49 protein-coding genes (2 of these 49 cut by a window edge) are annotated in these 57280 nt (G+C 71.9%); 27 read left to right on the forward strand and 22 right to left on the reverse strand.

Annotated features, from left to right (window positions below):
- Window positions 1-877, reverse strand: partial view of a sensor histidine kinase gene (locus ACGGAQ_RS18740; RefSeq protein ID WP_393050806.1) — the 5' portion only. Its footprint begins 419 nt before the window's first position; the window shows 877 of its 1296 coding nt (coding positions 1-877); its start codon is at window positions 875-877; its stop codon lies off the left edge, out of view.
- Between the two features lie 383 nt (window positions 878-1260).
- On the opposite strand from ACGGAQ_RS18740, the gene ACGGAQ_RS18745 reads away from it, so the two are divergent.
- From ACGGAQ_RS18745 to hemB, 5 genes are read left to right on the forward strand one after another with little or no spacing between them, the layout of a single operon-like run.
- Window positions 1261-2031, forward strand: coding sequence for a redox-sensing transcriptional repressor Rex (locus ACGGAQ_RS18745; RefSeq protein WP_234582375.1), 771 nt, complete (start codon window positions 1261-1263; stop codon window positions 2029-2031).
- Window positions 2028-3404 (forward strand): glutamyl-tRNA reductase, encoded by a 1377-nt coding sequence (locus tag ACGGAQ_RS18750; RefSeq protein ID WP_393050809.1) that lies wholly within the window; start codon window positions 2028-2030, stop codon window positions 3402-3404. Before ACGGAQ_RS18745 ends, ACGGAQ_RS18750 begins: the two co-directional genes overlap by 4 nt.
- A complete protein-coding gene (hemC, locus tag ACGGAQ_RS18755) occupies window positions 3401-4369 on the forward strand; it encodes a hydroxymethylbilane synthase (protein WP_393050812.1) in 969 nt (322 codons plus the stop codon). The genes ACGGAQ_RS18750 and hemC overlap by 4 nt, the downstream gene beginning before the upstream one ends.
- Complete coding sequence (locus ACGGAQ_RS18760; protein WP_393050815.1) at window positions 4366-5946, forward strand: uroporphyrinogen-III synthase; 1581 nt, start codon at window positions 4366-4368, stop codon at window positions 5944-5946. The genes hemC and ACGGAQ_RS18760 overlap by 4 nt, the downstream gene beginning before the upstream one ends.
- A 22-nt stretch (window positions 5947-5968) precedes the next feature.
- Entirely contained in the window at window positions 5969-6952 is a 984-nt protein-coding gene (gene hemB, locus ACGGAQ_RS18765) for a porphobilinogen synthase (protein ID WP_393050817.1), read from the forward strand.
- Here hemB and ACGGAQ_RS18770 read toward each other — a convergent pair.
- Together ACGGAQ_RS18770 and ACGGAQ_RS18775 are read right to left on the reverse strand one after the other, a co-directional pair.
- Window positions 6903-8429 carry a DHA2 family efflux MFS transporter permease subunit gene (locus ACGGAQ_RS18770; protein WP_393050820.1) on the reverse strand — a complete coding sequence of 509 codons (1527 nt, stop codon included), beginning with the start codon at window positions 8427-8429 and terminating at the stop codon, window positions 6903-6905. The genes hemB and ACGGAQ_RS18770 overlap by 50 nt on opposite strands.
- Before the next feature lie 9 nt (window positions 8430-8438).
- Window positions 8439-9014 carry an NADPH-dependent FMN reductase gene (locus ACGGAQ_RS18775; RefSeq protein WP_393050822.1) on the reverse strand — a complete coding sequence of 192 codons (576 nt, stop codon included), beginning with the start codon at window positions 9012-9014 and terminating at the stop codon, window positions 8439-8441.
- 57 nt (window positions 9015-9071) lie between these two features.
- Between ACGGAQ_RS18775 and ACGGAQ_RS18780 the strand changes: the two genes are divergently transcribed.
- Window positions 9072-9419, forward strand: a complete 348-nt coding sequence (locus tag ACGGAQ_RS18780) for a MerR family transcriptional regulator (protein ID WP_393050825.1) — start codon at window positions 9072-9074, stop codon at window positions 9417-9419.
- A 321-nt stretch (window positions 9420-9740) separates the two neighbouring features.
- Entirely contained in the window at window positions 9741-10244 is a 504-nt protein-coding gene (locus ACGGAQ_RS18785; RefSeq protein ID WP_354854483.1) for a helix-turn-helix transcriptional regulator, read from the forward strand.
- A gap of 57 nt (window positions 10245-10301) precedes the next feature.
- Here the strand turns inward: ACGGAQ_RS18785 and ACGGAQ_RS18790 are convergent, their stop codons facing one another.
- The 3 genes from ACGGAQ_RS18790 to ACGGAQ_RS18800 all read right to left on the reverse strand — a co-directional run bounded on the left by ACGGAQ_RS18790 (window position 10302) and on the right by ACGGAQ_RS18800 (window position 16240).
- Complete coding sequence (locus ACGGAQ_RS18790) at window positions 10302-13580, reverse strand: lamin tail domain-containing protein (protein ID WP_393050828.1); 3279 nt, start codon at window positions 13578-13580, stop codon at window positions 10302-10304.
- A gap of 92 nt (window positions 13581-13672) precedes the next feature.
- Window positions 13673-14689 (reverse strand): GNAT family N-acetyltransferase, encoded by a 1017-nt coding sequence (locus tag ACGGAQ_RS18795; RefSeq protein ID WP_393051124.1) that lies wholly within the window; start codon window positions 14687-14689, stop codon window positions 13673-13675.
- 72 nt (window positions 14690-14761) lie between these two features.
- Entirely contained in the window at window positions 14762-16240 is a 1479-nt protein-coding gene (locus ACGGAQ_RS18800) for a lytic murein transglycosylase (protein ID WP_393051127.1), read from the reverse strand.
- Between the two features lie 56 nt (window positions 16241-16296).
- Between ACGGAQ_RS18800 and ACGGAQ_RS18805 the strand changes: the two genes are divergently transcribed.
- Together ACGGAQ_RS18805 and ACGGAQ_RS18810 are read left to right on the forward strand one after the other, a co-directional pair.
- Window positions 16297-16509: a zinc ribbon domain-containing protein gene (locus tag ACGGAQ_RS18805; protein ID WP_354854477.1), complete on the forward strand. Its 213-nt coding sequence runs from the start codon at window positions 16297-16299 to the stop codon at window positions 16507-16509.
- Between the two features lie 153 nt (window positions 16510-16662).
- Window positions 16663-19506: an ATP-binding protein gene (locus ACGGAQ_RS18810; protein WP_393050831.1), complete on the forward strand. Its 2844-nt coding sequence runs from the start codon at window positions 16663-16665 to the stop codon at window positions 19504-19506.
- 105 nt (window positions 19507-19611) lie between these two features.
- Here ACGGAQ_RS18810 and ACGGAQ_RS18815 read toward each other — a convergent pair whose 3' ends face one another.
- Window positions 19612-20148 (reverse strand): phospholipase, encoded by a 537-nt coding sequence (locus tag ACGGAQ_RS18815; RefSeq protein ID WP_393050834.1) that lies wholly within the window; start codon window positions 20146-20148, stop codon window positions 19612-19614.
- 178 nt (window positions 20149-20326) lie between these two features.
- Window positions 20327-21985, reverse strand: a complete 1659-nt coding sequence (locus ACGGAQ_RS18820; RefSeq protein ID WP_393050837.1) for a glycoside hydrolase family 10 protein — start codon at window positions 21983-21985, stop codon at window positions 20327-20329.
- Window positions 21986-22304: 319 nt separating this feature from the next.
- On the opposite strand from ACGGAQ_RS18820, the gene ACGGAQ_RS18825 reads away from it, so the two are divergent.
- A complete protein-coding gene (locus ACGGAQ_RS18825; protein ID WP_393050840.1) occupies window positions 22305-23801 on the forward strand; it encodes an amino acid permease in 1497 nt (498 codons plus the stop codon).
- A 44-nt stretch (window positions 23802-23845) separates the two neighbouring features.
- Here ACGGAQ_RS18825 and ACGGAQ_RS18830 read toward each other — a convergent pair whose 3' ends face one another.
- Genes ACGGAQ_RS18830 through ACGGAQ_RS18850 form a run of 5 tightly spaced genes read right to left on the reverse strand, consistent with a single transcriptional unit; the run spans window position 23846 to window position 29614 of the window.
- Entirely contained in the window at window positions 23846-24871 is a 1026-nt protein-coding gene (locus ACGGAQ_RS18830; protein ID WP_393050842.1) for a glycoside hydrolase family 43 protein, read from the reverse strand.
- A complete protein-coding gene (locus tag ACGGAQ_RS18835) occupies window positions 24868-25725 on the reverse strand; it encodes a carbohydrate ABC transporter permease (RefSeq protein WP_393050845.1) in 858 nt (285 codons plus the stop codon). Before ACGGAQ_RS18835 ends, ACGGAQ_RS18830 begins: the two co-directional genes overlap by 4 nt.
- A 10-nt stretch (window positions 25726-25735) precedes the next feature.
- Window positions 25736-26701 carry a carbohydrate ABC transporter permease gene (locus ACGGAQ_RS18840; protein ID WP_393050848.1) on the reverse strand — a complete coding sequence of 322 codons (966 nt, stop codon included), beginning with the start codon at window positions 26699-26701 and terminating at the stop codon, window positions 25736-25738.
- A gap of 6 nt (window positions 26702-26707) precedes the next feature.
- On the reverse strand, window positions 26708-28039 hold the full coding sequence (locus tag ACGGAQ_RS18845) for an ABC transporter substrate-binding protein (RefSeq protein WP_393050851.1): 1332 nt from the start codon (window positions 28037-28039) through the stop codon (window positions 26708-26710).
- Between the two features lie 60 nt (window positions 28040-28099).
- Window positions 28100-29614 (reverse strand): alpha-N-arabinofuranosidase, encoded by a 1515-nt coding sequence (locus tag ACGGAQ_RS18850; RefSeq protein ID WP_393050853.1) that lies wholly within the window; start codon window positions 29612-29614, stop codon window positions 28100-28102.
- Between the two features lie 145 nt (window positions 29615-29759).
- Between ACGGAQ_RS18850 and ACGGAQ_RS18855 the strand changes: the two genes are divergently transcribed.
- Window positions 29760-30767: a LacI family DNA-binding transcriptional regulator gene (locus ACGGAQ_RS18855; RefSeq protein ID WP_393050856.1), complete on the forward strand. Its 1008-nt coding sequence runs from the start codon at window positions 29760-29762 to the stop codon at window positions 30765-30767.
- Here ACGGAQ_RS18855 and ACGGAQ_RS18860 read toward each other — a convergent pair.
- From ACGGAQ_RS18860 to ACGGAQ_RS18870, 3 genes are all read right to left on the reverse strand, one after another.
- A complete protein-coding gene (locus ACGGAQ_RS18860) occupies window positions 30764-31489 on the reverse strand; it encodes a methyltransferase domain-containing protein (protein ID WP_393050859.1) in 726 nt (241 codons plus the stop codon). The two genes, ACGGAQ_RS18855 and ACGGAQ_RS18860, sit on opposite strands and share 4 nt — an antisense overlap.
- Window positions 31490-31722: 233 nt before the next feature.
- Window positions 31723-32031, reverse strand: coding sequence for a hypothetical protein (locus ACGGAQ_RS18865; RefSeq protein ID WP_393050862.1), 309 nt, complete (start codon window positions 32029-32031; stop codon window positions 31723-31725).
- Window positions 32032-32069: 38 nt separating this feature from the next.
- A complete protein-coding gene (locus ACGGAQ_RS18870) occupies window positions 32070-33707 on the reverse strand; it encodes an ABC-F family ATP-binding cassette domain-containing protein (protein WP_393050865.1) in 1638 nt (545 codons plus the stop codon).
- A 62-nt stretch (window positions 33708-33769) separates the two neighbouring features.
- Between ACGGAQ_RS18870 and ACGGAQ_RS18875 the strand changes: the two genes are divergently transcribed.
- The 5 genes from ACGGAQ_RS18875 (at window position 33770) to ACGGAQ_RS18895 (ending at window position 37153) form a co-directional block, all read left to right on the forward strand.
- Window positions 33770-34540 carry an ROK family protein gene (locus tag ACGGAQ_RS18875; RefSeq protein WP_354854454.1) on the forward strand — a complete coding sequence of 257 codons (771 nt, stop codon included), beginning with the start codon at window positions 33770-33772 and terminating at the stop codon, window positions 34538-34540.
- 89 nt (window positions 34541-34629) lie between these two features.
- Window positions 34630-34995, forward strand: coding sequence for a tetratricopeptide repeat protein (locus ACGGAQ_RS18880; RefSeq protein WP_393050868.1), 366 nt, complete (start codon window positions 34630-34632; stop codon window positions 34993-34995).
- A gap of 118 nt (window positions 34996-35113) precedes the next feature.
- Window positions 35114-35368 (forward strand): Smr/MutS family protein, encoded by a 255-nt coding sequence (locus tag ACGGAQ_RS18885; RefSeq protein ID WP_088987488.1) that lies wholly within the window; start codon window positions 35114-35116, stop codon window positions 35366-35368.
- Window positions 35369-35510: 142 nt separating this feature from the next.
- Window positions 35511-36077, forward strand: a complete 567-nt coding sequence (locus tag ACGGAQ_RS18890) for an RNA polymerase sigma factor (protein ID WP_393050871.1) — start codon at window positions 35511-35513, stop codon at window positions 36075-36077.
- Window positions 36074-37153, forward strand: a complete 1080-nt coding sequence (locus tag ACGGAQ_RS18895) for a hypothetical protein (protein WP_393050873.1) — start codon at window positions 36074-36076, stop codon at window positions 37151-37153. Before ACGGAQ_RS18890 ends, ACGGAQ_RS18895 begins: the two co-directional genes overlap by 4 nt.
- 165 nt (window positions 37154-37318) lie before the next feature.
- Here ACGGAQ_RS18895 and ACGGAQ_RS18900 read toward each other — a convergent pair whose 3' ends face one another.
- Window positions 37319-38038 (reverse strand): hypothetical protein, encoded by a 720-nt coding sequence (locus ACGGAQ_RS18900; protein ID WP_393050876.1) that lies wholly within the window; start codon window positions 38036-38038, stop codon window positions 37319-37321.
- Between the two features lie 205 nt (window positions 38039-38243).
- On the reverse strand, window positions 38244-38420 hold the full coding sequence (locus ACGGAQ_RS18905) for a hypothetical protein (protein ID WP_393050878.1): 177 nt from the start codon (window positions 38418-38420) through the stop codon (window positions 38244-38246).
- Window positions 38421-38713: 293 nt separating this feature from the next.
- Between ACGGAQ_RS18905 and ACGGAQ_RS18910 the strand changes: the two genes are divergently transcribed.
- Both ACGGAQ_RS18910 and ACGGAQ_RS18915 read left to right on the forward strand, forming a co-directional pair.
- On the forward strand, window positions 38714-39514 hold the full coding sequence (locus tag ACGGAQ_RS18910; protein WP_393050880.1) for a hypothetical protein: 801 nt from the start codon (window positions 38714-38716) through the stop codon (window positions 39512-39514).
- Window positions 39515-39530: 16 nt separating this feature from the next.
- Complete coding sequence (locus tag ACGGAQ_RS18915; RefSeq protein ID WP_393050882.1) at window positions 39531-40472, forward strand: threonine/serine dehydratase; 942 nt, start codon at window positions 39531-39533, stop codon at window positions 40470-40472.
- Between the two features lie 4 nt (window positions 40473-40476).
- Here ACGGAQ_RS18915 and ACGGAQ_RS18920 read toward each other — a convergent pair whose 3' ends face one another.
- A complete protein-coding gene (locus ACGGAQ_RS18920; protein ID WP_393050884.1) occupies window positions 40477-42624 on the reverse strand; it encodes a tetratricopeptide repeat protein in 2148 nt (715 codons plus the stop codon).
- Between the two features lie 284 nt (window positions 42625-42908).
- Between ACGGAQ_RS18920 and ACGGAQ_RS18925 the strand changes: the two genes are divergently transcribed.
- A complete protein-coding gene (locus tag ACGGAQ_RS18925) occupies window positions 42909-43400 on the forward strand; it encodes a hypothetical protein (RefSeq protein WP_393050886.1) in 492 nt (163 codons plus the stop codon).
- A gap of 67 nt (window positions 43401-43467) precedes the next feature.
- Here ACGGAQ_RS18925 and ACGGAQ_RS18930 read toward each other — a convergent pair whose 3' ends face one another.
- A complete protein-coding gene (locus tag ACGGAQ_RS18930) occupies window positions 43468-45915 on the reverse strand; it encodes a M28 family peptidase (RefSeq protein WP_393050888.1) in 2448 nt (815 codons plus the stop codon).
- A 329-nt stretch (window positions 45916-46244) separates the two neighbouring features.
- On the opposite strand from ACGGAQ_RS18930, the gene ACGGAQ_RS18935 reads away from it, so the two are divergent.
- From ACGGAQ_RS18935 to ACGGAQ_RS18965, 7 genes are all read left to right on the forward strand, one after another.
- Window positions 46245-47444: a PP2C family protein-serine/threonine phosphatase gene (locus ACGGAQ_RS18935; protein ID WP_393050891.1), complete on the forward strand. Its 1200-nt coding sequence runs from the start codon at window positions 46245-46247 to the stop codon at window positions 47442-47444.
- Window positions 47441-49174 (forward strand): CHASE3 domain-containing protein, encoded by a 1734-nt coding sequence (locus tag ACGGAQ_RS18940; protein WP_393050894.1) that lies wholly within the window; start codon window positions 47441-47443, stop codon window positions 49172-49174. The genes ACGGAQ_RS18935 and ACGGAQ_RS18940 overlap by 4 nt, the downstream gene beginning before the upstream one ends.
- Window positions 49171-49623 carry a response regulator gene (locus ACGGAQ_RS18945; RefSeq protein ID WP_007465485.1) on the forward strand — a complete coding sequence of 151 codons (453 nt, stop codon included), beginning with the start codon at window positions 49171-49173 and terminating at the stop codon, window positions 49621-49623. The genes ACGGAQ_RS18940 and ACGGAQ_RS18945 overlap by 4 nt, the downstream gene beginning before the upstream one ends.
- Window positions 49616-50425 carry an inositol monophosphatase family protein gene (locus ACGGAQ_RS18950; RefSeq protein ID WP_393050897.1) on the forward strand — a complete coding sequence of 270 codons (810 nt, stop codon included), beginning with the start codon at window positions 49616-49618 and terminating at the stop codon, window positions 50423-50425. The genes ACGGAQ_RS18945 and ACGGAQ_RS18950 overlap by 8 nt, the downstream gene beginning before the upstream one ends.
- A 297-nt stretch (window positions 50426-50722) precedes the next feature.
- Entirely contained in the window at window positions 50723-51685 is a 963-nt protein-coding gene (locus tag ACGGAQ_RS18955) for a coiled-coil domain-containing protein (RefSeq protein WP_393051130.1), read from the forward strand.
- Window positions 51686-51721: 36 nt separating this feature from the next.
- Window positions 51722-53284, forward strand: coding sequence for a fused MFS/spermidine synthase (locus ACGGAQ_RS18960; protein ID WP_393050899.1), 1563 nt, complete (start codon window positions 51722-51724; stop codon window positions 53282-53284).
- A gap of 71 nt (window positions 53285-53355) precedes the next feature.
- Window positions 53356-55005 carry a serine/threonine-protein kinase gene (locus tag ACGGAQ_RS18965; protein ID WP_393050902.1) on the forward strand — a complete coding sequence of 550 codons (1650 nt, stop codon included), beginning with the start codon at window positions 53356-53358 and terminating at the stop codon, window positions 55003-55005.
- Window positions 55006-55052: 47 nt separating this feature from the next.
- On the opposite strand, the gene ACGGAQ_RS18970 is transcribed toward ACGGAQ_RS18965, so the two are convergent.
- Window positions 55053-55721: a potassium channel family protein gene (locus tag ACGGAQ_RS18970; RefSeq protein ID WP_393050905.1), complete on the reverse strand. Its 669-nt coding sequence runs from the start codon at window positions 55719-55721 to the stop codon at window positions 55053-55055.
- Window positions 55722-55738: 17 nt separating this feature from the next.
- On the reverse strand, window positions 55739-57073 hold the full coding sequence (locus tag ACGGAQ_RS18975) for a TrkH family potassium uptake protein (protein WP_393050907.1): 1335 nt from the start codon (window positions 57071-57073) through the stop codon (window positions 55739-55741).
- 142 nt (window positions 57074-57215) lie between these two features.
- Between ACGGAQ_RS18975 and ACGGAQ_RS18980 the strand changes: the two genes are divergently transcribed.
- Window positions 57216-57280, forward strand: the 5' end (the start) of a protein-coding gene (locus ACGGAQ_RS18980; RefSeq protein WP_393050910.1) for a glycerophosphodiester phosphodiesterase. It continues 1048 nt past the right edge of the window; the window shows 65 of its 1113 coding nt (coding positions 1-65); it begins with the start codon at window positions 57216-57218; the stop codon falls past the right edge of the window.

Consider the following 57280-nt stretch of genomic DNA (forward strand, 5'->3'; position numbering starts at 1 on the left):
GCTCGGCCAGCGTCTCCCGGGTCTGGGTCACCGCCTCGTCGATGGTCCGGCCGGCGGCCTCCGGGTCGGAGGCGAGCTGCATCCGGGCCCGGCTGAGGTCCATCGCGAGCCGGACGAGGCGCTGCTGGGGGCCGTCGTGGATGTCGCGTTCGAGCCGGCGCAGCGCGGACGCCTCGGCGGACACGGCGGCCCGCTTCTGCTCCTCCAGCACGGTGATCCGGTCCCGCATCTCGGCCACCCCGGTCAGCAGGGCCTTGGCGAAGCTGGCCTGGAGCAGCGCGCAGCCCCGGACCACGATCGGCAGCGTGATCAGGAAGAACACCCCGACCGCGGTGGTCACCCCGATCCGGGCCGTGGTCGACTCGCCCAGGCCGAGCAGCTGGGCCAGGTCGCCGTCGCCCTCGCCGCGCGGCAGCGCCCAGTCGTACACCCAGTAGAGGGAGCCGGCAGCCGCGGCGATCCACCAGGCAAGTGTCAGCGCGAAGGTGACCAGCGCCACGATCACCCGCAGGATGCCGTGCGCCAGATCGAGCCAGGACTGGGCGTCGCGCATCGGCAGGAAGATCCGCCGCCAGGCGTTCGCGCCCGCCTCGGGCAGTCGGTAGTGCGGGCGGATCCGGGGTTGCCGCAGCACGGCGGGCAGCCGCAGCCGCTCGATGTCGGCCAGCCCTCGGGCCGCGTACAGGGTGCCGCTGAGGATCGGCAGGCCGATCACGGTGACCACCAGGCCGACACCGGCCACGAGGCCCGCGAGGAGGACGACGAAGCTGGCCACCGCCAGGGGGAGGCCGAGCAGCACGTACCCGGAGTCGACGAAGAGCTGGCGGGGGATGCTCGGTGCCAGCGTCGGATGGTCGCTGGCGGCAACGGCGGTCATAGCCCAAAGGCTAGGCAGCTGGGCTCGGTGTCCCCATCCCGAAGCCCCGTCTCTCCCCCGTAGTGCTGTCCCTACCGTCGCCCGTGACCAGGGCCCTACCGCCGTCGGGACCGGCCGACGCGGGATTGGTCAGAGAAGTCGGGATTGAGCAATAATCGCCCAGGTGGCGGGCGCGCAGGCCGGTCAATCGATCTTGTGGAATGGAGGTGCTGGTGGGGTCGCGTCCCGGAGCGACAAGATCGCGATTTGTGCACGTCTTCACAAGCGCCTACTCTCTAGTTCCGACGCGCCCTGCTAGCACAGCCGGCAACCTCGGTCGCCAGCGGGAGTCCATAAGCGGCCGACCAGCGGAGTTGGCCGAGGATCGCACCGCACGGAGTCTCATGAGTCAGCACCGTCACCCAGGTGCGCCCGGCCGCGCCGGTGCCGTACCGGCGCTCCCGGATCTCCCCGAGGCGACCGTCGCTCGGCTCCCGGAATACCTGCGCGCGCTGCACAACCTCGCCGACGCCGGGCACGAGACGATCTCCAGCGAGGGCCTCTCGGCCGCCGCCGGGGTCAACTCCGCCAAGCTCCGCAAGGACCTCTCCCACCTCGGCTCGTACGGCACCCGGGGCGTCGGCTACGACGTCGCGTTGCTGATCGAGCAGATCGAGTACGTGCTCGGGCTCACTCAGCGTCGCGCCGTCGCCCTGGTCGGCGTGGGTAATCTCGGTCACGCTCTGGCCGGCTACGACGGCTTCGCCAGCCGGGGCTTCCGGATCGCCGCACTGCTCGACGCCGATCCCTCCCGGGTCGGCGAGGAGATCAACGGCCTGGTTGTCCGGCATGTCGACGAGCTGCCGGCGGTCGCCACGGAGGAATCCATCGCGATCGGCGTGATCGCCACCCCGGCCGCCGCGGCCCAGCGGGTCGCCGATCAGCTGGTCGCGGTCGGCGTGACGAGCATCCTCAACTTCGCGCCGTGCGTACTCTCTGTTCCGGAGGGGGTCGACGTGCGCAAGGTCGACCTCGCCATCGAGCTGCAGATTCTGTCCTTCCACGAGCACCGCAAGGCGTCGCTGACCGCGCTGCCCGCCACCGGCGGGTCCGCTCTCACGGCCCTGCCCGGCGGGCTCGCGGCCACCGACACCCAGGAGGCGATCGGCACGTGAAACTGCTCGTCGTCGGCGCGTCCTACCGGACCGCCCCGGTCGCCACGCTGGAGCAGCTGGCCGTGCCCCCCGCCGACCTCACCCGCACCCTGGACCGCCTGGTCGCCCAGCCGTACGTGAGCGAGGCGGTGCTCGTCTCCACCTGCAACCGGGTGGAGGTCTATGCCGCCGTGTCCGGATTCCACGGCGGGCTCGGCGACATCTGCGCCGTCCTGGCCGAGCAGGCCGGCAGCTCGCCGGCGACGCTCGCCAGCCACCTCTACGTGCACTACGACACCGCAGCCGTGGACCACGTCTTCCGAGTCGCCACCGGGCTGGACTCGATGGTCGTGGGCGAGGCGCAGATCCTCGGCCAGCTGCGTGACGCGTACCACTGGGCCACCGGCGCCGACTCGGCCGGCCGCCTGCTGCACGAGCTGATGCAGCAGGCGCTGCGCGTCGGCAAGCGGGCCCACGCCGAGACCGGCATCGACCGGGCCGGCCAGAGCGTGGTCACCGCCGCGCTGGAGCTGGCCGCCGGGCACCTCGACGGCAACCTCGCCGGCCACCCGGCCCTGGTGATCGGGGCCGGCGCGATGGGGTCGCTCGGGGTGGCCACGCTGTCCCGGCAGGGCGCCGGGCCGCTCACGGTCACCAACCGGGGCGCCGAGCGGGCAGTCCGGCTCGCCGAGTCGTACGGGGCGGACGCGGCGCCGATGACCGAGCTGGCCGCCACGCTTTCCACAGTGGACATCGTAGTGGCCGCCACCGCGTCCACTGAACCGGTCCTCACCCGGGCGGTGGTCGGCACCGCGCTCGCCGAGCGGGGCCCCTCGCGGGGTCCGCTGGTCCTGCTCGACCTGGCCGTCCCCCGCGACGTCGAGGAGGGCGTCGCCGACCTGCCCGGCGTCGAGGTGATCGACATCGACCGGATGGCGGCGCTGCTCGCCGACGGTCCGGCCGCGGCGGACGCCGCCGCCGTCGAGCGGATCGTGCTCGGCGAGGTGGAGAGCTTCCTCACCTGGCTGCGCGGCGCCGACGTGGCACCCACCGTGGCGGCGCTGCGCGGTCGCGCCGACGACGTCGTCACCGCCGAGCTGCGTCGCCTGGCCCAGCGTCGCCCCGACCTCGGCGACGACCTGCGGGCCGAGGTGGCCCGTACGGTGCACCGCGTGGTGCAGCGACTGCTGCACCAGCCCACCGTCAAGGTTCGCCAGCTCGCGGCCGAGCCCGGTGGCGACCAGTACGCGGCGCTCCTGCGCGAGCTGTTCGACCTCCAGGTGCCGCAGACCTCGCCGGTGGACACCGTCCCCGACGTGCTGACCCTCGCCAACGACCCGGTGACCGGCGCCGACGCCACCGAGCAGATCCCGCCCACCGGAGGTGCGCGATGACCGCCCCCCTGCGCCTCGGCACCCGGGGCAGCGCTCTGGCGCTGGCCCAGTCCGGCCAGGTCGCCGAGGCGTTGACCGTCGCCACCGGCCGCCCGGTCGAGCTCGTCGAGGTGGTCACCGCCGGCGACCGCTCCAACGCGCCGGTGCACCGGCTCGGCGTCGGGGTGTTCGTCTCCGCGCTGCGTGACGCGCTGACCGCCCGGACGATCGACTTCGCCGTGCACTCGTACAAGGATCTGCCCACGGCCGGCGCCGCCGGGCTGCACATCGCGGCCGTGCCGGCCCGACAGGACCCGCGCGACGCGCTGATCGCCCAGGGCGGGCGGACGCTCGCCGAGCTGCCGCCCGGTGCCACCGTGGGCACCGGCGCGCTGCGCCGCATCGCCCAGCTGCACGCTCTCGGGCTGCAACTGGAGGTCACCCCGATCCGCGGCAACATCGACACCCGCCTGGCGCGGGTGCTCGGCCCCGAGGCCGACCTCGACGCGGTCGTGCTGGCCCGGGCCGGACTGGCCCGGATCGGCCGGACCGACGCGATCACCGAGACGCTTGACCCGATGCTCATGCTGCCCGCGCCCGCTCAGGGCGCGCTGGCCGTGGAGTGCCGGGTCGACGACCAGGAGCTGGTCGAGCTGCTCGGGACGCTCGACCACGCACCGTCGCGCGCCGCGGTCACCGCGGAACGCGCGTTGCTGGCAACCCTGGAGGCCGGGTGCAGCGCACCCGTCGCCGCCTATGCCGAACTCGCCGAAGGCGAGACCGGCGATGAGATCTACCTGCGCGGGGCGGTGATCAGCCCGGACGGCACTCGTGACCTCCGGCTGTCCCGCACCGGAACGCCCGCCGACGCGGCGGAGATCGGTAAGGCACTCGCCGCCGAACTCCTCGAACTCGGCGCCGACTCGATCCTCGGCCACGAAGGACACACCGGCCCGGGGACCCAGCAATTTGGGAGCACAGAATGACCCGCACCCGTAAGCCCGTCGGCCGTATCGCGTTCGTCGGGGCTGGCCCCGGTGACCCGGGCCTGCTGACCCGTCGGGCGCACGACGCCCTGGTCGACGCCGACCAGGTGATCTACGACCGGGGAGTCCCCGAGTCGCTGCTCGCCGTCGTCCGCGCCGAGGCCAGAGACGACGCCGAGTTCACCCCGGCCGAAGGCGCGCCGGGGGACGTGGCGAAGGTGCTGATCTCCGCAGCCCGGTCCGGGCTGAACGCGGTGCACCTGGTCGCCGGTGACCCGTTCGGCCACGACTCGGTGGTCAAGGAGGTGCAGGCGGTGGCCCGCACCGCCGCCCACTTCGAGGTGGTGCCGGGCGTCGGCCAGGCCGAGGGCGTCGCCACCTACGCGGGTGTCCCGCTGCCGGGTGTGCGTACCGCCGCCGACGTCGAGGACGTCAGCACGCTGGACTTCGAGGCGCTGGCCGCGGCCGTCGGCCGGGGTTCGCTCGCGCTCGCGGTGGACGCCGGTGACCTCGCCGCCGTCCGGGACGGCCTGCTGGCCGCCGGGGTCGACGGCACCACCGGTGTCGGGGTGACCGGCGACGGCACCGGCGAGACCCAGTACACGACCACGTCGACCGTGGACAGCTTCGTGGCCGCCGCGCTCGGCTTCACCGGCCGGGTGGTGCTCACCGTCGGCGCGGGTGTGGGCCAGCGCGACAAGTTGAGCTGGTGGGAGAACCGCCCGCTGTACGGCTGGAAGGTGCTGGTGCCCCGCACCAAGGAGCAGGCCGGCGCGATGAGCGCCCGGCTGCGGGCGTACGGGGCGATCCCGTGCGAGGTGCCGACCATCGCGGTCGAGCCGCCGCGCACCCCGGCGCAGATGGAGCGGGCCGTCAAGGGCCTGGTCGACGGCCGGTACGCCTGGGTGATCTTCACCTCGGTGAACGCGGTCCGCGCGGTCTGGGAGAAGTTCGCCGAGCACGGCCTCGACGCCCGGCACTTCGGCGGCGTCAAGATCGCCTGCATCGGCGAGGCGACCGCGGACGCGGTCCGCGCGTTCGGCATCCAGCCGGAGCTGATCCCCGCCGGGGAGCAGTCCTCCGAGGGGCTGCTGGCCGAGTTCTCGCCGCACGACGAGATCCTCGACCCGGTCGGCCGGGTGCTGCTGCCGCGCGCCGACATCGCCACCGAGACGCTCGCCGCCGGGCTCACCGAGCGCGGCTGGGAGGTCGACGACGTGACCGCGTACCGGACGGTGCGGGCCGCTCCGCCGCCCGCCGAGATCCGGGACGCGATCAAGTCGGGCGGGTTCGACGCGGTCCTCTTCACGTCTTCTTCCACTGTGCGGAACCTGGTCGGCATCGCCGGGAAGCCGCACGCGCGGACCGTTGTTGCCGTGATTGGGCCCAAGACGGCGGAGACCGCGACGGAGTTCGGCCTTCGGGTCGACGTCCAGCCACCGCACGCCTCGGTGCCCGACCTGGTGGAGGCGCTCGCCGCCTACGCCGTCGAGCTGCGCGAGAAGCTGGCCGCAATGCCGGCCAAGCAGCGCCGTGGCTCGAAGGTGCAGGGGCCGACCGCCCTCCGCTTCCGGTAGTCGTCTTCAGGAAGGCCCTCCCATGTCGTACCCCGAGATCCGGCCCCGCCGCCTACGCCGCACCCCGGCGATCCGTCGGCTGGTGTCCGAGACCCGGGTCGACCCGGCCGAGCTGGTCGTGCCGATGTTCGTCAAGGAAGGGCTGACCGAGCCCCGGGCCATCGGGTCGCTCCCGGGGGTGCTCCAGCACTCCCGGGACTCCCTGCGCAAGGCGGCCACCGAGGCGGTCCAGGCCGGCGTCGGCGGGATCATGCTCTTCGGGGTGCCCGAGCGGCGTGACCCGACCGGGTCCGGCGGCATCGACCCGAACGGCATCCTGAACGTCGCCATCCGCGACGTGGTGTCCGAGGTGGGCGACAGCACGGTCGTGATGAGCGACCTGTGCCTGGACGAGTTCACCTCGCACGGGCATTGCGGCGTGCTCACCGCAGACGGTGCGGTGGACAACGACGCCACCCTGGCCGCGTACGCCGAGATGGCGGTCGCCCAGGCCGAAGCCGGGGTCCACATGGTCGGGCCGTCCGGGATGATGGACGGCCAGGTCGGCGTGGTCCGCCGGGCGCTCGACGCCTCCGGCCACCAGGATGTGGCGGTGCTGGCGTACGCGGTGAAGTACGCTTCGGCGTTCTTCGGCCCGTTCCGGGAGGCGGTGGAGTCGGCGCTGGAGGGCGACCGGCGTGCCTACCAGCAGGATCCGGCCAATCTGCGCGAGTCGCTGCGTGAGGTGGCGCTCGACGTCGCCGAGGGCGCCGACCTGGTGATGGTCAAGCCGGCGCTGCCCTACCTCGACGTGGTGTCGGCGGTGCGGGCCGCGGTGGACGTCCCGGTTGCCGCCTACCAGGTCTCCGGGGAGTACGCGATGGTCGAGGCGGCTGCCGCGAACGGTTGGATCGACCGGGAACGGGTCATGCTGGAGACGCTCACCTCGATCAAGCGGGCCGGCGCGCAGATCATCCTCACCTACTGGGCGGTGGAAGCCGCCGGTCTGCTCCGCCAGCGCTACTGACCGACTCCGCCGGTCCCGCCGGGGTGGCCACCTCGTCGGCACCAGCGACGGCGGCCGGAAGTCGCCGGCTGGCCAGCCAGGCGAGCGCCAACAGCACGGCCGACACCGCGAGCGCGAGCCGGGTGGCCTGCGCCAGTTCCGGCGCGTGGCCGAGCCGGCCGGCCGGGTCGAGCCGGCTGGCGGCCGTGATGCCCCCGCCGCCCAGGCTCGGGGCGAGCCGGTCCGCCAGCCAGGACAGGGCGGCGGCGATCAGCGCCGTGCCGGCCGCGACCGAGGTGTGCGACACCGTGGTGAGCAGCGTCGAGCCGGACGGCAGGTCGTCGGGCGGGAGCGACCGGCTGGCCGCCGTCATCGTCGGCATCAACGTCGCACCCATGCCCAGGCCGATGACCGCCCCCAGCGTGGCCAGCAGCGGGTACGACGTGTCGGCGTCGAGCACCAGCACCCGGGCCACCGTGCCGGCCACCGCCGTGGCGATGCCGAGCCCGACCACCCGTCGCGCCGAGACGCGATCGACGAGCCGGGTCGCGACCTGGAGCATCAGCCCCGTGGTCAGCGCCTGCGGGATGCCGATCACCCCGGCCAGGGTGGCCGAGTCACCGCGTACCACCTGAACGTAGGTCGGGATGATCAGGAACGAGCCGAAGTATCCGGCGGCGAAGAACGCCACCGTCGCGGCGCCGGGGGCCATCCCTGGCGCGCGCAGCACGGCCAGGTGCAGCGGTGGCTGCCGTACCCGGCCGGCCCGCCAGGCGAAGGTGACCACCAGCGTGGTGCCGAGCGCGAGCGGCAGCAGCACCGACGCGGTGACGACCCCGCCCCGCTCGCCGGTGACGCTGAGCCCGTACACCGCCAGCGCCAGACCGGGACAGAGCAGCAGCAGCCCGACGACGTCCAGCCGGACCGGTGGTCGTCGCGGGTCGGCGACCGGCAGCACCCTCCGGCCGAGCACCAACGCCAACAGCCCCACCGGGAGGTTGATCCAGAAGATCCACCGCCAGGACGCGTGATCGAGCAGCAGCCCACCCAGCACCGGCCCGATCAGGGGCCCGACCAGCACCGGGAGGCCGAGCAGGCTCATCATCTGTCCGCGCCGCCCCGGCGGCACGGCGGCGAGCGCGACGGCCATCCCGACCGGGTTGAGCAGTCCGCCACCGAGCCCCTGGAGCACCCGGAACGCGATCAGCGATCCGACGCTCCAGGCGGCCCCGGCCAACACGGAGCCGACGGTGAACAGCAGCAGCGCGGTCAGATAGGTGCGGCGGGCGCCGAAGCGGGCGATCGCCCAGGCGGCGGTGGGCATCACTGCGACCAGGGCGAGCGCGTAGCCGCTGGTGACCCAGCCGATCGTGGTGAGGTTGGTGTCGAGGTCGTCGACCAGCCTCGGCAGGGCCACCACGGTGACCGTGGTGTCGATCACCGCGAGCAGACCACCCAGGGTCAGGTACCAGCCGAGCCGCCGCGCGGACGCGTCCATCTCGCCGGCTCAGGGCCGGACCCGGCGGGCGGTGCGCAGCGCCTCGGCCCACCAGGCCAGCTCGCTCAGCGTGGCGTCGGCGGCCTGCCGCAGCGGCTCGTCGTCGACCAGCCGACCCGCGACGTCGAGTCGCTCCCAGGGAGCCCGGAGCACCACCCCGGAGCGGGTCGTGGCGGCCTGCACCTCGGCGAAGACCAGCCGGAGCTGCTCGACCGCGCGGATGCCGCCGGAACCGGCGCCGTACGACACGAAGGCCACCGGCTTGCGGGCCCACTCCCGGTAGTGCCAGTCGATGGCGTTCTTCAGGGCGGCCGGGAAGCTGTGGTTGTACTCGGGTGTCACCACCACGAACGCGTCGGCGGCGGCCAACCGGGCACTGATCGGGCTGGCCGAATTGCCCCCGGGAGGGGTGTCGGCCAATGGCAGCGCCACCTCGGCGAGGTCGACGAGGTCCAGGTCGAGATCCGCGCGGCGGCTCCCGTGGGCGACGAACCAGTCGGCGATCGAGCGGCCCATCCGAGGTTGCCGGACGCTCCCGACGAGTACGGCGACGGTCGGGGGTGCGGTGTCCTCTTGCGTAGTCATGCCTCGGACGCTAGGACTTGAACTAATGGTGAAGTCAATGGCGGCGGGGGAGTGGCGATGGGCACGTTGACGGTCGGCGAGGTGGCCCGGGAGAGCGGGGTCAGCGGCTCCGCGGTGCGGTTCTACGAGCGGCAGGGCCTGATCACGGCTGCCCGCACCGGCGGCAACCAGCGGCGCTTCGACGCCGACGCGGCCTGCCGGATCAGGGTGGCGCGGGTGGCCCAGCGCGTCGGCCTGACCGTCAACGAGATCCGCGACCTGCTCGCGGCCCTGCCGACCGACCCCCAGCTGGCCGACTGGCAGGGCCTGCACGACCGGCTCACCGCCGAAGCCGAGCGGCGCATCCGCGACCTGCACGCGGCACTGGACGACATCGGCTCCGGCCGCCGCCTCTGCGAGCTGTGACCTCGACCGGTCCGCGGTCCGCTGATCGTCGCCCGCGCGCCCTGACGATCAGGGCAGGTGCCCCGGCTGGTCAACCACGGCCATCCGGACGACGGCGGCGAGCAGCTCACCGGCATGGGCCCAAGGCCCAAGGCCCAAGGGTCACCTTGACGTCCTTTGCTCTGCTTCAGCGGAGGCAACACTAAGAGCCTCACACTGTCGCCTCCGTTGAAGCAGAGCAAAGGATGCGCGGGGGGTGCGGCGAGTCCCTGAGCCGGCCAGCTTTCCACAGGGTTATCCACAGGGGTTGAGAGGCGGGTCTCGGCCGAGAATGGTTGTCGGATGGCTTCCGCACTCGTTCCTCCTCCGCCACCCGGCCCGACCGTCGGGCGGTTTCCCATCACCGGCCTGGTCCGCCGGGCCCGTCGGATGAAGGGTTTGGGTCAACGCCAGATGGCCCGCTTCGCCAAGGTCTCACCGTCGACCGTGGGCAAGGTCGAGGCCGGCAGTCTGACACCGAGTCTGGCGGTGCTGGAGCGCCTACTCGGCGCGGCCGGGCTCTATCTGGTGGTGGTGGACCAGGAGGGCCGGGTGATTCGACCGATGGCCGACCGCGACGACGTTCACGACGGCGCCGGACGCCGCTACCCCGCCCACCTCGATACGATCCTCGATCCTGAGCCGGGGGAGTGGTGGGGGGACATCTACGGCCTGGCACGGCCGCCGGAGACCTACCACCGCAGCTCGGCGGACCGCGAGGCGCGGCGCCGACGCAGCCAGTGGGAGGTGCGGGTCGCGCAGTATCGGCACCTGCCACCGCCCCCGATCATCGACGAATACTACTGAGACCGCGAACGGCCCACCCTCCGGGGAAACCGGACGGTGGGCCGTCAGCGCCGTCGTTCAGTCGTCGTTGGTGATCGTTCCGGTCGCCAGGGGGTCGGCCAGCCGCAGGCCGGGCACCCCGGCCACCAGCAGGGTCAACTTCTCGTCCGACTCGCGCCGCCGGTCACCCCGCACGGTGACCGGGAAAGCCACCGAGGTGTCACCGGCGGCCAGCACCTTGCAGCCGGCGTACGGCTCGAAGTCCGAACCGGCCTGCGCCGTGACGCCGACGGTCGCGGCGCAGAGCAGCACCGGCTGGGACAACGGACGGGACACGGTCGCCGTGAAGGTGAGCTGACGGGTGCCCTGGTCGCCCTCGACCACCGACGTGTCGGTGACGGTCAACGACGCCCGGGACCGGAAGCGGGCCACCTGCGGGTCGTGGTCGCTGGAGCCCCGCGACCCGTCACCCGTGAACTCCGCCGGCCAGTCGGCGTTGACGTGCGCCGCCCGCACCTGCACCAGGTCACTGTAAAGCGCGTCGTTGACGAACAGGTGGTCGAGCGTCTGCGCCTGCCCCTCGAAGCTGTACGAGTAGGCCGATGCCGGCACCTGGGCGACGAGGGTGTCCCACAGGTTGTGCAGGCCGGCCTCGTAGAGCGGGGCGAGTTGGTCCGACGGCGTCGGCTGCGCGCCGGTGGCGATGGGGTCGTCCGGGCGGGGGAAGACGTTCAGGTCCCCGCCGTAGACCACCCGGGCGCTCTGATCGGCCGCCTCGATCGCGGTGACGATCGCCGCGCCATACGCCGCCTGCTCCCGCCGCTGCCCGATCCGGCTGTCCGGGCCGGAGGAGTAGTGGTTGCTCAGCGCGTACAGGGTGAACCGCTCGGCCGCGCCGGGCGCCGCTGCCACCGTGAACTTGCCCAGCTGGGGGGCGCGGGTGAAGACGTTGTTGCCGTCCTTCCCGGTCGACGTGTCCACATCGGCCGGCAGCACCGCGTTCAGGGCCTTCGGGTTCTGCACGTCGGCGTTGCCCGGAAGTCCGGGAGCCCGGTACTGGACGGTCGGCGCCGAGCCGAGCAGCGGGTCGTTCGCCGTCGCGGCCGCCAACGACAGCCGGTCGGTGCGGTACAGGAACGCGGCGGTGATACCGCGGGCGTCCGCGCCGGTCCGGTCATAGGTGGCGGCGTACGCCGGCCCGCCGGCCGCCGCCACCGCGAGCGCCAGCTCCTGGATGCTGTCCGGAGCGCCGTCGGCGTTGTTGGTGTCGCCGCAGGCCAGCGCCGCCCCGGAGATCGCGCAGATGTCCTGGTCCTCGGCCTCCTGCACCAGGATCAGATCGGGCGCGTGCAGATCGGAGACGATCTGGTCGGCGAGCGACGTCAGATGCTCCCGGTAGTCCGCCTCGCTGCTCGGCACGTAGTCGAACGGCGGGGCGACGCCCGGGCAGCCGGCGTTGCCGGCGAAGTCGCAGCCGTCGAACGGGTCGTCGCGGTAGTCGTACAGGTTCTCCACGTTGTACGTGGCGACCGCGACCTCCTGGGAACGGTCGGCCGGCTTCGGCGGGTTGTTCTTCGACGGGTCGGCCCCGGCGTCGAACTCGGCCCGCTCGACCTGCACGCCGTACTTCTCGAACGAGTAGTAGACGCCGCCCACCGCGTCCGCGCGCAGCGTGTCGAAGGTGTGCGCCGGCGGGAGCAGCGCGGTGCTGTCCCCGGCGGTGCCCTTCACGCCCATGCTGCCGAGCAGCACGCGCTGACCGTTGCCGTCGTCGAAGCGCCGGCTCGGGTCATTGTCGAGCGGGTGGGAGTCCCGAAAGACCCGCCGGGCGTACGGGTCGGCGCGGTCGAGCAGCGGGTCGTCCCGGTCGACGACCCACAGCTCCGCGTCCGCCGTGGACGAGAAGACGTCACGACCGCTCACCGCGCCGCTGCCTGCGCGTACGCGCAGCCGGGCGCCCTCGTGCCGCTCCCACCAGCGCTGCGCGTCGGTCAGCTCGACCGGCGGCACCGCGTCGGTCACCGTGACCGCGGTGTCCACGTCCAGGCCGGTGGCGATCCGGCGGACCAGCGACGCGCCGGAGAGCTGGGTGAGGTTGTAGTACTCCGACACCCGGGCCCGGAGCACCACCTCGTCGCCGACCGTCGGCACGTAGCCGCCGATCAGCGAGGTGAACGTGCCCATGAACACGAAGATGCCGTCGGAGCTGGTCGGGTCACCGTCGGTGTCACCGCTGCGGCTCTGCAGGAAGAACCCGTTCTGCTCCGCTCCGGCCGCCGTACGGGCAAGCGTCAACTGGGTGATCACGCCACGGACGTCGTACATCGTGCTGCTGGTGCCGTTGCCGCTCGCCGGTGCGAGCGGTGACCGGTCGGCGGGGCCGGACTCGGTGTCGGTGGTCGGACCCTGCACCTCGCCGACGGTCAGCTCCCGGGTGACCTGCACGGCCAGCGCGCAGGTGGCGGTGCCACCGCCCGCGTCGGTCGTCGTCACGGTGACGGTGTACGCCCCGGCGGTGAGGTCGGCGCTCGCGCTGATCGTGGCGCGGGCGGTGCCGCCCACCCCGTCGGCCGGGGTGAACGCGGTACGGGTGATCGAGCCGGAGGTCGGGCTTGGGCTGATCGCGGTCACCGCCAGGTCGACGATCGTGTCGTCGGGGTCGGCGGCGGTCACCTCGCGGCTCGCGGCCGTTCCGGCGGCGGTGACCAGCGGCCCACCACAGGTCAGCGTGGCCGGCGCGTCGACCGGACCACCGCCGTCCACGGTGTGCGAGCCGAGCCCGTCGAAGGTGTCGACCGGCAGACCGGTCCACTGCGCGGCGGGGTCGAACGCGTCCGACGGGTCGGTGTCGCCCGCCGTCACCGTGGGCAGCCGGCGCAGCGTGTTGTCCGCCGTGCTGGTCGCGCCGGCGCCCCACTCGGTGCCCGGGTCGACGCCCACCTGACCGATCGAGTCGAGCACCGTGGTGCCCCGACGCAGGACGATCGCGTCGTCGCCGTTGAACAGGCTCGCACCGGTGGTCTGGTCGGCCTGAGCGAGGATGGCCGCCCCGGCCGAGGCGCTGGCGAACACGAACGCGTCCCCGGCGGCCACGGTCCCGGTCAGCGCGATGCTGGTCGGTGTGGTGGCGCCGTTGAAGTAGAGCTGGAGCTGGTAGCCGCCCGCGGTGAGGTCGACGGCGGTGCCGGTGCCGTTGAACAGCTCGATCGCCTTGTTGTTCGACGAGCCTTCGACGTACTCCGAGATGAACAGGTCGGTGGGCGCGGCGCTGGCCGCGGTGGGTGTGACGCCGAGGGCCGTGACGGTCACTGCGGCGGTGGCGATCGCGAGCGCGGCTGTTGTGCGGCGCGGGCGCATAGGGCCTCCACGATGGGTGGACGGGGGTCAACGCACGTTAAGGTGCCCCACTGTCCACCGTCCATCCCCTAGTGGACACTTTCGTGAATTCCTCAGCGCGGCTGGTCGAGGCGGTGCACCAGTTCGGCGACGTCGACGCTGTATTCGCACCAGTCCCGGTCGGGCCGGTAGCCCAGCTCCGCGTTGACCTTGAGCATCGCCTCGTTCGCCTGGGCGTTCCAGGTCTGCACCTCGGCCAGCTCCGGCTCGGCGGAGCGCAGCTCCAGCAGCATCCGCGCCTTGATCGCCCGGTCGATGCCGTAACCCCGGTGGTCCTGCGCGACGATCGTGTCGTACTGGTCGGCGCGGGTCGGGTGCTGCGCCGGCACCACGACCTCGGTCAAGCCGGCCACCTCGCCACTCTGCTCGTGCTGGGCCAGGACGATGTACGGCTTCATGCCCCGCCGGTGCAGGGTGTCCAGGCTGTCCCGCAGCCGCTCCGGGTCGTACGAGCTGGGACGCAACTCGCCGTCGTCGACGTCGCGCACCTCGGCCTTGGCCCGCGCGTACGACTCGATCAGGTCGTCCGGTGGCCCACCGGGGTAGAACTCCAGGTGGTAGCCCGCACCGATCCCGATGGCCATCTCGGCCAGCTCGGCCCAGTCCACCGAGGTCAGGTCGAGCACGCTGCGCGTCTCCACGTACTCCCGGGTGAAGCCGAGCGACTCGTAGAAGCCCACCGCCGGCGTGTCGCCGACGACCTCGACCCCGATCGACTGGAAACCCTCCTGGTAGACGCGGCGGGCGGCGCGCAGCACCAGCTCACGGCCCAGGCCGTTGCGTCGGGCAGAGGGGTGCACCAGCACCTCCAGCACCCCGATGTCGCCGAGGAGCAGCACGTGGACCTGCCCGAGGACGGTGCCGACCTCGCCCGGAGCGCTCGGCTCGGCCTGGGCGAGCCAGGAGATCCGCCGCTCACCGGGCATCACCTCGCCGAGATACTCCCGCAGGGAGGTCTCCCGCCACGGCGGATCCTGCGGGAGATCGGCCGCCAGCACCGCGTTCAACGTTGTCAGCAGCGACGCGATCTCGGCGGACGACGCGGTCCTGGGGTCCCACTCGCGCACCATCACCCGTCTAGCTTGCCGCTAACGGCTGCTCGGGGGAAGTGTCCAGTTCTCCAATGTACGCGGACGATCACATCACGTACGGCTGGCCCGTCCGTACCGGTCAGCGGTGTTGTAAACGGCCTGGGCGTACCGGCGCACGTCGTTGTACGACAGGATCGCGTTCCACCAGTCGCCCGGAATGCTCAGGTTGCGGCCGCCCTTGCACAGGTAGTTGCCGGCCGCCAGAGCGGCGTCATCCAGGTCGTGCGGATCCTTGACGCCGTCGGCGTCGGCGTCCGCGCCGATCTCCTGCCAGGTCGTCGGGATGAACTGCATCGGCCCGATCGCCCGGTCGAACGTGCTGTCCTTGTCCAGGGAACCGTGGTCGGTGTCGATGATCCGCATCCGGCCGCCGTTCCCGTCCAGCGGCAGCCCGATGATCTGGGGCAGCGCCTTGCCGTCCGTCCCCAACCGCGCGCCGTTGGCCGAGCCGTGCCCGGACTCGACCTGGCCGATCGCGGCCAACGTCGTCCAGCTCAGCGCGCAGCTGCGGTTGGTCTGGGCGAGCACCACCTCGGCGTACCCGTACGCCTGCATTGCGGTCGCCGGAATGTTGACCTTGGCCCCGACCTGCTGCGCCCAGGCGGCCAGGGAGTCCGACGGACGGCCGCCGGTCGGACCGACGGCGGGCCCGGTCGGCATGCCGCCGGTCGGGAAGGCTCCGGTGGGGAGCGGAGCGGTCGGCATCGGCCCGGTGGGCAGCGGGCCGGTGGGCAGCGGGCCGGTGGGCAGAGGGCCGGTGGGACGCGGGTCGAGCGGCACCGCCGGCGGCACGGCCACGGTCGGCGCGGCTGTGACGTCGGCCGCCACCGGTCGGGACCCACGGATGGTCGCCGGGACGAGCAACGCACCCGCCGCGGCGGTCGCGGCCACCAGGACCAGCAGGAAGACCCCCGGGACCGTGAGTCGACCGCTGGGTCGGCGGGCCCAGGCGCGGGTCGCCCGGGCGGCGGTCACCGCGGCCTGACGTGGCGGTGGCACGCGTACGGCGTGCGCGAACGGCACCCGCCGCCGGCGGCCGCGCTCGGGCGTCGGCACCACTGCGACACCGTCCACCTTGGTCGCCGTCAGGTCGGTGGCGGTGGCACCCGCCGCGACCGTGGCTGCCCCGCCGTCGGCCTTCGCGGCGTCTGTCTTCGCGTCGTCGGCCTCCGCGTCGGCGCTGTCGGCTTTGGCGGCGTCGGTGTCGGCGGTTGGGGCGGCGGCTGGAACGTCGGCGTCGGCGGCGGTGGTGTCCGAAGTGGGCTTCGCCGCGGTGAGGTCGCCGGTGGCGGTGTCCCCCAACTGGTCACCGGTCGCGGCATCGACGCTCGGGGGTAGGGGTGCGGTCACGGGCGTCGCGGGGGTCGTGGCCTTCGCGTCGGTCGTGCGGCCGCTGAACCAGGGCCGGCGGGGACGGGGCACGGCCGCGGGCACCGGCTCCGGAGCGGCGCCCGACTCGGCCAGCGGCCCGTCCAGCGGCGCGGCCGGCCGAAGCGGTTGCACACGCGTCTTGTCCTCGCCGTCCACCACCCGTCGAGTATCACTCATGTCCCCGGCGACCGTCAGGCCCACGTACCCTGATGGCCATGCCCCGGTACGAGTTCCGCTGCCGCGCTTGCGGCGACACTTTCGAGGTCAACCGCCCGATGGCGGAGGCCGGCGCGCCGGCCACCTGCCCGCAGGGCCATGTCGACACGGTCAAGCTGCTCTCGGCGGTGTCGGTCACCGGTCGGGGCGCTGGTGGCGCGCAAGCTCCCGCTGGTGGCGGTGGCTGCTGCGGGGGTGCCTGCGGCTGCTGAGCCGGGCGTTCCGGTGACCGGCCGGTGGGCTGGCCTTGCCGGGAGCGGGTTCGAGTGGCACCTTGAGGCGGCACGTGCCCGGCCGTTCTCACGATGCGTGACCGCTCGGAGTCAGGCAGCATGAACCCGACGTCACGGGCGGAGGTTCCACGCATGTCGCCACGGATCCAGCTCCCGAGCGGTTGGGTGACCTTCGTGTTCACCGACATCGAGGGCTCGACCCGGCTGGCCCAACTGCTCGGCGCGGACTACCGCCCGGTGCTCGCCGAGCATCGCCGGTTGCTGCGTCGCACCCTGGCCGCCACCGGTGGCGCGGAGTTGCTGACCGAGGGCGACTCGTTCTTCCTGGCCTTCGACGACGCGGCGGCGGCGCTGACCGCCTGCCTGACCGCCCAGCGGGCGTTGGCGAGCCACGACTGGCCCACCGAGGAGGCCGCGCCCCGGGTCCGGATGGGCTTGCACACCGGTTACGCCGAGCCCCGCGACGGGGAGTACGCGAGCCCCGAGGTGCACCGGGCCGCCCGGGTGGCCGCGGCCGCGCACGGCGGACAGGTGCTCTGTTCGGCGTCCACGGCCCGTCGGGCCGATCCGCTGCCCCCGGGCGCCACCCTGCTGGACCTGGGCCTGCACCGGCTGCGTGGCTTCGACGACCGGGAGCGGTTGTTCCAACTGGTAGCGCCCGGCCTGGAACGGCAGTTCCCCCGCCCCCGCACCGCCGACGCGGTGGCGCACAACCTGCCGACCCAGGTGACCTCGTTCGTCGGGCGGGAGGTCGAGCGGGCCGAGCTGGGCCGGTTGGTGGAGCGGCACCGCCTGGTCACCGTGCTGGGCGCGGGCGGCGCGGGGAAGACCCGGCTCGCCGTGGAGTTGGCCGGTGGCGTCGTCGAGGCGTACCCGGACGGGGTCTGGTTCGTCGACATCGCCGCGGTGACCGACCCGGGGTTGGTGGCGTTCGCCATCGCCGCGGTGCTCGGGCTGCGGCCCGAGCCGGGCCGACCGATGCTGGACACCCTCGTGGAGTACGCGGCCGCCCGCCGGATGCTTGTCGTGCTGGACACCTGCGACACGCAACCGGCCGCCTGCGGCGAGGTCATCTCGCGGCTGCTCTCCGGCGGGGGCGGCGTGCGGGTGCTGGCGACCAGCCGCGAGTCGTTCAGCCTGCCCGGCGAGGTGGTGTGGCGGATCCCTCCGCTCTCGGTCGATCCCCACCCGGACGGCGCGGAGAGCGACGCCGTCGCACTGCTGCTGGACCGTACGGCGGCGGCCCGTGGCGGCCGGCGGCCCGACCCGTCCGAGTCGGCCGACCTGCGCCGGGTGGTGCAGCGGCTGGACGGGCTGCCTCTCGCCATCGAGTTGGCGGCCGCCCGGCTGCGGGTGCTCTCCGTGGGTCAGCTGGCCGAGCGGTTGGACGACGTCCTCGGCACGCTGGACGCCGGCCGGGAGGATCCGGATCCACCGCCGGTGGAGCGGGGCTGGTCCGGCAACCAGCAGGACACCGTGGACCTGGTGGCCGCGGCGATCGGGACACCGCCGCCCACCCCGGCGAGCAGGGCCGTGCAGCGCTCGGCCACCGAACGGCACCTGACCATGCAGGCGACCGTCACCTGGTCGTACCGCACGTTGGGGCCCCGGGCCGCGCGGCTGTTGCGCTGGCTGGCGGTCTTCGCGGGGCCGGTGGATCTGCCGACGGTGGAGTGGCTGCTGGGCGACGACCCGCTGGATCCACTGTCGGTGCTGGTGGACAAGTCGATGGTGTTGGCCGAGCCGCGCGCCGCCGGCAGTTCGTACCGGATGCTCGACCCGATTCGGGCGTACGCGGCACGGCGGCTGGCCGAGGCGGGTGAGGAGCAGGCTGCCCGGGACCGGCACGTGGCCTGGTCGGCGCACGCGCTGGAGCGGGCCCACCTCGGGCCGGACGGCCGGCCGGTGACGTTGTCGCTCTACACCCTCGACCCGCTGGCCGACGAGCTGCGGGCCGCGCTGCGCTGGTGCGCCACCGGCGGCAGCGCCCGTGCCGGTCTCCGTCTGGCCGGTGGGCTGGACCAGTGGTGGCGCGAGCGCGGGCTGGCCCGGGAGGGTCGACTCTGGCTGTTCCGGCTGTACGGACGGATCGCCGAGACCGGCGAGCGGATCCCGGACGCCGAGCTGGCGGCGGCGTACCACATGCACTCGCTGCACGCCGGCGCCGACGGCGAGTTCGCCGAGGAGCTGCGCTACTCGCAGCGGGCGGAGGCGGCCGCCCGACAGGCCGGCGACGCCGGGCTGCTGGCCCGGGTGCTCGCCGGACGGGCCGCGCCATTGGTGGACATGGGCCAGTTCTTCGAGGCCGAGCGGGTCTGTCGGGAGGTCATCGACTGGGCCCACGGGCAGGACGTGGTCGGCGAGGCGCTGTTCGCGGTGTTCAGCCTGGCCGAGCTGCTGTGGCGGCGCGGCGCGCTGGAGGAGGCGGCGGAGCTGCTGGGCGCGGCGCGTCCGGTGGAGGCCGCCCGGCCGGTCGAGCGGGGCCGGCGTTCGGTGGACATGCTGCTCGGGATGGTCGCGCTGGCCCGGGGCGACGTGATCGCCGCGCACGAGCACCTGCTGGTGGCGCTGCGCTCACGGATGGGCCACGGCTACCACGGCCGGGCCTGCGACACGCTCAACGCGATCGCGGTGCGCTGCGCTCTGGGTGGAGACCGGTTGACGGCCGCGCGGCTGTTCGGGGCGGCCCAGGCCACCCGGGCGAGCATGCGAGCGACGCCGGGTATCTACGGCGGTTACTGGGCCGACCAGCAGGCGGAGCTGCGGGCGATGGCGGGTGACGCGGCGTTCGACGACGCGTACGGGGAGGGTGCCGAGATGGGCCTGGACGAGGCCGTCGCGCTGGCGCTCGACGTGGAACACCCGGACCTGGCGGCGGATTCGACCCGCTTCAGCACCGACCTGTCCCAACACGCGCCGCCCCCGCGCCCCGCCGACCCCAACCGCCACCCCGCAACCCGAACGGAACGCGCCTGACCCCTCCTTGTTGATCATGAAGTTATTGCCGCGACACGCCGGGCGGACGGGCAATAACTTCATGATCACCGCGACGGGGTGGGTGGGAGGATGGGGTGGGTGGGGTTAGTGGGTTGCGGCCTTGGCTTCGGCTTGGGCCTTCATGCGGGCGGCTCGGTCGATGTCGGCCTGCTGGACGGCGGCCACCGAGCCGAAGATGTGGACCGCCTGGTAGTACGTCCAGGCCAGGCTGTAGCAGGCCGGGCGAACGACGGTGTTGTACGTGGCGCAGACCCGCTTCAGATCCTCGTAGAAGGCGCTGTCCAGGCGGGACTTGTTGGCGGAGAACTGGCCGACCGCCTTGTAGTTGCGGTAGCCGAAGTCGTGTCGGTAGCAGCTCAGGTTGAAGGTGAACCCGAGCGGGTTGTCCGGGCTGGACGAGCAGTAGTCGGTGGACCAGTCGAAGTTGTACTCGGCCCAGGGGGCCCGGTTGACGCGGGCGCTGTTCCAGGAGTTGTAGCTGGACGCGCTGGTCTGCGTCCAGCTCGACAGCACGGACAGCCGCTCCGCGGGGGTGACGGCGGCGGCGGGGGAGGCGACGGCGAGGGTGGCGAGCAGCGCTAGCGCGCCCGAGGCGAACAGGGTGGCGAGACGTCGGGGCACGGTTTACCTCCGCGGGGTGAGCGGTGGGACGGAAGTTACCGGCGGGTTACCGGATGTCGATGAGTGTCGATCAGCTGATCAACTGGGCGGTATGTGCGGCGCCAACTATTGGTGACATACGTTCAAACAGACGAATGCCCCGGGTGCGCGAGGCACCCGGGGCATTGCGCGGAACGGGTCAGTGCAGCAGGAACGCCGGCGGGCTGGCCGGGCTCTCGTTGGCGATACGGTCCAACGCCGTCACCCGGTAGGTGTAGCGCCGGCCGGGCTCGGCCGACGTGTCCACCCAGGACTGGGTGCCGCCGGGGGTGGCCCGGACGGTGTCGACCAGGTGCGTGGCGTCCGCCGTGGCGCACCGACCGGGCAGCGTGGTGCCGTCGAACCGGTAGATCGCGTACGAGGTGGCCCTGCCCAGCGGGCCCACGCCGTCGGCGGGCTGGCGCCAGGTCAGCCGCACCCCGTCGGCCTCCCGGGCGACCCTGGTGACCACCGGGAAAAGCAACGGCTTCGCCGGCAGGTGCGGCATGGCCGGTACGAGGGCCGGGCGGGAGTAGTGCTCGGCCGCGTAGATGTCGGTGGCGCCGAGCCGGTTGGCCCGCACCTGGACGGCCGAGAAGTGCACGTTGCCCTGCACCTCGGGGTACGACCGGTTGAGCGTCAGGTGGTCGGACAGCTCACGCGGGTTCTGCCAGTACGGCCCGTACGCCGGGTCGCCGCTCTTGTAGTCGGCCTGGCCGATGTAGAGCTGGACACGGGTGCCGCGCACGGTCTCGGCCCACCACGGGACCAGGCGCGCGTAGTCGGCCGCCGGGTACTGGCCGATGTACCAGTAGAGCTGCGGCACCACGTAGTCGATCCACTCCTGCTTGACCCACTTGCGGGTGTCGGCGGAGATGATGTCGTACGACTGGCTGCCGGTGGTGTCCGAGCCGAGCGGGTCGGCGCTCTTGTTACGCCAGATGCCGAACGGGCTGACGCCGAACTTCACCCACGGCTTCGCCGCCTTGATCTTGCCGTTCATCTCCTGGATCAGCAGATTGATGTTGTCCCGCCGCCAGTCCGCCCGGTCCGTGAAGCCCCGGTTGTACGCCGCGAAGGCGGCATCGTCGGGCACCTGGTAGGTGCCGCTGGGGTAGGGGTAGAAGTAGTCGTCGAAGTGCACGCCGTCGATGTCGTACCGCTTGACCGCGTCCATCATCGCGGTCTGGACGAACTCGCGGACCTCGGGAATGCCGGGGTTGTAGTAGAGCCGGCTGCCTGCCACGCCGGCCGGCGGGTAGGCGAAGGTCCAGTCGGGGTGCGCCCGGGCCGGGTGGCCGGGGGCGAGCAGGTTGCGGTCGGCGCCGGCGCCGCCGGGGGCCGGCATGGAGACGCGGTACGGGTTGAACCAGGCGTGGAACTCCAGGTTGCGCTTGTGCGACTCGTCGACCAGGAAGGCCAGGGGGTCCCAGCCCGGGTCCTGACCGCGTACGCCGGTCAGGTACTCCGACCACGGCTCGTACGGCGAGGGCCAGAGCGCGTCGGCGGTCGGTCGGACCTGCACCACGACGGCGTTGTGGTGCAGCCGTTCGGCGAGGTCGAGCAGTCCCCGATACTCGGCCTGCTGGGCCGCGATCCGGTCCGGGCTGGTCTGGGACGCCTTGCTGGGCCAGTCGATGTTGACCACCGACGAGATCCACATCGCCCGGAACTGTCGTTTCGGCGTGGCCGGGTCGGTGACGCAGGTGGTGGTGGCGGCATCGGTCGCGGCGCTCGCGGGGTGCGCGGGGGTGGCGGCGACAAGCGTGCCGAGCAGGGCTGCGACCAGCCCGGCCGCTCCGAGTCGAGGTGCCTTCATGCGGTGTGTCCCTTCGTTGGGGCTCCCGTGTCAGGGGGTTCTCGCGGCACCCCGGCAAGATTCGCCGTGAGCAATGTGCCGCTGGAAGGAAATTTTCACACTCGGCACGGTCCCGCAAGGGGCCGCGCCTGATCGATTCCCCGGTCACCGGATCGGACGATTCGCGCCGAGCGCCCGATTGCGGGCAGTGACCGGGGTCGCACGCCGCGTCGTGACCTGATCGGCATGATCCGTGGCGGTTGGCCGGGATCCGGGGTGGGTAGCAACGCCGGTCACCGGCCGCCATGGTGGTGGTCGCACGGTGGGAGGGGTGAGCGCGGTGTCCGTGCTGCGAACCAAACCAATCAAGGACGTCATAGCCCAGGGCGACGCCGACGGCACCGACGGCCGACTGGGGCTCAAGCGGCGGCTCGGCGCGATCGACCTCACCGGCTTCGGCATCGGCATCGTGATCGGCACGGGCATCTTCACGCTCACCGGGATCGAGGCCCGCGACAGCGCCGGTCCGGGCGTGGTGATCTCCTTCGCCATCGCCGGCGTGGTCGCCCTGCTCGCCGCCCTCTGCTACGCCGAACTGGCCTCCAGCGTGCCGACGGCCGGCAGCGCCTACACCTACGCGTACGCCACGATGGGCGAGATCGTCGCCTGGATCATCGGGTGGGACCTGCTGCTGGAGTTCGCGCTCGGCGCGGCGGTGGTGGCCCGCGGCTGGTCGGGCTACCTCGCCGAGCTGCTCGACCTGCCGACCCGGTGGTTTGGCGAGGAGGGCAGCACGGTCAACATCGGCGCGATCGCCATCGTGCTGATCCTCGGCATCGTGGCGATCGTCGGCATCCGGGAGTCCGCCCGGATCACCAACCTGCTGGTGCTGGTCAAGGTGGCGATCTGCGTCTTCGTGGTGGTCGCCGGCCTGTTCTTCGTCAAGGCCGCCAACCTCACCCCGTTCATCCCGCCGGCCGAGCCCGCCGGCAGTGGCGACGATGGCATCAAGCAGCCGGTGACGCAGGCGCTGTTCGGGTTGGAGCCGTCGGTCTTCGGCTTCGTGGGGGTGCTCAGCGCCGCCGCGGTGGTCTTCTTCGCGTACACCGGCTTCGAGGCCGTGGCCAACCTGGGCGAGGAGACGCGCAAGCCCAAGCGGGACCTCACCCTGGGCCTGCTCGGCACGCTGCTGATCTCCACCGTGCTCTACATCGGCGTCTCGCTGGTGGTCGTCGGCATGGTGCCGTACACCGAGATCGACCGGGGCGCCCCGATCGCCTCGGCGTTCGAGTCGGTGGGCGCCGGCTGGGCGGCGACGCTCGTCTCCATCGCCGCGGTTGCCGGCCTGACCAGCGTCATCCTGGTCGACCTGGTGGCGATGGGCCGGATCGGCTTCGCCATCGCCCGGGACGGCCTGATCCCGCCCTCGATCGCGGCCGTGCACCCGCGCTGGGGCACCCCGTACCGGATTTCGGCGATCATGACGGTGGCGGTCGCGCTGCTGGCCGGCTTCCTGCCGCTTTCCGCCCTGGCCGACCTGGTCAGCATCGGCGCGCTCTGCGCGTTCGTGCTGGTCTCGATCGCGGTGCCGATCCTGCGCCGCAAGCGCCCCGACCTGGAGCGGCCGTTCCGGGTGCCGTTCTCCCCGGTGCTGCCGGTCGTCTCGGCGCTGGCCTGCTTCTACCTGATGCTCAACCTGTCGGTGGAGACCTGGCTGCGGTTCCTGGCCTGGATGCTGCTCGGGGCGGTCATCTACTTCGGCTACGGCTATCGCCGCAACCGGCTGGCCCGGCAGGAACCCGCCGTCGCCCCGGCACCGCGCGAACCGAGCGCCTGACCGATGTGCGTGCGGAGGGGCCGAGGCCCCTCCGCACGTTCAACTCAGGGGCGAGATTGCGGCGTAGCCGTCGGACCCTTGACGACCGGCTTGCCGTCGACCCAGGTCACCTCGTCGAGCCACACCTGACGGCCGGGATCGGTGCTGCCCTCCTGGCCCGGAGGCCAGGCGTGGTACAGCAGCCAGGTGCGGCCGTCCTTGACCACCATCGAGGCGTGGCCCGGGCCGGAGGCGGCCTCGTTGCTCTTCAGGATCGGGTTCTCGGCGGCCTTCACGCACGGGCCGGTCGGGCTCTCGCAGACCGCGTAGCCCTCCGCGTACTCGGCCCGGTCATAGGCGTTGGCGGCGAAGAACAGCAGCAGCCGGTCGTCCTGGCGGTGGAAGAACGGCCCCTCGATCAGGGTGCCCTCCCACGGCTCGGTCTGCTTGAGCAGCTTCGTCGGCTCCCCGACGAGGGTCAGGCCGTCGTCGGCGAGGCGCTGCGACCAGAGCCAGGTGTCCACCCCGATGGCGTTGCCGTCGTTCTTCCACAGCAGCCAGAGGCTGCCGTCGGTGTCCCGGTACGGGCTGGCGTCGATCGCCCCGCCCAACTCGGCCTGGCAGATCAGCGGGCCGGTCGCGTCGTCGGAGTACGGCCCCTGCGGCGCGCTGGCCACCGCCCGCCCGATGCACTGCCGTCCGGCCTCGCGGCCGGCGACGGTGTAGTAGAGCAGGAACCGGTCCGGTGCGAGCTGGATCGCCTCCGGGGCCCAGGTCTTGCCGGGGTCCGCCCAGGCCGGCAGTGCCGGCAGGGCGTCCCCGGCCTCGGTCCAGTCGACCAGGTTCGTCGAGGTGCGCACGGGGACGTTGCGGCCCTGCGCGTTGGTGGAGAACAGGTACCAGGTGTCGCCGACCTGGATGGCCTGCGGGTCCGGCGCGTCGGCCCGTACGACCGGGTTGGTGAACATGTTCGGGTCGCTCCCGCTGCTCGTGGGGGTGGGTTCGCTGTCGCCCGTGCAGCCCGTGACGAGCAGCGCGGCGGCGAGGGTGATCGCCGCCGCGCCGACTCGCCGGGTTGTCGCCCGCGTCATCCCTTCAAACCGCTGCGGGAGACGCCCTGGATGATGTGCCGCTGCGCCAGCACGAACAGGATCAGCACCGGCAGACTCGCCAGCACCGCGCCCGCCATGATCACCGGGTAGTCGGTGACGTACGAGCCCTGGAGCAGACCCAGGCCCGGAGGCAGCGTCAACTTCTCCGGGCTGAACAGCACGAAGATCGGCCACAGGAAGTCGTTCCAGTTGGTCAGGAACGACAGCACGGCCAGGGTGGCCAGCGCCGGCTTGGACAGCGGCAGCACCACCTTGAAGAAGATCTGCCACTGGTTGGCGCCGTCGAGGGTGGCGGCCTCCTCCAGCTCGTTCGGCAGCGACAGGAAGAACTGCCGCAGGAAGAACACCCCGAACGCGCTGGCCGCGCCGGGCACCACCACCACGGCGAGGGTGTCGATCCAGTTGAGCTGGTCGACGATCAGGAAGTTCGGGATGATCAGCGAGGTCGGCGGGATGAACAGCGTCCCGACGATCAACGCGAAGGTCACCCCGCGTCCGCGGAACCGCAGCCGGGCCAGGGAGTACGCGGCCATCGAGGCCGTCACCAGCACCAGCAGCGAGTGCAGCGTGGCGGCCACCATGCTGTTGAGGAACCAGCGCAGCACCGGGTTCGCCGAGTTGTTGATGATCTGCTCGTAGCCGTACCCCGCCAGCGGGTTCGGCAGCCAGCTCGGCGGGATCTGCTGGGCGGCGGTGTAGGTCTTCAGCGAGGTGATGACCATCCACACCAGCGGGGTCAGGAAGATCAGGGTGAGCGCGACCAGAGTGGCGTAGAAGACGACCCGGCGCAGCCCGGAGGCGGAACCGTTGGTGGTCGGCGTGGGCGTCGTCATGGCGGTCCCCTCAGTCTTCCTTGTAGCGGAAGAGGCGGAAGTTGGCGATGCTCACGACCGCCAGCAGCAGCGCGAACACGATGCTCATCGCGGCGGCTCGACCGGCGTTGTTGTTGCGCAGGCCCTCCTCGACGATGAACCACACCACCGTGCGGGTCTCCGTGCCCGGCGCTCCCTGGGTGATCAGGAACGACTGGCCGAACATGTTCGCCGAGGCGAGCACCGTCGTGGTGATCACGAAGAGCAGCACCGGCCGCAGCCCGGGCAGGGTGACGTTGCGGAACCGCTGCCACGCGTTGGCGCCGTCCATCCGGGCCGCCTCGTACAGCTCCGGCGAGATGTCCTGCAGACCGGCCAGGTAGATCACCGCGTTGAAGCCGGAGGTCCACCAGACGGTCACCCCGACCAGGGAGATCCACGCCCACGGCATGTTGGTCACCCACGGGGTGTCCGACGGCAGGCCGACGACTCCGAGGAGCCGGTTTACCAGGCCCAGGTTGGCGTCGAGCAGGAACCGCCAGAGCAGGCCGATCACCGCCACGCCCAGCACGTACGGGGCGAAGTAGATCGCCCGGAAGAAGGTGCGGCCCGGAAAGGAGCGGTTCAACAGCAGCGCCAGCCCGAGGGGTACGACCACCAGCAGCGGCACCGACAGCACCGTGAAGATTGCGGTGGCCCGGACGCTCTCCCACCAGTCGCCGTAGACGGCGGAGTCGCTGGAGAACAGCTCCTTGTAGTTGTCCAACCCGACGAAGGGCCGGTTGGGCAGCTGGAAGTCCCACTGGTGCACGCTCAGCCAGAGGCCGAGGATGATCGGCAGCAGGCCGAAGACCCCGAACAGGACCAGGTACGGGGCGAGGAACAGGTATGGCGTCGCCCGTCCGGTCCGGCGCGCCGAGGCGCCCCGGCGGGCTGCGTTGGCCGCCGGGGGCGGCGCGTCACCGCGCGCCGCCCCGACCTCGATCACGTCCGCCACGGGTTATCAGCTCCCGTACTTCTTGCGGTTGTCCTCAAGCTGCTTGTTGGCCTTGGACACGCCGTCGTCGAGCGCCTGCTTGGGCGACTTCTTGCCCAGCGCGGCCTCGTTGAACGAGTTGTAGAAGGTCGTCATGACCTCGCCCAGACCCGGGGCCGCCGGCGGGAAGGCCGCGTACTCCAGCTCGGGAGCGAGCGACGAGATCTCCGGCAGGGCCTTGAACTCGGCGCCCTCACGGACCTCCTTGCGGGCCGGGATCTGCCCGCCCTTGGCCCAGTCCAGCGAGTGCTGGCTCAGCCAGTTGATGAAGACCTTCGCCCCGGAGACCTTGTTGGCGTCGTTGGCACGCTGCTTCACGATCGTGAAGTTGTGCGAGTTGGCCCAGGCCGACGGCTTGCTGCCGATCTGGGGGAGCGGGGCGACGCCCCACTGGACCTCGGGGCTCTTCTTGAGGTCGTTGATCTGCCAGATGCCGTTCCAGGTGAAGGCGTTCTTGCCGCTCTTGAACGCCAGGTAGTCGGCGTCCTGTCCGACGTTGGCCGGCGAGTAGCCCTGCTTGATCTGGTCGACCAGCCAGGTGCACGCCTCGATCGCCGGGTCGGAGTTGAACGTCGCCTTGGCCACCTCGGCGTCGAAGAGGGTGGCGCCCCACTGGTTGAGCAGCGAGTAGAACGTCATGCCGCCGGTGAACTGGAACGGGCTGACCCAGAAGCCCTGCACACCGGCCTTCTTCAGCTCAACCAGGGCCGCCGTGTAGTCGTCCTTCGTCGTCGGCGGCTTGTTCGGGTCGAGGCCGGCCTTCTGCATGACGGCCTTGTTGTAGTAGAAGCCCAGCGGGTGCATGTCCAGCGGGATGCCGTACCGCTTGTTGTTGTAGATCCCGCCCTTCCAGACGGTCGGGGCGAAGTCGCCCTCGGAGAGCTCCAGGTTCTTGGCCACGTCGTCCAGCTCGGTGATCACGCCACGGGCGGCGAAGGTGGCGAGCTGGTCCATGTGCATGACCGCGATGTCCGGGCCGTTGCCGCTGGAGGCCGCACCGGGGAGCTTGTTGTAGTAGTCCTCCCACTGGTACGTGGCCACCGACACCGCGATGTTCTTGTGCTCGGTGTTGAACTGGTTGACCAGCGCCTTGAAGATGTCGCCGTCGCCGCCGGTGAACCCGTTCCACAGCTTCAGGTCGACCTTCGGGCCGGTGTACTCCTTGCCGCCGTTACCGGCGGCCGGCCCGGAGGTGCTGTCGTCGCCGCCGCCGCAGCCGGCGAGGGTCAGCGAGGCCGCGGCACCGATTCCGAGACCGAGGCCGAGCAGGCGCCGCCGGCTCATGTCGTTCTGGATCATGCTGTATCTCTCCTTGGAGGGGGACGGGATGAATTGTGCCTGCTCAGAACCGTTACGACGTCAGACGCCGGTCGGGCCGAAGCGCAGCACGCTCCACGACACGGCGGGCAGGCGCACGGTGCACCGGCCGCCGTCGGGGGTGGGGGTGGGCAGTTCCCGCGGCGTCACCCGGTCGGGCTCGGCCTCGGTGTTCGTCGCCGACGGGTCGGACCCGGCAGCGATGCTCTGGAAAGACAGACCGGACATACCCGGCAGTCCGCGCAGGTCCAGGTCGAGGGGGAGGTCCTCGGAGCCGCGGTTGACCGCGAAGACGGTCAGTTCGCCGGTCTCCTCGTCGTGCACGGCGACCGTGTCGAGCACCGGCACGTCCCCGTACTTCTTCGTGTCGTAGCGCGGCGACACCGGCTCGGTGCGCAGCACGGTGCCCCGGGCGTACCGGGCGGTCAGCGCGAACGGGTGGAAGATGCTCTGCCGCCAGGCCGGGCCGCCGTTGCGGGTACGGATCGGCGCGATCACGTTGGCCAACTGGGCCTGAGCGGCGACCCCGACCCGGTCGGCGTGCCGGAGCAGGGTGATCAGCAGGTCGCCGACCACCACCGCGTCCACCGCCGTGAAGTCGTCCTCGATCAGCGCGGGCGCCTCGACCCAGCCACGCCGGTCCAGGTCGGCCTGGAGGCGGGACTCGTACCAGACGTTCCACTCGTCGAACGAGATCTTCAGCTTGCGCTTCTGCCGCTGCTTGGCGGCCACGTGGTCGGCGGTCGCCACGACCTCGGTGATGAAGTTGTCCATGTCGACGGCCGACGCCAGGATGCTGGCCTGGTCGCCGTCGGACGGGTCGTAGTAGGTGTGCGCCGAGATGTAGTCGACGTGCTCGTAGGTGTGCTCCAGCACGGTCGCCTCCCACGCGGCGAACGTGGGCATCCGCCGGTTGGAGCTGCCGCAGGCGACCAGGCTGATCGACGGGTCGATCATCTTCATCGCGCGGGCCGCCTCGGCAGCCAGCCGCCCGTACTCGTCGGCGGTCTTGTGGCCGACCTGCCACGGACCGTCCATTTCATTGCCCAGGCACCACAGCTGCACGCCGTACGGGTCCTCCGCGCCGTGCTTGCGCCGCAGGTCGGACAGCTCGGTGCCGCCCGGGTGGTTCGCGTACTCCAGCAGGTCGAGCGCCTCCTGTACGCCCCGGGTGCCCAGGTTGACCGCCATCATCGGCTCGACGCCGGCCTCGGCGGCCCAGGTCATGAACTCGTCCAGCCCGAAGGCGTTGGTCTCGATCGTCTTCCACGCCAGGTCGAGCCGGCGCGGCCGGTCACCGACCGGGCCGACGCCGTCCTCCCAGCGGTAGCCGGAGACGAAGTTGCCGCCCGGGTAGCGGACCACCGAGACGCCCAGCTCGCGGGTCAGGTCCAGCACGTCGCGGCGCAGGCCGCGGGAGTCGGCGTTGGGGTGGCCGGGCTCGTAGATGCCGCCGTAGACGCACCGCCCCATGTGCTCGACGAACGAGCCGAAGAGACGTCGGTCGGCCGGCCCGATCGAGAAGGCCGGGTCGATCGTGAGCTGCGCGGTCCGCAAGGGATGCCACCTTTCCTCAGTGCCGGAACCGGGTGACCGCAGTCACGCCCACCCGGCGTCCCTCGTTTCTACAACGTTGTAGGCAACGTTGTAAAGAGCTGATGACGAGGTATGGTGCGCTGGGTTACATCGGGGAGGTTGCGGCGTGCGAAACAGGCTCAAGGACGTGGCCGAACGGGCGGGCGTCTCGGTGAAGACCGTCTCCAACGTGGTGAACGGCTACGTGCACGTACGTCCGGACACCCGCGCCCGGGTCGAGGAGGCCATCGCCGAACTGAACTACCGGCCCAACCTCTCCGCCCGCCACCTGCGCAAGGGACGTACCGGGGTGATCGCCCTGGCGGTGCCGGAACTGGACATCCCGTACTTCGCGGAACTCGCCCGCCACGTGGTCACTGCCGCCGCCGACTACGGCTGGACGGTGCTCATCGATCAGACCGGGGGCCGGCGCGAGCAGGAACGGGTGGTCGCCTCCGGCATCACCGACCACCTGATCGACGGGCTGATCTTCAGCCCGCTGGCGCTCACCGCCGAGGACCTGGCCGGTCTGGACGGCACCCCGATGGTGCTGCTCGGCGAGCGGGTCGACCACGGCCCCGCCGACCGCGTCGTGATCGACAATGTGACCGCGGCCCGCGAGATCACCGACCACCTGATCCAGCTCGGCCGCCGCCGGATCGCGGCGATCGGCTCGCAGCGCACCGACGAGGGCGCCAGCGCCCGCCTGCGCCTGGCCGGCTACGCCGAGGCACTGCGCGCTGCCGGCCTGGCCTACGACGAAGCCCTCGTGGCGCCCGCGCCGGCCTGGCACCGCGCCGACGGCGCGGCCGCGATGCGCGGCCTGCTCACCGCGGGGGTACGCCCCGACGCCGTCTTCTGCTTCAACGACACGCTCGCCCTGGGCGCCCTGCGCGCCCTGCACGAGGCCGACCTGCGGGTGCCCGAGGACGTGGCGGTGGTCGGCTTCGACGACATCGAGGACGGCCGGTTCTCGATCCCGACACTGAGCACGGTCGCCCCGGACAAGGAGCGGATCGCCCACCTGGCCGTCGAACTCCTGGCCCACCGCCTGGACGGCGACCGCGCCGCCCCGGCAAAGGAGCTCTCCGCCCCGTACCGCCTGGAGATCCGCGAATCCACCCGGAATCCCTAGTCGAAGAAGCGGGCCAGGTGGGATCGGGGTGCCGGGTCGGCCTCTGGGGGGAGGGGAGTCAGGTCGGCGAAGATCGAGGCGCCGTCGCAGCCCGCGTGCAGCGGGTACCACCGCGGGGTGCCCGGCGGCCGGAGCTGGCAGATCCCCTTGAACGTCTGCACGTCCATCAGCCGGACGTGCGTCGGGTCGGCAACCGCGTTCACGTGACCCCACCAGGGGCTCATCACGTGCAGCACGCCACCCGGACGGAGGACCCGATGGCACTCGTCCACCAGCGGCAGAAAGTCGATCAGGTGCTCCAGGATGTGCACCGCGAAGAGGACGTCCACCGAATTGTCGGCGAGCGGCAGCGAGCCGGACAGATCCGCGACCGCGTCCACCCCCGGCGCCGGGTAGATGTCCAACCCCAGGTTGCCCGACCACTGCTTGGTCGGACCGCAACCGAGGTCCACCACCACCGGCGCCCGACCGCCGACGCCGACCCGGCACCAGACGCCGTAGACGCCGGCCAGCCGTCCCACCAGGTCCCGTACCAGCCGCAGCTCGGCCGGCTCGGCCACCTCCCCGGTGAGATGGGCGACTCCCCGGTCGAACCGCACCTCGACCGCCAGAGCGCGCAGCCGGTCGTCGTGCCGAGCCTGGTCCGCCCACGCCTGCGCGAGGGATTCGTCGATCAACCGCAGCCGGTCGGCCGAGGGCGGAGTCTGTGCCAAAGCGACCATTCGGGCCACCTCCCGCCGCGCGTTACCCGCATTCACGCCGGGCATGCCCGGAACCGCGAGGCGGATGGGCGTGTCGCAGCGTCGGAGGCAACGTCGAGATGAGCGGTATACCTGTGAGTCATAAATATGACTCACAGGTATACGGCTCACTGGAGCAACACGCCTCGGCGGCGGCCACCGAACTTGCCTGGCCTACGCCCAAGCCGTCCGAGCCGCCGCCGCCGGGCACGGGGTCAGCCGGAGAGGGTCCGGCGACCACTGCGGATGCGCTGGCGGGGCGGGGGAGCGGCGGCCTTCGGCCGCTTCAGGTGGTAGCGGTGCAACTCGTTGTTGCCGGGCAGGGACGGGTCCTCGCTCATCGCGACCAGTTCCCAGCCCTGGTCGCCGGCCCGGTTCAGGTGAGCCAGCGCGGTGTCGCCGTACGGCGTCACGTCGACCATCGAGCCGTCCGGGCCGTACCAGACGAAGACGACCTCCCAGCCGAGGTCGTTTGTCGCCGCTTGGCGGCGGCGGACCAGCAGGGCGTACTCCCACTTGAGCATGGCGTCATTCTCACCCCGGCCCGGCCCTGCGGCACGGATCAATCCTCGGCGATCCGCCCGGCGTCGACCCGCAGCCGACGGTTCGTCTCGATGGCGGCCAGCATCCGCCGGTCGTGGGTGACCAGCAGCAGCGTGCCGGGGTAGCTGGCCAGCGCCGATTCGAGCTGCTCGATGGCGGGCAGGTCGAGGTGGTTGGTGGGCTCGTCGAGCACCAGCAGGTTGACCCCACGCCCCTGGAGCAGGGCCAGCGCCGCGCGGGTCCGCTCGCCCGGGGAGAGCGTCGCCGCCGGCCGCGGCACGTGCGCCGCCCGCAGCCCGAACTTGGCCAGCAGGGTCCGCGCGTCCGCCGGCGACAGGTGCGGTACGGCCGCGTGGAACGCGTCGATCAGCGGCGCGTCGCCGAGGAACAGTCCTCGGGCCTGGTCCACCTCGCCGACCACCACGCCCGGCCCGAGCGAGGCGGTGCCCTCGTCCAGCGGCAGCCTCCCGAGCAGTGCGGCCAGCAGGGTGGACTTGCCCGAACCGTTCGCCCCGGTCACCGCGACCCGGTCCGCCCAGTCGATCTGGAGGTCGACCGGCCCGAGGGTGAAGCCTCCCCGGCGTACCACCGCATGTCGCAGCGTGGCCACGACGGCGCCGGCGCGGGGCGCGGCGGCGATCTCCATCCGCAGCTCCCACTCCTTGCGGGGCTCCTCGACCACGTCGAGCCGTTCGATCAGCCGCTCGGTCTGCTTGGCCTTGGCGGCCTGCTTCTCGCTCGCCTCGCTGCGGAACTTGCGGCCGATCTTGTCGTTGTCGGTGGCCTTGCGGCGGGCGTTCTTCACGCCCTTCTCCATCCAGCCGCGCTGGGTGCGGGCCCGCGCCTCCAGGCCGGCCTTGGTGTCGGCGTACTCCTCGAAGTCGGCGCGGGCGTGCCGCCGCGCCACCTCGCGCTCTTCCAGGTAGGCCGCGTAACCGCCGCCGTAGTGGTGCACCTGCTGCTGCGGCAGGTCCAGCTCCACCACCCGGGTCACGGTGCGGGTGAGGAACTCCCGGTCGTGGCTGACCAGCACCGTGCCGGCCCGCAGCCCGGTGACGAACTCCTCCAGCCGCTCCAGCCCGGCCAGGTCCAGGTCGTTCGTCGGCTCGTCGAGCAGGAACACGTCGTACCGGCTGAGCAGCAGCGACGCCAGCCCGGCGCGGGCGGCCTGACCGCCGGAGAGCCCGGTCGTCGGGTGGTCCAGGTCGACCGCGAGCCCCAGGTCGGCGCTCACCTGCTCGGCGCGTTCGTCCAGGTCCGCGCCGCCGAGGGCGAGCCAGCGCTCCAGCGCGTCGGCGTACGCGTCGTCGGCGCCCGCCGTCCCGGCGGTCAGCGCCTCGGTGGCCGCGTCCAGCGCCGCCTGAGCGGCGGTCACCCCGGTCCGGCGGGCCAGGAAGTCGCGTACGGTCTCGCCCGGTCGCCGTTCCGGCTCCTGCGGCAGGTGCCCGACGCTCGCGGTGGGCGGGCTGAGTCGCACGCTGCCGGCCTCGACCGGCAACAATCCGGCGAGGGTACGCAGCAGCGTCGACTTGCCGGCCCCGTTCGGCCCGACCAGGCCGACCACGTCGCCCGGGGCGACGACCAGGTCCAGCCCGGAGAAGAGTGGGCGGTCCCCGTGCCCGGCGGCCAGGTCCTTGACGATCATCGTGGCGCTCATCAGGACGGCAGCCTATCCGGCTGCTCGCATAAGAGCCGACGGCAGCGGGCAGACTCAACGGCGTGGTGACCACTCTGGCGATCGACTGCGGTGGCGGGGGCATCAAGGCGTCGGTCCTCGACGAGGCCGGCACGATGCGCGCCCGCCCGCTGCGGGTGCCGACGCCGTACCCGCTGCCTCCCGCCCTGTTCGTCCGGACCCTGCTGGAGCTGGGCGGGCGGCTGCCCACGGCGGACCGGCTGACGGTCGGCGTACCCGGGATGATCCGGCACGGCGTGGTGGTGGCCACCCCGCACTACGTCACCCGTAGCGGACCCCGCTCCCGGATCGACCCGGACCTGCTGGCCGAGTGGTCCGGCTGGGACGCGCGGGGCGCGCTGGCCGACGCGTTCGGGGTGCCCGCGCTGGTGCTCAACGACGCCGAGGTGCACGGGGCGGGTGTGGTCGCGGGCACCGGCTGCGAACTGGTGTTGACGCTGGGGACGGGGCTCGGCAGCGCCCTCTTCGACGGCGGCGTGCTCGCACCGCACCTGGAGCTGTCGCACGCGCCGGTGCGCTGGGGTACGACCTACGACACGTACGTGGGTGAGCCGGAGCGTCGGCGGCTCGGCGACGCCTTCTGGTCCCGGCGGATCCGGCAGGTGGTGGACGGGCTGCGCCCGGTGTTCCGGTGGGACCGGCTCTACCTGGGCGGGGGCAACTCCCGGCTGATCCGGCCGGAGCAGCTGGCCCGGATGGGCGACGATGTGGTGGTGGTGCCGAACACGGCCGGGATCGTCGGCGGCGTCCGCGCCTGGGAGCTGGCCGCCGGTCGCCGGGACGCTCGCGCCTGACCCTATTTCCACCCGGGGAACAGTCGCCAAACGTCGAGTGTTGTGCCAGCGTCGGAACAGGTGACGGCGCGACCCGAGGAGGTGGGCAGATGGATCTTCTGGCGGACTACCGGCGGGCGACCATGTTCTTCGAAACCGGTGACCCGAGCGGAGCGGCCCGACTGCTGGAGCCGATCGTCGACGCCGAACCCGGCAACGCTGCCGTCCGGCAGCTGCTGGCCCGGGCGTACTTCCAGTCGGCCCAGCTCAACCGGGCCGAGGAGCAGCTGCGGGAGCTGGTCGACCGGGACCCGAGCGACCACTACGCGCACCACGTGCTGGGCCGGACACTGGAGCGGCTGAACCGGCACACCGACGCGCTGCGGCACCTGCGGATCGCCGCGGCGATGTACGCGGCCAACGACGACTACCGGATCGCGCTGGAGCGGGTCGAGGCCCGCGTGGGCACCCGCTGAACGCGGAACCGGTGACGAACAAGGGGCGGTCCTACGGGCCGCCCCTTCGTCGTCCGGCGGGCGGCCCGACGGGCCCTAGGATGGCGGACATGGGACCTGACCGGCGGGGGGCTGCGGCATGAAGCTCAAGCTGGACCTGCACGACATCTTCAACAAGGGCCAGGACATCGACCGCGCGCTGCGCGGGATCATGGACGAGGCAGTGGCGAAGAAGGCCACCCTCGTGGAGATCATCCCGGGCAAGGGGTCGGGGCAGCTCAAGAAGCGGGTGCTGCGTTTCCTCGACCAGAAGGACGTCAAGCAGCTCTACCACCGGGTGGAGAAGGACTCGAAGAACTTCGGCCGCCTCTTCGTCCACTTCCGCTGGAAGTAAGACCCCCAGCTTCTCTGTTCAGGGCGCCCGGTCGCATCCGTCCTCGTGCGGGACGTCGGCCTGGTCGAGGCCGGCCCGGCGAACTCCGTGGTTTCCGGATCGGGCTTGTCACGATGGGCGCTCGACTGGACATGGAGTAGACGTGAGTTCCCGGACTGAACACGAGGACCGCTTCCGACGCGTCTACGCGGTCAACTTCGAGCCGCTGCTGGCGTACGCGATGCGGCGCGTCGAGCAGCCTGAAGACGCAGCCGACGTGGTCGCCGAGACCTTCCTCGTCGCTTGGCGGCGCAGCCGTGACATGCCGCCGGAGGCCGAGGCCCGGCTGTGGCTGTACGGGGTGGCCCGACGGGTGCTGGCGAACCACCACCGCGGCGGAGCGCGCCGGGAGCGGCTGGGCGAACGGTTGCGGCAACGGCTCCGGGGCGCCTTGGGTGTGGACCCGGGCAGCGAGGTGCCCGAGCGGCTCGCGGTCCGCGCCGCGCTGGCCCGGCTGGGTGAGTTGGACAGGGAGGTGTTGATGCTGACCTTCTGGGAGGGGCTGGAGCCGCGCGAGGTCGCCGCGGTCCTGCGCGTGAGCCCGGCTGTGGTCCGTACCCGGCTGTCGCGTGCCCGGGCCCGGCTGCGGAATCTCGTCGGTGACGATCTCGGCCGGCCCGGACATGTACTCGATGTCATGGCCGTACGCACCCCTGAGGAGGGCAGATGACCGACGAGCAGCTCGACCAGATGGTCCGTGACGCCGACCCTTACCGACCGGATGTCGTCAGGCACCTCGACGGGGTCGCGCCGAACCTCCTGGAGGAGATCATGTCCGTGCCGACCCTTGATCGCGTCGCCGAACCACCGGAAAGGCGCCGTCGGGCGCGCCGCGGCGTGGTGCGCAGCCTCGTCGGCGCGGGCGTCGCGGCAGCCGCTCTCGTCGGTGTCCTGGCCGTCTCGATCACTGGTCCCGATCAGCCCGGCGGCCGCGGGGCATCGCCGACCACCTCCGAGGGGACGAGAGCCGTCTCCTACTCGGCGGTGGCGCTGAAGGCGGCCGAGCAGAACCCGCGGCTACTGATTGACCAGCCCGGCTGGAAGGCGACCACCGTCCACGGGTTCGCCGAGAAGCAGGGCGAGATCGCGTTCAGCAACGGCGGACGGCAGTTGCAGATGAACTGGTACCCGGCTGACCGGTACGACGACTACCACAAGGACCGGCTATGGGTCAGCAAGCCGGAGGCGGTGAAGGTCGACGGCCGGCAGGGCGACCTGTTCCGGTACAGCGCGAGCGACTACGCCGTCATGCTCGTGCCCCGCGACGGTTCCTTCGTCGAACTGCGTTCCGGGGGCGCGACGCGTAGCGAATTCGATCGGATTCTCGCCGACGTGGTCCACGTCGACGTCCCTACGTGGCTGGCCGCACTGCCGGCAGAGATCGTCACCCCGCAGCGGGTGGACGAGCGGGCGGCCAAGGTGCTCGCGGATGTGCCGCTTCCTCCGGGTTTCGACACCGCCACGCTGAACGACCTCAGTATCAACGACCCCTATCAGTTCGGCGTCAGGGTGACCAGGCGGGTTGGCTGCGGGTGGATTGCCGAATGGCTGCGCGCGAAGGAGGCCGGCGACGAAGCCGCCCTCAAGCGAGCCGCCGACGCGTTGCGGAGCAGCCACAACTGGAAGGTGTTACACCAGATGAACGACAAGGGCGACTGGCCGGAGGCATTCTGGGAGACCGCCGATACGGTGGCCGCCGGAAACACGCCGCGCGGCGGGTACGGGCAGACCCTGGGCTGCGAGTAGCCGTCCCGGACCGGCCGAGCAACTCTCGGGCTGGGCGCTCAGGATCAGCGGATCCTCAGCGCCCAGCGCCCGCTCTGCGTCACATCGCCCTTGACGGCAGCAGCGGCGGGAATGAAACGGCTCGCGTGAAGCCGCTGGACGTAGCGCACCGGTTGGTGCCGGTCCTCAGCCGCCGGGTCGATCGGACGGCAGCGGTGGTGCCACGGTGACGAGCCGCGCCGTCGGTTCCAGGTGGGTGCAGAGTTTCCGGGGGAAGGCAGGCGCGGCCTTGCGGACCACGTCGCACCCACCCGACGTGGTCTGGGCGACGGTCGACCATGCGGCCGGCTCGTTCCGCAGGAAGTAGCGCCGTACTGCGGTGTTCACCTCGCACCCGGGGCGCGGCTCGACGCCGCACGCGGTCGGATCGTCGGGCACCGTCATGATCAGCCAGTTGCCGTCGCAGGCTTCGACGTGGCCCTGCGAGTGGCGGGACACGTCCATCCCCCGTACGGCCGCACGCGTCCAGGTCGGGTCGCAGCGATCCTTGGGTGGGTTGCAGCCCAGGTTCTCGTCACACCGGGTGTAGGCGCCGTTCTTCAGCGCCCACGTCTTCTGGTTGAGCGACAGCGGGCGGTCGCCGATGGGCTCCGCCGACGTGAGGGTCACCTCGGCGGGCTCGAAGGTCGGGCAGGCGCCAACGATGGCGGACCCGGCCGAATCCTGCACGATGTCGGCGAAGATGACGCCGTTCTCCTCGGTCTGGTTGTCGACCCGCACGTTGCGGGAGCAACCATCGCCACCAGCGAGTGCCTTGACCTGCACGGTCACCGCCCGGACACCTGGACCGGGCGTCACGCCGCTCACCTCGGCCTGGTAGGTGCCCCACCCGGCGGACGCGCTCACTGCGGCGTCTCCGGGCCGTGTCTGCGGCGCCGCGCAGGCAGCCACTCCCGCCATCACAGCAGTCAGCAGGCAGAGAACCGTCGCAAGCCGGCGCATGGGTGGCATTCTGCCCGGCGGTGCCAAACTTCGCGGTCCCGGTCAGGTGATCGACTCCAGATCGACGACCTGGGGGTATCTCGGCGGCGGGATGCCCCCACTTCGCCGATCAGGCGTCGGTGCGGGTGCCGTGGCCGACCGGGCGTCGGGACCAGCACTGTGGGCGCTGCCGTACGGCCAGCTCCAGAGCGAGGTGGTCGGACTCGATCATTTCCCGGGCTATTCGACGCGCCATCTCCAGGCGGTCGACGTACGCGTCAAGATCGGTCGGGCCGGCGCCAGCCATAATCGAACTCCTCGTCCGCATTCGAACTACTCGCATCATCCACCCGGCCGGGAGTCGTCACCATTCCCCGATCGGTGGAATCGACCCGCCGTACGGCTCGGTGTGACGTACCCCTGGTGGGGCCGATGGTAACGGGGCATCCGCCACCCCGCCGCGGAACTGCGGAAGTGTTCACGACATGTGCTGCGGTCAATGGTGCGGTGCGGGTTTGCCGCCGGTGGCTACATTGCACCGTGCGCGGGTCGGGGGGCGCGACTTGTCCGGTGAGGGATCTTCGATACGGGAGGACCGCCGTGCGGCAACCGAGCAGAACCGATCCGTTGTTCGTGGCCGTCGAGTCCGCGGCGATCACCCGGGCAGACGTCGCCGGGCTCGTGGCGGGGCGGATCGCCGCCGTCCGGGTGCCGGGGCTGCTGCCCGCCGTCCGCTGCCACGCGATCACCGCCGCACTCGCCGGGGCGGAGATGGACCGTTACGACGAGAGCCGGGTGTTTCCCGTCGTCGCCAAGTTCGGTCCGGCCATCAACGATCACCGGGACGGCGGCGACCTGCGCGACGACTACTGGGAGGCGGCTCGTGCCGCCGAGAAGGGCTGGTCCACGCTGGGTCTGCCGGACGCGCCGCGCGAGCTGTGCGTGGCCGCGTTCCGGTCGGCCTGGCCGGATGTGGCGCCCGGGCGGCGGGAGCGGCGGGAGATGCACGTCGGCGTCGTCCGCGAGATCAACGCCGGCCTGCAGGTGCACTTCGACGACGCGGTCCGGGAGTACGCCGGCCGGCTGCTCGACGCGGAGGTGGTGGCCCAGTTGGCGTTCAACATCTACGTCCGGGTGCCGCCCGTCGGCGGTGAGACCGTGCTGTGGCGTCGCCGGTGGCAGCCGAGCGACGAGGACCTGCGGATTCCCGGCGGGTACGGCTATCACGAGTCGGTGACCGACGGCGCGCAGTCGTTGACGTTGCGGCCGGAACTGGGAGAGGGATTTCTGTTTGACCCGCGTCACTATCACACGGTGCGTCCGGCGACGGATGGCCGGCGAATCTCCATAGGATGTTTCGTCGGGCTCACCGACGACGGTCGACTGGCTCTCTGGTCGTAGTGAAGGGCGTTTCCCCATGGTGGACAAGAGCGACGTCGAGGCGGCTGCGGCGCTGGTCGAGGGTCGGGTCCGGCAGACGCCGGTCATCTCCGTCGACGGCGCCGACCTGGGCGTGCCCGGTCTGCTGAGTCTCAAGCTGGAGCTGCACCAGCACACCGGCTCGTTCAAGCCGCGCGGCGCGTTCAACCGGATGCTCCAGGGTTCGCTGCCGTCGGCCGGGGTGATCGCCGCCTCGGGGGGCAATCACGGCCTCGCGGTCGCGTACGCGGCCCGGTCGCTGGGCGTGCCGGCGGAGGTCTTCGTGCCGGTCACCGCCTCGCCGGTCAAGGTGCAGCGGCTGGCCGGCCTGGGTGCGCAGGTGCGGCAGGTGGGCCAGCACTACGCCGAGGCGTTGGCGGCCAGCACCGAGCGGGCCGGCGAGACCGGGGCGCTGGTGGTGCACGCGTACGACCAGCCGGAGGTGGTGGCCGGTCAGGGCACCGTGGGTCGGGAGTTGGAACACCAGCTCGACGGAATCGACACCGTGCTGGTGGCGGTCGGCGGCGGCGGGCTGGTGTCCGGCATCGCGACCTGGTTCGACGGGTCGGTACGCGTCGTCGCCGTCGAACCGGAGCAGATCCCCACCCTGCACGCCGCCCTCAAGGCGGGCCGGCCGGTCGACATCGAGGTGGGCGGCATCGCCACGGACTCGCTGGGCGCCCGCCGGATCGGCGACATCGCGTTCGACACCGCCCGTCGTACCGGCGTGGTCTCCGTGCTGGTGCGCGACGAGGACCTGGTGCGGGCGCGTCGGCTGCTCTGGTCGGAGCTGCGGGTCGCCGCCGAGCTGGGCGGCGCCGCCGCGTTGGCCGCGCTGGTCGGCGGGGCGTACGTGCCGCAGGCGGGGGAGCGCGTGGCGCTGATCGTCTGCGGTGGCAACACCGACCCGAGCGACCTGGGCCCGGCGGCGCCGCACTGACGGGTCAGTCGCCGTCGCGCAGGCGGCGCAGGGCGTGCTCCACCTGGAGGGTGTCCAGGTGGGTGTCCCCGAGCAGCCGCCGTCGGTCGGCCAGCAGGCGCTCGTACACCCCGATCGCCGCGTCGACCTGCCCGTCGAGCAGCAGCACCACGGCGAGCGTGGCCCGGATGGCGAGCACCTCGCTGCGGTCGGCGTGCCGGGGCTCCACGGTGGCCAGGGTGGCCCGCAGCTCCGCCTCCGCCTCGGCGAGGCGGCCCTGCTCCTGCATGCACCGGGCCAGTGTGTGCCGGGCCTGCCACGTCTCGGGCTGGTTGAGCGGCCACAGCCGGTAGCGGACCTCCAGGATGGCGTGCAGCATCTCCTCCGCCTCGGGGGCCCGGTGCTGGGCGAGGACGGCCAGCGCGAGGCTGTGCCGCACGATCATCGTGTCCCAGTGCTCGGGCCCGCGGACCTGGCCCTCGGCGGCGACGATCTGCCGCAGCTCGGACTCGGCCTCCGGCCACTGGCGCTGCGCCATGATCGCCTTGGTGAGCTTGTGCCGGCTGGCGAGGGTGTCGGGGTCGTCGCTGCCCAGTACGCGGGTGCGGTCGGCGATCACGTCGCGCAGCACCCGGTCGGCCATCTCCGGTTGGTTGCGCTCCAGCCAGGTGCGGCCCAGCTCGTGGCGCAGCGCCAGCACCTGGGGCCGGTCCAGGTCGTGGTCGTACGCGGCGCAGCCCCGCACGATCGGGTCGAGGATGTCGAAGGCCGAGCCCGGCAGACCGATCGCGATGAGGTAGCGGGCGGTGAGGCGGGTCAGCTCCAGCGCCCGGCGTACGGTCTCGGGGTCGTGCTTCTGCCGTTGCGGCACGAGGTATTCGCGTACCGCCTCGACGAGGTGCGGCACCAGCACGTCCCAGTTGGCCCAGACCGCCGAGTCGTCCGGGCTCTGCCCCTCGGTGGCGGCGAGCAGCAGCTTCATGACCACGCCGTGGTATTCGGCGATCTGCTCGCGGACCTCGTCGCGGTCGCGGAACATCGCGTGCACCAGCGGGTGCAGCGACAGCACGTGCGCGAAGGCCGGGTCGGTCACGTCCTCCTGGACGTCGAAGTCGACCAGGGCGAGGTCGCCGATGCCCTCCAGCACCCTCACCCGCTGCCGGGCGGTCAGCCCTTCGAACAGGGGCGAACCGGCCAGGATGGCCGGCTTGAGCACCACCTCGTAGGGCACCGGGGAGATGCTCAGGCAGGCCAGCACGTTGAGCAGCGGTCGGCTCTGCTGGAGCTGGCGGCGGGCCAGCAGGTCCAGTGAGATGTCGTCGACCTCGCGGACGATCTCCAGACCGAGCGACTCGTCGAGGTCGACGTCGGCGGCATCGCGCGGGGAGCGGAACCGGCGTTGCACAGCGGTGCGGTAGTTGGCGAAGGTGGTGATGGTGGACGAGCCGCGCCAGACCTTGCTGGCGTTGACCGAGCGCAGGTAGTTGCCTGCCGCCCGCAGCGCCAGCGGCAACCCGCCCAGCTCGCGGGCCAGTTCGCGGGCGTCGTCGAGGCCGCCGGCCTGCGCGCCGGCCCGGTCGATGAGCACCTGCGCCCCGGCGTCGGCGTCGAGCGGGCGCACCTGGTGCAGAATCGACCAGGTGCCCCAGGTCGCCCGGTTGCCGTCCCGGGTGGTCACCAGGACCATCCCGTCCTCGGCCTCCGGCCTGCGCAGCCAGCCGGTGCCGTCGGCGAGCACCCCGTCGGTGGGGCCGAGCGTGCCGGGCTCGTCCACGCTGTCGAAGATCAGCAGCCAGGGCTGCTGGGCCTGGTTGAGGTAGCGCCAGACCAGGTCGGTCGCGCTGATCATGCCGGCCCACGCCTGGTCGACCTGGCTCTCCGAGGCGCCGAGCTGACTGACCACCTCGCGCATTCCGGAGTTGAGCCGACCGGCCTGCACCCACCAGACGGTCCGGCCGTCCGCTCGGGCCCGGCGGGCGATCTCCAGGGCCACGTGGCTCTTGCCGGAGCCGCCCATGCCGCACAGGATGTGCACCGACGGCTGTTCGCCGTCGGCTGCCGGATGCATGATCTCGTCGATCAGGTCGTCCCGGCCGTGCAGCGGGCTGTCCAGACGCCCGAGTGGCGGGTCGACGGAGACGCGACTCGGTCGGTCGTAGGCCGGCCGGCGCACGCCCGCATCCTCGGGTGGAGCGTCCGCAGTCAATGCGGTCCCCCTTCGGTGGCGAAATTGCGGCGCGGCGGGTGGCAGAAAAGATCATGTCCACTGAGTGGACATTCGGAGGGATGGTCACCCGCCCTACGTCAACCGCAAGGGTATCCACCGCTGTACTGGCTTGCACACTCTCCGTTTAGGTCGGCCGGCTGACCGGAATCGGCACCGCGAATTCCATTTCGCCGTCCATTCGGGCCGATCCGCCGTGCTCGTTCCTCGCGCGGCGGCTCCACGATGGACGCATGAACTGGTTGCCGTACGACGATGTGGCCGACTGGGGTTCGGTGCCGGACTGGTTCGGCGCGGTCGGCTCCATCGCGAGTGTGCTCTTCGTCTATCTCGGGCTGCGCCGGGAGATTCGCGCCCGGCGCACCGACGAGCTGCGCGTCCGCGCCACCCAGGCCCGGCTGGTCTCGGCGGTCGCCGAGATCCGGGGCAAGTCGGTGCTGCGGGTGACCGTGGCCAACGAGAGTGACGCGCCGGTCCTGGACGTGACAGCGCTGCCGCGACTGGTCCCGTCCGACGATCCCGAGGGCACGCCCGTGGACCTGGCTGGTGCGAAACAGGTCCGCCGGATCCACGGCCGGGAAAGTTCGGATCTGTTCGTCACCGTCACGGCGGAGCATCGGCTACAAGCGGCGACTGACACCGTTCTGGTGGAGCTCACCTTCACCGATCATGACGGAAACCGCTGGCGGCGTATCGGCTCCGGTCAACCGGAGCCGGTGAGCTGACCGAAACGCAATTCCAACCACTGTGGTCCGGCGGCTGATTCGTGCCGCCGGACCACCGGTTTTCTTCTCAGAGGGGATACGTGCGGGCGACCGCCAGCATCTCGGAGCTGTGCGATCCGACGACGCCGACGCCCGGCGGCCGAGGGCGGAAACCGGGCAGCGCGTCCAGCCCGTCACTGGCGTCCATGGCTCGCAGCGACACCTGAGGTGCACGCGGCACCACGGTCAACGTCACCTCGATCCCCTCGGGGGGCGGGGCGTGGAAGACCACCCCGAACCCCCACCGGTCCAGCGACGCCTCCTCAACGGTGGGCTGCCGCTCCACGGGAACGGCCCGACCGGAGACCTCCGCCCGTTTCACCTCGGCGGTGGTCGCGTCCACGTGCAGCGAGACGAGGCGTACGGTCCGCTGCGGCACGACCCGGACCCGCAGTGTTCGTTCACCACCGGCGGTGCTGTCCGACAGCAGTTGCACGGTCGGCGCCGGCAGATTGGCGTTCGGAGCCGTGCCGACACGCAATGATTTGTCACCCAAGGCGGGGAACCACCAGCGGAGCGACGCCCGTTCGACCGGGCTGACGTGCTCGGCGGTCCACGGTTGCAGTTCCTCTTCCTGGCTGACCCACTGCGCCTCGCCCGTGTCGGTGTCCAGGGCGTACATCAGGTGGGTGGGCGCGGGGTGGGCGGCGTCGAAGCGGTCCACGGCCAGCCCGACCCCGGCGAGCACCACCGCCGCCAGGGCGGCGGCCCCGGCCGGCAGTACCGCGAGTCGTCGGGCCCGCAGCGCCACCAGGCCGCGTTGCCCGCCGGCCTGCGGGTGCAGCAGGTCGACCACCGGCAGCGCGGTCAGGCCGAGCAGCACCGCGACCAGCGCGGCCACCCCACCCATCGCCATGCCCAACGCGGGGAAGAGCAGCACCACGGTCGGCAGCAGGATCACCACGCCGACCGCGGCGGCGGCCGTCACCGCCACCACCGGCCACGGCCCGGTCTGCCGGGTCCGCAGCGCGACCAGCCCGCCGAGGGCGCCGGCCAGGGCCGGCACTGTGGTGAGGTACGCCCCGCCGGGCACCGCCACGGCGAGCAGCACCCCGAGCAGGGCCAGCCAGGCCAGCCCGCCGACGGCGAGCGCGGCCGGGCCGATCCGGCGGCGGACCAGCGCGTACCAGGTGAACAGGATGGCGGCGGCGAGCGCCAGCACGGCCAACCGGTACCAGATCGGCCGGTACGGGTCGAGCAGTTCGGCGTACCCCGGACGGATCGCGGTGATCGCCAGCCAGAGCAGTTGGGCGGCGACCGGCGCGGCCACGATCGGCCCGAGAGCGAGGCCGAAACCGGCGGCGAGCCGTCCCGTGCTGGCCCGACCGCTGCGGCGGGTCAGCCAACCCAGGGCCGCGACCGCGAGCACCGCGAGCAGGGCCAGCGGCAGGACGAGCCAGCCCGGGTAGCGGACCAGCCCACCCGGGACCGGGAAGTAGGTGGCGTCGTACCCGGAGCGCAGGTCGGTGAGATCGGTGCGGCCGAACTCCCGGGCCAGGCCCAACGCGTTGTCCCCGTGCTGCTGGAGGCTGCTCCGATCCATCGCGGCCGGGGTGTCCAGCGGCGTGTGGTAGATCGCGCCGCCGTCGATGTACGCCGAGTTCAGCCCGACGAACTTCTGGTCCAGGAAGGCGGTGAAGTCGGTGTCGTTGGGCAACGCCCGGTAGATCTCCACCGCGAACGAGGTGCCGACCGGGTGCGGGGCGGCCCGGCCGAAGACGTCCACCAGCTTCGCGTTGTTCTTCGACGTCTCGAACATGATCACCGGGCCGGTGGAGCCGCGCGCCTCCAGGTTCAGCACCACACCGCCGTCGGCGGCGAGCGGGTGGCTCGCGGCGAACGCCGCCGCGCCACAGAGACACGCCTCCTCGGCGTCGGTCAGCACGAAGACGATGTCGTTACGGGGTCGGGGGCCGGTGGTCAGCGCCCGGGCCACCTCCAGGATGGCCGAGGTGCCGGCCGCGTCGTCGTTGCCGCCCGGCCCGGTCTGCACCGAGTCGTAGTGGGCGACCAGGAACACCCGTCCCGTCGGGTCGGTGCCGGGCAGCCGGGCCACCACGTTGCGCACCCGGGCCACTGTCGCCCCGCCGGCCGCCCCACTGAGCTGACCGGCCTCCGGCGCGACGGTGTCCTGCACCTCCGTCTCCAGGCCCAGGCCGCCCAACTGCTGCTCGACGTGCGCGCGAACCTGGTCGTTGGCCGGGCTCCCGGCGACGTGCGACCGGGCCGCGATCACCTGGACGTCCTCGTACGCCCGGGTGGCGCTGAACTCGCCCGCCGGCGCGTCCGCCGGCCTCGGCGTCGGGGTGCGCAGGTCGAGCAGGCTGCCGGCGCCGACGGCCGCCAGCGCGACCAGCGCCGCCGCGGCGGCCAGGAGCCGCCGGCGCGGTCGGGTCAGCGCACGGTCGGCCGGGGGTACGCCCGGACCCGGCCGGAGCGGTACGCCCGCCGTGACGGGGGTGGGGGGTGCGCCCATCCGAACTCCTCGAGGGTGGTGGGGCCTGGGGTGGCACCATCCTGCCCTCCGCCGGCCGGGGACGGGATGGCCGGGCGTCCACCGATCTCCCGCCCGTCGGCGGCGTGCGCTCGGCCACCCGGGCACCTCCCGGACGCCCGATTTGTCCCCCGACGAGCAGTGATCCGGCCCATCCCCGCCCGTGCCGCGCCCATCGTGTTGTGTGCGACCGTTGTCTAATACAGGATCAGCAGGGCACTCGGAAGGAGCCCAACATCACCAGCGAACTCCCGCGTCTCGCGGCGGTGACCCGGCCGCACCGGGGAGGCGGCCTGGCCGCGTCCCCAGTTGTGCCGTACCCGCACGGTGGCCTGGCGCGGCACGGCAACCTGCCGCCCGGCGAGCGGTTGCGGGTGCTGCTGGTGGAGGACGACGAGGGCGACGCCTTCCTGGTCGGTGAGCTGCTCGCCGAGACGAACTCGATGATCGACCTGGCGGTCGCCACCAGCCTCAGCGAGGCGCGGCAGCGGATCACCGGCGTCGACTGCGTCCTGCTCGACCTGGGCCTGCCCGACGCGCAGGGGCTGGACGGGCTGCGCCAGGTGCTGGAGATGTCCAGTGGGGCCGCGGTCTGCGTGCTGACCGGCCGTTCGGACGAGCACATGGGCATCGTGGCGGTCGCCGAGGGCGCACAGGACTACCTGGTCAAGGGCCAGGTCGACGGGGTGCTGCTGACGCGGGCGCTGCGCTACGCGGTCGAGCGCAAGCGCGCCGACGTGAACGCCCGCCGGCTGCATGAGGTCGAGTTGCGCCAGGCCGAGTCGGCGCGACTCGAACGTGGCCTGCTGCCCCAACCGCTGATGACGACCGACCAGGTGGCGGTGCACACCTTCTACCGGCCGGGTCGGCACGCCGCGCTGATCGGCGGAGACTTCTTCGACGTGGTGCAGACCCGTCCGGACCGTCTCGACCTGATCGTCGGTGACGTCTGCGGGCACGGGGTGGACGAGGCAGCGCTCGGTGTGGAACTGCGGGTGGCCTGGCGGGCCCTGGTGCTCGCCGGGGTGCCGGACGACGAGGTGCTGCCCGCACTGGAGCAGGTGCTGATGAGTGAGCGCCGACTTCAGGAGATCTTCGCGACGGTGGCCACCACCCGACTCGACCTGGACGCCAACCGGGCCACCGTCCGACTCGCCGGGCATCCGCCGCCGCTGCTGCTCTCCGGTGGCCGGGTCGTCCCGGTGCCCGCGCCCGGTGGCCTGCTGCTGGGCGTACGACCTCGCCGGCCGATCGCCTACGACCTGGAGTTCGACACCGATGACTGGTCCCTGTTGATGTACACCGACGGCCTGATCGAGGGGCGGGTGGGCGCCGGCAATGAACGGCTCGACGTGCCGGGCCTGAGCGGGCTGCTCGACGAGCCGGCCAACCGGGAGGTGTCGCTGCCCGAGCTGCCGGCCTGGCTGGTCGGTCGGGCCGAGCAGATCAACGGCGGCCCGCTCGCCGACGACGTGGCCATGCTGCTGGTCAGCCGGGGTGGTGGCCGGTGAAGCCGGTGAGCGGCGGCTGGAGTTTGCGCCGCCGGGTCATCACCCTGCTCACCGTCGTGGGCGTGCTGCTGATCGGCCTGGCCACCGCGGAGGCGGCGATGGCCGCCCGCAACCGCACCCAGATCGACGCCATCCTGAACCAGACCGGCCCGCTGCGGGTGCAGTCGCAGGAGCTGCTCAACGCGGTGCTCGACCAGGAGACGGCGGTTCGCGGGTACGCGGTCAGCGGTGACCCGGCTGATCTGAGTCCGTACGAGGCGGGGCTCGACCAGGAGAAGGCCACCATCAGCGCGATGCGGGCGCTGCTCGACGACTACCCGCAGATCGGCCAGGAGCTGCAGGTCGTCGAGAGGACGGCGGAGCAGTGGCGGGAGGCCGTGGCCGAGCCGGTCATCGCCACGACCCAACAGGACGGCACCCGCGCCGGCCAGGCGTTGGTCACCGAGCAGGCCCGGCAGCGGTTCGACGAGGTGCGCTCGGCCGTCGACGACCTCCAGCAGGAGATCCTGGCCGCTCGGGAGCAGTCTGCCGCGAACGTCCGCAACAGCAGCAACGTGCTGGTCATCCTGTTGATCATTGCGGCCGTGGTGGTGGTCGTGGCCGGCGCGGTGCTGCTGCTCTCGCTGGACCGGATGGTGATCCGGCCGCTGACCGGGCTGGCCACCCAGGTCCGCGAGGTCGCCGAGGGCGACTACCAGCACCGCATCGCCACCGTCGGCCCGCCGGAGTTCACCCAGCTCGGCGACGACGTGGACGCGATGCGCCAGAAGATCGCCTCCGACCTGGCCGAGGTGCGGGAGGCCCGCGAGCGCATCGAGTGGGTCAACAGCCAGCTCCAGAAGCAGGCCGAGGAGCTCACCCGGTCCAACCGCGACCTGGAGCAGTTCGCGTACGTGGCCTCCCACGACCTGCAGGAGCCGCTGCGCAAGGTGGCCAGCTTCTGCCAGCTGCTCCAGCGCCGCTACGCCGGGCAGCTCGACGAGCGGGCCGACCAGTACATCGCCTTCGCGGTGGACGGCGCGCAGCGGATGCAGCGCCTGATCAACGACCTGCTCGCGTTCTCCCGGATCGGCCGGCTCACCACCGGCTTCGTCGACGTCGACCTCAACAAGGTGATGGGCGACGTGGCCGGTCAGACCGAGGCCGCCCGGCAGTACGCCGACGCCGAGCTGACCTGGACCGAGCTGCCGGTGATCCGTGGCGAGGAGCCGCTGCTCACCAACCTGCTGGCCAACCTGGTCAGCAACTCGATCAAGTTCCGCCGTCCCGACGTGCCGCCGAAGGTGCACATCTCGGCCCGGCTGGTCGGGGCGGAGTGGGAGATTAGCTGCCAGGACAACGGCATCGGCATCGAGCCGGAGTTTGCCGACAAGATCTTCGTGATCTTCCAGCGGCTGCACTCGAAGGACGCGTACCCGGGCACCGGCATCGGGTTGGCGATCGTCAAGAAGATCGTCGAATATCACGGCGGCCGGGTCTGGGTGGACACCGACGTACCGGAGGGCACGGCCATCCGGTTCACCCTCCCGGCACTCCCCGAGGACGTGGAGGCGGCTGCCGCCACCGACCCTGCCGAGCAGCCGCAGCCGGTTACGCCGGGGGACACGACGCCCGCGGACGACGCGTCGTCCGCGCTGCCGGAGCACTCCGCCGAAGCGGACCAGCCGGACCGGGCCGACGGGCCGCCGGAAAGCGGTAGAACGGGTGACATGAGGGAGACGGTGGGATGACCGCGCCGGCGGACGGCAAGAGCCCGATCGAGGTCCTGCTCGTGGAGGACGATCCGGGTGACGTGTTGATGACCCAGGAGGCGTTCGAGGAGCACAAGCTGCGCAACCGGCTGACCGTCGTCTCCGACGGCGCCGAGGCGCTCGCCTACCTGCGCCGGGAGGGCCAGTACGCCGACGCGGTGGCGCCCGACCTGATCCTGCTCGACCTCAACCTGCCCCGCCGCGACGGCCGGGAGGTGCTCGAAGAGATCAAGAACGACCCGGAGCTGCGTCGGATCCCGGTGGTGGTGCTCACCACCTCGCAAGCCGACGAGGACATCCTGCGCAGCTACCAGCTGCACGCCAACGCCTACGTGACGAAGCCGGTGGACTTCGAGCGCTTCATCTCCGTGGTGCGGCAGATCGACGAGTTCTTCGTCAGCGTGGTCAAGCTGCCGCCTCGTGGCTGACACCCTGCTCGACGACGTCGGTGACCTGCTCCTGGAGGCCGCCGACCAGGTCGTGGTGCCGCTGTTCCGCAAGCTCGACGACGCCGACGTGTCGGAGAAGGCGCCCGGCGAGGTGGTCACCGTCGCCGACCGCCGCGCCGAAGAGTTGATCTCCGCTGGGCTGCGCAGGCTGCGGCCCGGCTCGACGGTGGTCGGTGAGGAGGGTGTCGCCGACGATCCGGGGCTGCTGCGGCACCTGCGCGACAGCGGAGACGTGTGGCTGGTCGACCCGGTCGACGGCACCGCCAACTTCGCGGCCGGCCGCAGGCCGTTCGCCCTGATGGTGGCCCTGCTGACCGACGGCCGGCCGACCGCCGGCTGGATTCTCGACCCGTTGGCCGAGACGCTGGCCGCCGGTTGGGCCGACGAGGGCACCCTGCTCAACGGCCAGCCGGTCGGCGCCGCCGACGCCGTGCCGCCGCTGGGCGACCTGCGCGGCGTGGCGATGACGCGCTTCCTGCCGGCGGAGGCCCGCGACCGGGTCCGTGCCGGTGGTCGCCGACTCGGCGAGCTGCTGCCCGGCCAGCACTGCGCCGGCCGGGAATACCTGGACATCCTCACCGGTGAGCAGCAGTTCGCCCTCTTCTGGCGCACCCTGCCGTGGGACCATGCGCCGGGCACCCTGCTGGTCCGCGCCGCGGGTGGTGTCGCCCGCCGGTTCGACGGCGTCGACTACGACCCGGCCGACGATGGCCGCGGGCTGCTGGTCGCGGCCAACGAACAGGTCTGGGCCGAGGTGCACGAGGCCCTGCTCGGCTCCTGATCCGCGCACCGCGCGGCGCCTTTAGGCCATGTGACGGACGTCCGCGTGGCTGTTTCTGCGCCGTGTGCGACGACGGCGGCACGCTGCGTCGACACTGGGGCCGGCGGGCGCTCACAGGGCTGGTCACCGGCGCGCGTTCCGGTATTGTGACCGGCGGTCTCCGCCAGCAGGCCGCCGACCGGCGCCGGCGGGGACGCCGCCGCGCAGAGTTCACCGGGGGCCGGCGGTCGACGGAAGGACGCTGTCGTGCCCAGGAACAGGCTCAGCCAGCGGCGCGTTCGCCGCGTACTGCTCCCTCTGCTCGCCGCCGTCGCGCTGGTGCTCGCCGGCGGGGTGCCCGCGTACGCGGAGCCCGGTGAGGGTGGCACCAAGAAGTTGCAGGACGCGCTGGAGCTGACCGCCAAGGGTCACATCGAGGCCAAGGCCAAGCTGGACAACTCCAAGCGTCGGCAGACGGCGTTGACCGGCGAGCTGAAGGCCGTCGAGGTTCGGCTGGTCGGGCTCACCGCCCAGGTCGGCGAGGTGGCCGCACAGTCGTACCGGGCCGGTCGGCTCACCCCGACGGCGATGCTGCTCAACACCGCCACCCCGCAGGCGTTCCTGCAACGCGCCGCCGACCTCGACCTGATGGCCCAGCGGGACAGCAAGCGGCTGCGTGATCTGACCGAGGCCCGGCAGCAGGCCCAGCAGGCCAAGATCGCCATCGACACCGAGGTCCGCGAGCAGCAGAAGCAGCTCGCCGTGATGGCGAAGAAGAAGAAGGAGGCCGAGGCGGCTCTCGCCGAGGTCAGCTCGGGCAGCAGCAACGGTTTCAGCGGCGGCAGTTCCGCGTCGGCGAAGCCCGCGCCGCGCAACTCCGACGGGTCCTGGCCGTCGGAGTCCTGCTCGGTGGACGACCCGACGACCTCCGGCTGCATCACCCCGCGCACCCTCAACGCCCTCAAGCAGACCCAGGCCGCCGGCTACAAGCGGCACGTCTCCTGCAAGCGCTCAGGTGGCGGCGGCGAGCACCCGAAGGGGCGGGCCTGCGACTTCTCGGCCGCCACGAACGGCTTCGAGGACAAGAACGCGACAGGCGGCGACAAGGCGTACGGGGACAGCCTGGCCGCCTGGCACGTGCGCAACGCCGACCGGCTGGGTGTGCTCTACGTGATCTGGTACCGGCAGATCTGGCATCCGGGCACGGGCTGGCGGTCGTACAGCGGCAGCGGCAGCCCGGCCGCCAGCCACACAAACCATGTTCATCTTTCGATGTACTGACCCGAGACGCCCGCTTCGCTGCGTACCATCGCGACGATGAGCTCCCCACCGTCCGACGTCGCGACCACGCCGGTCTCCGCGGGCCCGTCCGTGCCGGTCACCGGCCGGGCGCTGCCCGGCGGCCTGGCCGCCTTCCTGGTCTTCTTCGCAAGCGGCGCCGTGCTGGTGCTGGAGACGGTCGCGCTGCGCCTGGTCGGCCCGTACGTCGGGGTGACCCTCCAGGTGACCAGCTCGGTCATCGGCATCGCGCTGGCCGCGATCGCGTACGGGGCGTGGGCCGGCGGCTGGCTCGCCGACCGGCGTGACCCACGCGGTCTGCTGGCGCCCGCGCTGGTACTGGCCGGGATCGCCACCGCCGTGACCCTGCCGGTGGTGCGCTACGCCGGGGAGGTCCTGCGGGGCGGGGCGGCCAGCGCCATCCTGCTGCTGGTGGCGCTCGCCGTGTTCGTGCCGGCGGCGCTGCTGGCCGCGGTCACCCCGCTGGTGGTGAAGCTCCAACTCGCCGACCTGCGTCGTACCGGCCAGGTGGTCGGCCGGCTGTCCGGCATCGGCACCCTGGGCGGCATCACCGCCACCCTGCTCACCGGGTTCGTGCTGGTCGCCGCCCTGCCCAGCACGGTCATCCTGCTGTCGCTGGCGGTGGCGCTCGGGCTGGCCGGCCTCGGCCTGGGGTGGTATCTGCGGCGGCAGGCGCGCACCGACCTGCCCGGTCCGGCCCGTACCCGGGCCGCGCTGGCCGTCCTCGGCCTGCTCGGGGCGGGGCTGACCACCATCGCGCCGAACCCGTGCGACATCGAGACCGCCTACCACTGCGCCCGCGTCACCACCGACCCGCACCGGCCCAGCGGCCGGACGCTGCTGCTCAACTCGGCCCAGCACTCGTACGTCGACCTGGCCGACCCGAAACACCTGGAGTACGCGTACACCAAGTGGATCGGCGCGGTCGCGGACGTGGTCGCGCCGGCCGGGCAGCGGTTGGACGCGTTGCACCTGGGTGGCGGCGGGTTCACCGTGCCGACGTACCTGAGCGCCACCCGACCGGGCACCGACAACGTGGTGTTCGAGATCGACGGCGGGCTCGTCGAGCTGGACGAGCGGGAACTGGGCGTACGCCCGGGGCCGGGCCTGCGGGCGGTGGTGGGCGACGCCCGCATGCTGGTCGCCGGTGAGCCGGCGGACAGCCGCGACCTGGTCGTCGGCGACGCGTTCGGTCACCTGGTGGTGCCCTGGCACCTGGCGACCCGGGAAATGGCCGCCGAGATCCGGCGGGTGACCCGCCCCGGCGGCGTGTACGTGCAGAACGTCATCGACTACCCGCCGCTGCGGTTCATCCGCGCCGAGCTGGCCACGGTGGCCGCCGAGTTCGACCACGTCGCGTTGATCGCCCCGCCGGAGGCGCTCGCCGAGGAGCGGGGCAGCAACTTCCTCATCGTCGGCTCCGACGCGCCGTTACCGCTGGCCGCCGTCCGCGCCCGCCTCGACGAGGTCGACCGGAGCGTCAGCATGCTCTCCGGCGCGGACCTCACGGACTTCGTCGGCAAGGCGACGGTGCTGACCGACGACTACGCCCCGGTGGACCAACTGCTGGCGACCGCCTGAACGGGTGATATTCCTGACCGATTCCGATCCTTCAGGTGTAGCCCGGTCTCCTGCGGGCAACAACGGCCACCATGGGCGGTGGGGACCGGAACGGCGCACAACTCCTCGATGAGCGATACCGGCTCGTCGAGCAGCTCGGCGCGGGCGGCATGTCGGTGGTCTGGCGCGGTTACGACGAGGTGCTGGGCCGCCAGGTCGCGGTGAAGGTGCTGGCCTCGCGGCTGGCCAGCGACCGGGCCTTCCGGCACCGGATCCGCATCGAGGCGCAGGCCGCCGCGCGGCTCTGCCACCCCAACATCACCAACGTGTACGACTACGGCGAGTCCCACCAGGTCGGCATCACCGTGCCGTACGTGGTGATGGAGCTTGTCGACGGCGGTTCGCTGGCCAGCCGACTGGGCCGGGAGGTGCGGCTGCCGTGGCGTGAGGCGGTGACCATCGGCGCGGAGGTCAGCTCGGCGCTGGCCACCGCACACGCTCGTGGCGTCGTGCACCGCGACGTCACGCCGGGCAACGTCATGCTCACCTCGACCGGGGTGAAGGTGGTCGACTTCGGCATCTCCGCGCTGGTCGGGGAGAGCGAGAAGGGGCCGGACGGCACGCTGCTCGGCACACCCGCGTACCTCGCGCCGGAGCGGCTGGACAACGGCCAGGTCTCCCCGGCCACCGACGTGTACGCCGTGGGGCTGCTGCTCTACCGGATGCTCACCGGCCGGCTGCCGTGGGAGGCGAACACGACCACGCAGATGCTGCGTGCGCACATGTACAGCGACCCGGACCCGATGCCGGCGGTGCCCGGGCTGCCCGACGCGGTGACCGACCTGGTGCGGCGCTGCCTGGCCAAGCGCCCCGCCGACCGGCCGACCACCGCCGAGCTGGCCCGCACCCTCGCCGAGGCGGCCGGCATGCTGGCGGCGGTGCCGGTGTCGCCGGCGGCCGGTCCGCTGGATCCCGCCGAGCTGGCCAACGCCGGCACCACGATCCTGCCGTGGTCGGCGGAGACGGACGCGCTCCCGCTCTCGCGTACCCGGCGCAACCGCGATCGACGGGCGAACCGGCGGCGGCGGCGGGTGGAGGCCGGGGTGGCAGCCGTCGGGCTCATCGCGGTCACCGGGGCGATGTGGGGGTTCACCTCCCGCAGCCCGGCCAGCGGCGAGGACCGGCCCACGACCGAGGCGCGGATGGGCCTGCCCGAGACGGCCCCCTGCGAGGTGGCGTACGCGCTGCGCACCGACTCCGGCAAGGACTTCACGGCCGAGCTGACCCTGACCAACACAGGTGACCGCGAGCTGCGCGACTGGACGATGAACTTCACGTTCCCGGGGCAGCAGACGGTGACGAAGGCGGAGCCGGCCCCGGTGCAGCAGCAGGGCGGATCGGTGCAGATCCGGCCCGCGGCGCAGCGGACGACCCTGGCGCCGGGCGCGGCCGAGAAGCTCACCCTCGCCGGGACGTACAGCGGGGCGAACCCGCTGCCGGTGGAGTTCCGCCTCGGTGACGCGACCTGCAGGGTACGCGTCTCCGGGGTGGCCGGCTCGGCACCGTCCACCGCCCCACCGAGCAAGGCGCCGCCGGTCAAGGCGACGACGAAGACACCGACCAAGGCAGCGTCGAAGACCGCACCCAAGGCACCACCGAAGGCCGCGCCGAAGCCCGAGAAGCCCGAGAAGCCCGGCAAGGGGAAGGGGTCGGGTGGTGGCTCGGGAAAAGCGGAAAAGTAAGCAAGGGTGAACGGAAGGGGCATGGCGGCGGGAAGAAGTGAGCGGCGTCAGCGTCGTCCCGCGAACCGCTGCACCTGATCGATCCCACCCTCCACGACAAGCACCCCGCCCTGCGGCAGTTCGGTGTCGTCCGAGGCGTACCGGAAGCGTTCACCGGGCACCTTCGCGCCGATCACCCGGACGCCGTCACGCTCCTCCGGGCGCAGGTCGAGCAGGGTGCGACCGGCCAGCGACTGTGGCACGCGGACGGTGGCGATCGCGAAGTCGTCGTCGAACTCGATGAAGTCGAGCAGTCGGCTGACGATCAGGTGGGCCACCCGGTCCCCGGTCTCCGCCTCCGGAAAGATCACGTGGTGCGCGCCCACCGACGACAGGATCTTGGCATGCTTCTGCGAGGTGGCGCGGGCCCAGATCTGCGGCACACCCAGCTCGACAAGCGCCAACACGGTGAGCACGCTCGCCTCTACCGAGGCCCCGATGGCCACCACGGCCCGGCCGAAGCTGGTGACGCCGAGCTGCCGCAGCGCACCCTCCTCGGTCGTATCGGCTTGGACCACCCGGTCGAGCTGGGCCGAGAAGCGCTGCACCTGATCCGGGTCGCGGTCGATGGCCAGCACCTCACGGTCCATCCGGGTGAGAGCGCCGGCCAGGTGGCACCCGAACCGACCCAGCCCGATCACCACGATGCCGCTGCCGTCCGATCGTCTCGCCGACACCTCGACCCTCCTTCTCATCAGCCGACAATGGGTTGTTCCTGGGGATAGCGGTAGAGCCTGCGCCGGGTGTTCAGGGCGATCGCCGACCCGAGGGTGAGCGGCCCGACCCGGCCGATGAACATCAGCACGGTCAACACCACCTGGCCGCTGGGCGGCAACTCGCTGGCCAGACCGATGGTCAGCCCGGTGGTGCTGAACGCGGACGTGACCTCGAACAGGGCGGCGATGAACCGCACGCCCTCGGTGAGCAGCAACAGCAGCATCGTTCCGGCCGTGACCAGCGCGACGCTGAGCAGGGCCACGGTGACGGCCTGCCGCTGGCTGGCGGTGGCCACCCGGCGGTGCCCGACCGTCACGTCGGGCTCGCCGCGCAGCTCCGCCCAGATGGTGAACGCCAGCAGGAAGAACGTGGACACCTTGATGCCACCGGCCGTGCTGGCGCTGCCGCCGCCGATGAACATCAGCACGATCAGCAGCGGGTAGCTCTCCTCCTGCAGGTCCGGGATGTTCAGCACGTTGAAGCCACCGGTGCGGCTCAACGCGATCTGGGTGAACGAGGCGAGCACCTTGCCCTCGGCGTCGTACGAGCCGATGGTGCTGACGTTTGTCCACTCGGCGGCGAGCAGGCCCGCGACGCCGAGCAGCACCAGCGCCGCGCTGCCCCAGATGGTCAGCTTGGTGGCCACCGCCCAGCCCGCCGGCCTGCGCCACTCCCGGGCCGCCTCGAACAGGGCCGGGAACCCGAGCCCGCCGACGATGGCACCGAACGCCAGCGGCAGCGACACCCACGGATCACGATCGAAGGCCAGCAGCCCTTCCGAGTAGAGCGCGAAGCCGCCGTTGTTGAACGCCTGGACGGCGTGGAACACGCCGGACCAGAGGGCCCGACCGGGCGTGTAGTCGTACGCCCACCAGAGGCGACCGGCGACCAGCGCGGTCATCACCGCCTCGCACGCGAAGACGGTCACCGCGATCCGGCGCAGCAGCCGGGCCACGTCACCGACCCCGAACTCCGCCGTCTCGGCCTGCACCAGCAGCCGGTTGCGCAGCCCGAGCTGGCGCGAGACGACGAGGATGACAAGCGCCGCGACGGTGAGGATGCCGAGGCCGCCGAGCTGGGTGAGCAGGGTGATCACCAGCAGGCCCCCGCCGGACCAGTAGTTGGGGGTGTCGGTGATCGCCATGCCGGTGACGGACACCGCCGAGGTGGCGGTGAACAACGCGGTGATCAGGGGTGGCCGCTGGTGCTCGATGGTCGCCCAGCGCGCCATCAGCAGCGCGGTACCGAGCAGGATCGGCACCAGGAACCCCAGCGGCACCAGCCGCACGGGGTTGCGGAGTAACCGGCGCACCAGACAATCTTCCTTTTCCGGGTGGCCGCCCGAGTGGGAACGCCCATTCCGGAGATTCACCTGCCGGCCAGTCATCGACCAACTCCCGGTCAATCGCGGGCGGTCTGCTGTCTGCGACATCCCTCGATGACAGGAGACGGCGTTGCGACGTACCCTCTCGACCCTCGGCGTGGCCGGCGCGCTGCTCGCCGCCGCCGTGGCCGTGCC

Source organism: Micromonospora sp. NPDC047557 (assembly GCF_043205095.1).
GTDB lineage: Bacteria > Actinomycetota > Actinomycetes > Mycobacteriales > Micromonosporaceae > Micromonospora.

Coding starts and splice junctions, on each gene's coding strand:
- ACGGAQ_RS18865 (WP_393050862.1), bottom strand. CDS start 32,031: ATGCTCAAGTGGGAGTACGCCCTGCTGGTCCGCCGCCGCCAAGCGGCG.
- ACGGAQ_RS18760 (WP_393050815.1), top strand. CDS start 4,366: ATGACCCGCACCCGTAAGCCCGTCGGCCGTATCGCGTTCGTCGGGGCT.
- ACGGAQ_RS18820 (WP_393050837.1), bottom strand. CDS start 21,985: ATGAAGGCACCTCGACTCGGAGCGGCCGGGCTGGTCGCAGCCCTGCTC.
- ACGGAQ_RS18965 (WP_393050902.1), top strand. CDS start 53,356: ATGGGCGGTGGGGACCGGAACGGCGCACAACTCCTCGATGAGCGATAC.
- ACGGAQ_RS18770 (WP_393050820.1), bottom strand. CDS start 8,429: ATGGACGCGTCCGCGCGGCGGCTCGGCTGGTACCTGACCCTGGGTGGT.
- ACGGAQ_RS18925 (WP_393050886.1), top strand. CDS start 42,909: ATGAACTGGTTGCCGTACGACGATGTGGCCGACTGGGGTTCGGTGCCG.
- ACGGAQ_RS18785 (WP_354854483.1), top strand. CDS start 9,741: ATGGCTTCCGCACTCGTTCCTCCTCCGCCACCCGGCCCGACCGTCGGG.
- hemC (WP_393050812.1), top strand. CDS start 3,401: ATGACCGCCCCCCTGCGCCTCGGCACCCGGGGCAGCGCTCTGGCGCTG.
- ACGGAQ_RS18810 (WP_393050831.1), top strand. CDS start 16,663: ATGTCGCCACGGATCCAGCTCCCGAGCGGTTGGGTGACCTTCGTGTTC.
- hemB (WP_393050817.1), top strand. CDS start 5,969: ATGTCGTACCCCGAGATCCGGCCCCGCCGCCTACGCCGCACCCCGGCG.
- ACGGAQ_RS18835 (WP_393050845.1), bottom strand. CDS start 25,725: ATGACGACGCCCACGCCGACCACCAACGGTTCCGCCTCCGGGCTGCGC.
- ACGGAQ_RS18795 (WP_393051124.1), bottom strand. CDS start 14,689: ATGGTGCGCGAGTGGGACCCCAGGACCGCGTCGTCCGCCGAGATCGCG.
- ACGGAQ_RS18895 (WP_393050873.1), top strand. CDS start 36,074: ATGACCGACGAGCAGCTCGACCAGATGGTCCGTGACGCCGACCCTTAC.
- ACGGAQ_RS18960 (WP_393050899.1), top strand. CDS start 51,722: ATGAGCTCCCCACCGTCCGACGTCGCGACCACGCCGGTCTCCGCGGGC.
- ACGGAQ_RS18860 (WP_393050859.1), bottom strand. CDS start 31,489: ATGGTCGCTTTGGCACAGACTCCGCCCTCGGCCGACCGGCTGCGGTTG.
- ACGGAQ_RS18885 (WP_088987488.1), top strand. CDS start 35,114: ATGAAGCTCAAGCTGGACCTGCACGACATCTTCAACAAGGGCCAGGAC.
- ACGGAQ_RS18880 (WP_393050868.1), top strand. CDS start 34,630: ATGGATCTTCTGGCGGACTACCGGCGGGCGACCATGTTCTTCGAAACC.
- ACGGAQ_RS18870 (WP_393050865.1), bottom strand. CDS start 33,707: ATGAGCGCCACGATGATCGTCAAGGACCTGGCCGCCGGGCACGGGGAC.
- ACGGAQ_RS18930 (WP_393050888.1), bottom strand. CDS start 45,915: ATGGGCGCACCCCCCACCCCCGTCACGGCGGGCGTACCGCTCCGGCCG.
- ACGGAQ_RS18905 (WP_393050878.1), bottom strand. CDS start 38,420: ATGGCTGGCGCCGGCCCGACCGATCTTGACGCGTACGTCGACCGCCTG.
- ACGGAQ_RS18915 (WP_393050882.1), top strand. CDS start 39,531: ATGGTGGACAAGAGCGACGTCGAGGCGGCTGCGGCGCTGGTCGAGGGT.
- ACGGAQ_RS18780 (WP_393050825.1), top strand. CDS start 9,072: ATGGGCACGTTGACGGTCGGCGAGGTGGCCCGGGAGAGCGGGGTCAGC.
- ACGGAQ_RS18745 (WP_234582375.1), top strand. CDS start 1,261: ATGAGTCAGCACCGTCACCCAGGTGCGCCCGGCCGCGCCGGTGCCGTA.
- ACGGAQ_RS18845 (WP_393050851.1), bottom strand. CDS start 28,039: ATGATCCAGAACGACATGAGCCGGCGGCGCCTGCTCGGCCTCGGTCTC.
- ACGGAQ_RS18830 (WP_393050842.1), bottom strand. CDS start 24,871: ATGACGCGGGCGACAACCCGGCGAGTCGGCGCGGCGGCGATCACCCTC.
- ACGGAQ_RS18790 (WP_393050828.1), bottom strand. CDS start 13,580: ATGCGCCCGCGCCGCACAACAGCCGCGCTCGCGATCGCCACCGCCGCA.
- ACGGAQ_RS18945 (WP_007465485.1), top strand. CDS start 49,171: ATGACCGCGCCGGCGGACGGCAAGAGCCCGATCGAGGTCCTGCTCGTG.
- ACGGAQ_RS18805 (WP_354854477.1), top strand. CDS start 16,297: ATGCCCCGGTACGAGTTCCGCTGCCGCGCTTGCGGCGACACTTTCGAG.
- ACGGAQ_RS18775 (WP_393050822.1), bottom strand. CDS start 9,014: ATGACTACGCAAGAGGACACCGCACCCCCGACCGTCGCCGTACTCGTC.